This window comes from Stutzerimonas stutzeri (genome assembly GCF_002890915.1).
GTDB lineage: Bacteria > Pseudomonadota > Gammaproteobacteria > Pseudomonadales > Pseudomonadaceae > Stutzerimonas > Stutzerimonas stutzeri_AF.
Genome location: NZ_POUT01000022.1, coordinates 1 through 45,551 on the forward strand (window position 1 = coordinate 1; position 45,551 = coordinate 45,551).

Below are 45,551 nucleotides of genomic sequence, written 5' to 3' on the forward strand. Positions count from 1 at the left end.
CCGTAATAGTCTCGCACTGATTTTTATGCGTGCAGCGTGTGATACAGAGTAGGCGTGCAGCATGTGATACAGCCTACCCGTGCACCATGTGATACAGCTTCGGAAGATGACTTGGCTGGACGCTTACCAGGAAGGGCAGTTAATCGACATCGTTCAGGCTCCTGAGAAGGGAAGGGCTGAAGAGGGCAATACGCACCCGTCTTCCCTTAAATGATTCAGGTCTGAAACTTGGTTAAATCTCGTTGGCGAAGTTGGGCGTGGAGCTCATGCTGTGCTAAAGCTCAGCCGGTCCTAACGGTATTAAAGTCGCTTCAGAAGCCGATATCGAACGTACAGGGAATAGCTGGCAGGCTCAGTATGAAGTCGAAGGGAACGGCGGCCAGCTGTGCCTGCTACGACGAATCCATTTGTGCAGGAGATTAGTGCTGATGCCGTAGCTCAAGGCCATGCCGGCAGCCGAGGACGGTAGCAGGCTGAGCCCCCCGAAGACTGCGCCTTGAGGATCTAGGACGGTGTTGGCCTGGCACGGAAGGCCTCCGCGAGGGGGTAAAAGGTGTCCAACAAGATAAGTGGACACCATGTGGCTGGCTGGAGGATCGAGGGCGGGTTGCAGAGATTTCCAGGGGGCTAGCTTGGACACCTGGATAACGCATCGGAAGACCGATGGAATGAGACGGGGCGTCGAGGCAGAAGGCTGTAACACCATCGACACCTACAGCTTAACCATGTCCAAGTAACCCCGAATCGGCGCTCCTCGTTTATCGAGACGAGGCTTGCCACCAATCGATCGCAGGACCGACCGCGACAGCAGCTTGTTGCCAGCAACGCAGGACGTCTCCGGCATCATCACGCAGTCTGGACAGGAGCCTCCGCGCTCAGTACACAGTGATCCCGTCCCGCACTGCGTTGCCTTAGAACTCAACATGGCGGTCAGCATTTCCGTGCCAGCATTGCGCCAAAGAGCTGAGAGGTTACCCAGGTCCATAGTCGTGCCATTGCGGTAGACAACGAACGCCAGGTCAGCCGGGAAGATGTATTCGCCCAATGAGCCCAGATCCAAGCCGGAATACTCCGACACGTGTTTCATCAGAAGGTGCGAGTAGCTGTGGAGCAGGGTGTACAGATAGAAGTAGACCGGCGGCGCCGTGGTTTCTGGCAGGTTGTCCAGGAAAGGACTCATCGACTGAGCAGCCCCCAACAGGCCTGCACCAATCCTCTCGCCCGGATTCAGCGTGAACATGTCTGGGCAATTTAAGCTGAGTAGCCATTCGAGAACGAGTTCTTCCTTGAGCCGCACATAGATGGCCTCGTTGCCCTGCTGCACTACGTAAACGGGGAACCTATAGCTGTCGTTTTGCTTCACTGGCGGGAATAGGTTGAGGCGAACTGGCATGTCCATACCACGCTTCTCCCGCAGGATTGGCGTCGGCTCCATCCGCGAATAGCCGAAGCTAAAGCGGCACAGGTCGAACTCGCGGATGAGCCCCATGTCATCCAGGCCCAGCTTGTCGAACAAGGCGCGCGTGTTGCTTTGTAACTGTTCCGTCTTGTCTTTGTCTTCTGGCGCCAGGTCTTCGTCCAGCCGCGTGAAGGATACATATGGTTTTTTCCCGTTGGTCCGCGTCTCCACGTCCAGGCGCGTGCTCTTCAGCGCCGCATGCTCGATGGCAAGGCGGAAAGGGTCGAACTTGGATGCGAACGCCGACTGCCTGTTTCGAAGATTCGAGACAACTGCCACTGGAAGATCAACCTTGGGAAGCAAGATTTGTCGTCGGCGAAGATCCTCCAGAATCCGCTGCCGACTGGTGTAAGCCATCTCGATGGCACCATTGAGCGTTGTACGCATCGGTTCGGCGAACCCCTCAAGTGTACGAATCTGTTCCACAGCTGCCAGGTAGTCCGCCAAGTCCTTGACACATTCCGGATTGCCTGCGCATGCCTTCTGCACATCCTCGTCCGTGATGGGCTGCGCAGCAAAGCCATATTGCTTCGCGACGAAGTCCTTGAGCTCCGCCTCCCGCCCTGGACGCAGTCGAGTTAGCAGCTGCTGGCTGCCGTCCTTGAAGTCTATGAACAGGTCTGACTTGACGTAATACGCGCTCGATGCGCGATAAGGCGTTGCCTGCATCCGCACTTCGGTCAACCGATCCGGGCCCATCGCGGGGCCGAGGATGCGCAAGGTGTCGCGGTCGTTCTGTAGCCACTTAGGTGACAGGGGCTTGTCGCAGGCGGCGCATTCGAAGAACCAATCGCCAATACCAGCGGAGCGCCGATTTAATTTGAACAGATAGCTCCCGCAGACGCAGTTGTCGCGGCGCTTGACGACCTTGGCATCGCGGTCGCTCCAATGCCATTGGCCCGGGAAGGCCGCCTCCCAATGGCCAGACCAGTGTACGAAGATGACATCCAACTGATCCCAGTCGCATTGGCCCTTGTTTTTCGGGTTGGGGCAGTGCTCGGGCGTAAGGTTCCCCAGGTCCTTGTCCAGCTCGGCAAGGGTCTCATAGTCCTGGAACATCCCGCAGGTGCGACACACGAACGTCAATGGCGCCGGGGTGTACTCCATGTGCGAAGGTCTGCATAGATAGAAGCGGTCCTGCCCCGGTAGCTGGAACTCCGTTTTTGTAGGGTCAAGCAAGGCCTCATAGACGCATTGCGCGGGCAGGATGCGTGGTTTCGTTGGATCACCATCGCGTGCGGACGAGGCGGCATCGAACCAGGCGCGTCCCAGTTCGTTCATTCGTTCGAACACTAGGTCCATAGTTGAATCCGACAGCTGAATGGGTTCACCGGCCGATGAGCGAGCGATACACGCGCCCATCCCTCCTTCAAAGGTGAAAAAGCTTTCTGGTGCGTAGGCCGTCGCAAGTTGATTGCGAGAGCGGTTCATCGTTTTGGCTTTGGCCATCATGCTTCTCCCTCAGCTCCGCGACTCCGTAGCGTTATCCGTCGAGTCGATGTCGGCGCCGGAGCCTCGCCGAATGAAAGTCATCGCACGAGCCGTCATTCCGTCGGCTACGCGCTTGTATGACGCGTCGGTGCTGGACTCATGGATGAGGCCAGGTTGGTCCACATCGCGCAACGATGTCATCGGACGTAGCAGGCTGTTCCTCGCTGCAAAGAACTGGACCAAGCGAGTGCCGTTGACGAGCCGGTCGACGCCAAGGTCCTGTTGGTAGTGTGTGAGCTGCTCCTTGAGCAGCGAGCGGTAGTAGTTTTTACCCTCCGGCGAAGGAGAGAAGGACAGACCGAGGGCCTTCTCCATGAAAGCCTCGGTGGCCTTCATGTTTGCTGGCACTGCAAGGAAGTCACGCACGTCGGGTGCCATCGCAAACGTAGGGCTGTTGCGCTTTTTATCGTCGTCTGATGCGCATAGGTGCTCGATGGCGTTCATGCCGCATACGTACTCCTGGAAGAAGCTAGGCATCACCCGCACGAGGGCTTTCTCGGCCCATCGGTCAACCGCGGCCGGCAAAATCATCCGCTCAAGAAACCGGTGGAAAATGTCGTGAATCTCTAGCACGAAGCGGTCCCGATACCGCTGCGGCACCGGCACCAACAACGAGAAGCCCACGTGTGTGCGACCCACGCGCGACGATGCCTGAATGTACTCCGCGATGTCTGACGGGATGCCCGCGAAAAACATTGCATTGAACTCTTCTACGTCGACACCATGCGAGATGGCAGAGGTAGCGATGACCGATCGAAGGGTGTTGTTCAGCTCCGGGAATGGCTTGTTGATGCCAACGCGGGTCTCTGCGCGCCGGACGATGTCCTGGATGTCAGCGGCGGACACCGCGCCTGAGATGAGCTCCGAACTCAAGGCCTGGTCAGTATAACCCTCGGTGTGGTGAAGCTTCTCGAACTGGACCTTCTCGGTATCAATGACCTGGTCGCCACCCTTCTTGTTGGTGACATAGGTCAGGGCGATGCGGTGCAGGTCCACCAGCGTGAGCAGCGTCGCGGCGTCCGCATTGGTAAGCAAACGAACAAACTGCGCCTGCAGAGGGCCAGGCGATACCCATCGAATCAGCTCGGCACGCGCGGCCTCTTCCATAGTCGGATCCTCGCTGCGCAGGCGCTCGTACAGCCGAGTAAGCATCACGTGGTAGTGCCCGAGCACAGAGGCCATCGCAACGGTGTGGCGGTGCCCATTGGTAAGGACTGAGGCGTAGACGCGCGCCCAGTGGCTGCGCAATTCCACGTTATCGACGGGGATGGCTGCGCGTTCGATATCGTCCGGTGTAGCGTCGGGTGGTAAGGGCGTTGCGTAGAACGAGTCGTATAGGGTTGGTCCCGGGTATGGGAACTGAATGGTGTTGTCTCGCTGGTAGAGGTTGGCCATTTGGCGCTGTGGCTCGCTGACCGTGGCCGATGCGGCGATGACCTTGATTCTTCGGCGCACCGACGAGTCGGGCTCACACGACAGCTGTCCCTTCAGTAATGGCGCAAGCTGGTCAAGTGCGGCCTCCAAAGCAGACTCAAAGAGTCCGGAGAACGTCCCCAGGGATTCGTCGAGCAGGTGCGCCTCGTCCTGAATCAGAAGGGAGGGAAAAGGGTCAAAGAATCGCTTCTCTCCAGACGCAAAGGACGGAAACAATGCGCGCGTTCCGGCGCCCGGGTGGCCATCCCAGTCCTTGGGCTTTATCGGCACATACAAACGCTCACTGCCGGTCTCAACCAGCGGAGCCAAACCGAACATGCCGAAGAACTTGCGGATAGTCCCTTGCGACTGGCCGATGGCGGCGAGCTTATCGACTGTGCCTAGAAGGACCGACGGAGCTAGGTCGTAGATATCTTCGTCGACGATGTAGAAGGGCAACGGCGTGGGAGTGGCGAAGCGAGCATTCCAGGAGCATTTCTCCTTTGGCGCAGTGCAATAGTGCCCCATCGCGTTCGCACCAGTGCCCGAGTGACGGCGCAGCGCCAGTAGGCTACCGTCCTTGTTGCCACAAAACGGGCACGTCGATAGCTTTAGCCAGCGCTCGCGGGCGCTTTTGTAGGGTTGAACGTCCTTGTGCTTGGCCTCTGTGTTAGGGGGAACTTCGGCGTCGGAAGGAACTTCGCTGTAGCCGTCCTCGGAGTGCCAATTTGGCGTGTTGCTGCCGCCCACCCAGAATCCGAGCGAGAACGGCTCGCCTGGATACCCGCGGGAGTGGCGAACCTCTTCAGCGGCGCCCATCGTGGTGAAGGTGCGGCGTGCTTGCTGCAGGGTGAGTAGGCGCAGCGGGTAGCGCATTAGTGCCGACACGCCCCGATGCTTGCCCCTGAGGCGGTCGAGGAAGAGCACGAATGCGAGCAGGCCCAGAAAGGCTTCGGACTTGCCACCACCGGTTGAGAAGTACAGCAGCGTCACGGCGTTAGCATGCTGAGCAACGTCGGGAGTGTAGAAGCTATGGAACTCGGAGATGCGCGTCGCGAAAGCGGGGACAGACGCCAAGATGAACGCGAGCTGGAACAGCCTCCACTCGTCATAGCCCTTCGACTTGCCTACCTTGGCCATGGCGGTATTCATCGACACCCATGCCTCGAATGGGATGCCAAGTGGCGACTTCTGGACGCCAGGCCCACTCCAATTTGCGCGCGACTTCTCCAAAATGTCCAGACCGCACCGGATGGCTCCCAGCTCACTGCGCCAGGCCGCGAGGTCCGAGTGCAGCTTCTCCTTCTCGGCCGCCAGTTGCTCGGCGGCTTTCGGCCCGTTGAGGCCTTGGTCCACCGGATGCGTTTCGACCTCGGTCAGCCAATCCTCGTAGGCCGTGATGAGCGGCTTCAGGCTAGCCAGGCAGTCGGGTTGCGACAGTTTTGAGATGTTACGTTCAACGGTGCCATCGGTGGGGATAATTCGAGGCAGCACGTAACGCGGCGCCCATGTTGTGGTCAGTCGGTGCTGCGCGCCGTCGACGGCCAGAGTGACGCCGCCGTTGAACCCCAGTGCGGGGTACTTGAGGTACTTGTTGTACCGGTAGGACGGTCTGACCCGGTCCAAGTGGAGGAACTGGTGGTCAGCAGCCGGCACCGAGGCGGTCACCTGTACCTGGAAGAGCGAGGGTTCCAGCTCCTTGAAGTTGGTATTGGTGAGCGGCGCGGTCCAATTCTCCAGCGCCAAGTGGACTGTCATGCGCGTTGCATCGACGGGATCGGGTAGAGCTTGAACGACCCAGCGCAGCTCAATCTGCGGCACGATGACCGCCAGGGCCGAGGCGCGTACCCGTTCCAGAAAGCTTTTCCAATTGCGCACGTCGGATGGCCGGACTCGTGCTCGGCGATATCCCCACAGCTTCCCACCGTTTTCCGGGTCCGAGTTGGCCGCCCAGTCCGCGAGCTGCTTGGCGATAGCCTTATTCAGCTCATCAGTTGCCGTCTTGGCATCTGCTTCGGCAGTCGCCGGTGTGAACTCGAAGGAGGGCAGGGTAAGATCGAGTCTGAGCCACTTCGGCGGGGGAGGGATATCGTCCGCCAAGTCGTCTGGCGTGGACAGGCTAACGGCAACCTCTTGAGCGGGACGTATTTCCCCGTTCTCGCCATTTTCAGCGTCTGTGTCCTCTGCCTCGGCGTCTTCCTCTGCCGGAGTGCGGTCTAGCTGGTTGTCGAACGGCAAGCCCATTGACTCGTACACGGCCTTGCGAGCGTCATAGCTCCTCGTGGCCCACTCTGGGTGCGTCTTGCCGCCTGACAGCTCAGTGGCGAGCTTGCCCAGCGCGTCCTTGACCTTGCTACGGATGTCGGCGCGGGCCTCCCGGGTCAGCGGGAACGTGGCTTCCAGCCTACCCCCAGGCTTCACATCATCCTCGGTTGGGAGAATGCGGACGTACACGGCACCCATCACCGAAACGCCCAGCGTGGTATCCGTGGCCGCCGAACGGATCTGGAAGTCCATGCCATGCGCGCTGATACGGATGGGATCCGCTTCCTCGTCGCCGCCGCGCTCTTCGGCTGGCATCGGCACGATGAATTCGGACATCAGCGCCGCGCTGGGTTTGGCTGCATAGATGACCTTGTAGAAGTCACCGCGGCCAGCCAGTCGCGCCGAAAGCCCGTTGAGTAGGCTGTCGACCACCGCCTCCTTGTAGGCCGGATGAATGTCGCGGGGGTTCTTACTGAGGATGGGCACTTGTCTCTCCCTTCTAGCTTGTGATCACGCGCGCCGGCGGAGGCACGATGTGTTCGACGCGATAGATGCAGCGTAACGCCTCTTGCTGTAACTGCCGGATGACGTCTTCGGGTACCTTACGATACGTCGCCGCGCTCTCGGGCTGGAAAAGAATCTCGGCGTATCGGGCGACCAGTTCTCGCCCCAGGCACTGGTTCAAACGCCGCGCATTGCGAACGAAGCCCCAGTGCTGCTCAGCAGCCTCGTCGGTGATACCCAAGGCCTTGCAGAAGACTTTGAAATACTTGGAATCTTGGGCAGCATGGGGCCGCGTGTCGTCCTTCGCCTGCAGGGCCAGCCAGTAATACACGCGACCAGGCCGACAGTCCGCCGCTTTGGGGTCCAGCTCAACCATCTTGGCGTGAATCTCGCGCGCCAACGCAGAGCGCTTCGTGGAAGTGAACATCAACGCGCAGCGCCGTTGTACGTCGTCGTGGTAAAGCTTGAGCAGCATGCGGACAGGGTCCACCACAGAGCTGACGTCTTCATTGTTCATCTGCAGTGACGACTCCAGCTTGGCGCGCAATTCGTCGCTCATGTCGAAGATGAAGTCGCCGGGCTGAATGGCGCTAGCGGCAGCGCGGCGGAACGGCGGGTCTTCATCAGGCATGTGACGGTAGACCCATCCGGCGGCGTACGACCTACCGCCTCCTTCCAGTTCAAACTTGTAATATGCCTGCTCGCCGCTCTGGCTGTTGTCTTCAAACTTGAAGGTGAGGGACATCTCCCGCAACTTGCCGATGACCAGAGGATTTGGCACGTCTGCGAGGCGTCGCTCGAGTTCCTGCGCCAACAGGTTGATTCGGTCCCGGTAGGCCTTGAACGCCCTCACTTCCTTAATGCTGGTGAGCGTCGTGAGGGTTGATTCGGCCTGGCGATAGGCTACGAGCACGGCTGAGCCGTGCGGCATTTCTGGATGCGTTATCAGAATGCGTAGCACGTCGGGATTGATGCCAACGAAGGTGAAATGCTTACCCGTACGGTCGCTGGCTAGCGTCTTGCCAACGGTGGACAACGTGTGCCACTCGATGCGCTCGTCGGCTGCCGCCCAATCCGCTTCTAGTTTCCGCTTGAGAAAACGTTGTGCCAGCAGCACATATCGGTTGTTCGGCAGCACCAGCGAGATGCCCTGTCGGTCGGCAACTGCATGCTTTTGTACTTCGGCCAGCACGCGTGACGCCATCGGAGTGGCATCGTTCCAGTCGTCGATGAGCTTTTCGGCTCGGGCGATGGCTCGTTCAACGGCATCGCGCACCTTATTTAGCGCGCCGGAGTCCAGTGCCGCAGCGAGTTTGAGCTTCACGGGCGTCCAGGCATTCTGCTGGCTGCCGTAGTCGCCTTCGCCGGCTTCCGCCGACGCAGTCGTCAGGTCGGTGTATCCCGCTGGCATGTTCGACAGGCGTAGGACGTACAGACAGGCGTCGAGTAGTGCCTGATAGACCGGGCTCTCCTCACTGCCTGCTGACGCAGTCAGACGTTGGAATGCTAGCGCGAGCTGGGAGGCGTCCCGGTCAACGATGCTCACATTGAAATTCGAGCTGCTGCGCTGAGCCGGTACCCAATCTGGAGCAACGGGATGCGCTGAGAGCAGTACATCGCTGGTTTCAACGGCCCACTCCTTTGTAGAGAATGTCAGCTTGAATTTACTGAGCCGTGCTTGAAGGATGAAAAACGTCTTCGGGTCGTCTGTAACAATAACTGCCCCGGTATCTGCGAAGCCATTCTCGCGTGTGAAGAGCAAGAAATCAGGGATACGCTTGACGGCAGAAGAGCTCGTATTGTTAGCGGCGCTGGTGGCGTCGAGTAGCAAGAGTTCCGGGCGCCCCTGGCCCTTTAACGCGGGCGTGGTGAGCGCGGTTCGCCACGCCCCCTTTCTGGCCATGTAGTGCATGGCCATCAGTGCGCCTGGTGCCTTGTCTGGCTCACTCCACTCGGAGCTGACCTTCTGACGAAGGTCACGCCGGTTTGCGAGGCGATCAACTTTTGACAGAGTCCGTTCGAGTGGGTTGGTAACTGTCGTTGTCCAGGCACGTTTGGCGGGATCGAAAACGAAGGTTGGAACAAGTTCAGCGAGCGATGGGTTAGGTAGCTCAGGGTGATAGTTTCGAATATCGTTAATAGCGTTCAGCGCAGCGAGAAAAGCCGGCGACGTAGTGCTACTCACTTGAGAAACGGATCCGTTGGGTTGAACCGCCCACAGGGTTCGGAAGAAATCGCTCAGCTGCGTTTTTTCTACGAGCACGCTATGAAGAGAGGTTCGGCACGCGTGAGTGGCGGGGTACATTAGGGTCCGAAGTCCACGTAAGTCCGTAGCAAATACTCGCTCGATGTTGGCCAGAGCATGTAAGACAGGTAATGAAGTCATTTTGGACGGCCAGATCAAGCAAAGGGTGATGCCTCCTTCGTCTGCGGCACTTAGCAGTGTACTAACGAGCTCATTCGTCCACGGTTGTTGAGCAATAAACTCATCAGTCGATCTCAATTGATAATCCACATGTGCGCTTCCAGCGCGTACATGAGCCCACGGACGCGGTATGCTCGGCTCCCCAGAGACAATAGGTAAAAGCGGTGCAGGCGCAACAGTGTTGGGCTTTGGCGTTTGCTGCTTAGAATCAAATTTTCGTGCCGAAATCTTGCGCGCGAGTTCCGAGAGCTTCTCTCGGGCTTTGGCTTGGTCTGCCAAGCGTTCTGCTATAGATTTGAAATGGCTCATTAGCAGCCCTCCTGGCCTTGTCTATTCAACTCTTAGATATAAGTTGAAAGGAGTCATTCACAGCTTGATCCAAGGTGCTCCCATTAATCAGAGCCTCTTTAAGCACTATCGGATCTGGTAGCGAAAGTTGGCTTAGCTCGAAAACTGAGACGTTGGTGGCCCCAGAAATACACCGGAAATAGCGATCCACCGCATATGTGCTTAGGAGCTCTGCCAACTTCGTTGGAGGTAACGCTGGTTTATCAGTTACTTGCTCAACGATCACTACGTGATTTTCACCGATAAAGCCGCCGTATGTAGTAAAAATAGACGGTGATACAGCAGCGGCGACGAGGCGGCGGGGTTGGTCATTCGATGTCACTCGCTGCATTACCACACAAGGAGATTTAATCACCGATAGGCACTTCTTATTGCCAATATCAACAAAGCGGTGCTCGCCGTTGTAGGTGGAGATAACTTCTGGCTGGACAATTCCTCCGGCAATAATATCTCTTGACCACAGCAGTGGAATGGCTGTGTAAGCACCTGCCTCCTGCGCATCCCGAAGCGACTCGAACTTAGGTCGTTTGTCGCGGTTCCAGACATAGGCCCCGATACGCACTCTGTAGCCATAATCCGTTAGACGAAACTTGAACGAGCTGATGGTTTTTACAAGAATTACGTCTTCGGTAGAGCGCGGAATGGGCCATACAGCTCCGGCGTTTGGAAGCAGACATTCGCCAACACTTCTATATTGGCCTGTGGCAGACACCACCGAAACGTTAGCTCGAACCTGCATGCGATCCTCTTCGGCGCGTCGATGCAAGATGGTCATCGCGGTTTCTTGCTCGACATCGATAAATACGCCTTTTCGATCGCTGATCATGCCAATGTGTTCAATGTCGGTGTTGCGTATTAGGAATTGGCGTAATCGGCTAAAGTATTGGCCAGAAAGAAAGCTAGTCGGTGTGACGAGCGCAGCACGTCCGCCGTTACGCAGAAGACGCACGCAGAGAGTGATAAACAAGCAATAAAGGTTAGGTTGTGCTTCGATAACGTCCGAATAGGTGGCCCGCAAAGGTTCAAGCTCCTCGGCCCTCATCTTACGGTATGGGGGGTTGCAGACAACGACGTCGATCTTGCCTAAGTTGGTGGACAGCTCGGTTAGTGAGTTCACATTTTGAACGTTGAATGTTGGGATATAGCCTGTCTCTTGAATTTCGGCGTGCAGAGCCATACACAGAAAGTGCTTGGATAGCTCGCACAACGTTTTGTCTAAATCGGTGCCGTAGAGGTGCTCCTCGACATGCTTGAGCAACCTGAGAGGAGGTAGCCCTTCGGCCACCAATGCTGCTCGCATGCGAAGTGCGATCGGGGCCAGGAACGCCGCCCCTCCGCAGGCTGGATCCATGAAGGAAAGGCGTCCAAAATCGGTACCTTGGTCGGCTAAGTCGTCGAGCAGTCCTTTCGTTAGCGACACAGGCGTAAAGAACATTGCCAGCTTCTTGCGATAGCCTTCTTCGGTAAGCATCGCATAGGACGAGCTGAGCCAGTACGTGGCGTCGAGGAAGCCGAGCTGGCTCAGCACTGCGACGAATGTGACGATTTCCTGCCTGGAAGCCAACGCCTCTGAGTAAGGTAGGGACGATTTAGGAAGAGCGGGACACTCAATTTTGCACCATAGGTGCAAAATCGTCCCTACGAGCGTAGCTGCATCGGCATTATACCGATGAGCCAATAAACCGAGGGTTTGAATATGTCGCTTGATAGACCGTTTCGATGGAGGTGTCATCAAACCCAACCTCAGTCTATCCTGATAGGTTGAGTATCGTTTGCCTTCTGGCTCATCCGTTCCGTTCCTTGCTTCAGATGGCTCTACTTGAGCTTCTTCCGTGGCCTTTAATCAGAAATCCTGGTTTGAGAGGTGGCAGCCGATAAGGGAGATTTAGAGCTTGTCCCACTTTGCTCGCTCGTCTTCACTTTGTGAGTGGTGGATCCAGGTGCCGATGTTGGTCGACCTTTGATGCATTCGCCGGGTGTCTGATACAGGATGGGTATTAGATCACGAAATGTGGGCGAGAACAGGCTATTTGTTTGATGTCCTTAGGTTGAGAGGCAGTTGTGCGTTGGAACTCCGCGCGTTCGCCTGACCACCGGGCGGCAGAACCGTTGGGTATGGTTGCAATGGAACGGGTGGTGGCCGCCAGGCTATCGGATTCTCGCATCCAGGCGATGGTGCTATTACCTATTCTGATTGGCTGCCCCTACTGATCCGGATTTGGCGCTTTCTGCCTGGCCAAGCTGGAGGTATAGCGCACCGATGAGTGAGTTCCCTGGACGGTTCAGTGTGTGTCTAGGCTGCATTCGCTGATGGCACTCTGTTACCATTTTCAGTGCAGTAGTTTGAATCAAACGCAGCAGAGGGAGGCGCTGGAGAGGTTGACAGATAACACTGGAACAAACGTGCTTCATGAAGCGACAGCGGCAGCGCTTGGTTTTTATTTTCAGAGCCAGTTTGCGTTACTGACTCTCATTTCGCAGATGACTAGCGAGGCCGCTGTAGCGGTGGAGCGATTAGACGATGTGGAGCTAAAGGTCAACGGACAAAGCCTGCTGTTTCAGCTCAAGCATTCTATTCAGAGCAATCCTCCCGCAGTCACTCTCGGATCCGTAGCGTTCTGGAAAACCATCAAGGTCTGGATCGACGTCCTGCCTCTTGTTTCCCTCGCAGATACTACGTTCCACCTTGTTTCAGTTGGCAAGGTACCAGTTGATTCGCCGCTAGCCGCTTTGTGCGATCCGAACAGTGACCGCCAAGCCCTGCTGCTGGCGATGGAAGAGGAAGCCGATCGCGTAATTGCCGAGCGGGCCAAGGCTAAGGAGGCGGGTATCAAGCTTCCACATACTGCTCGGGGGCCAGGGTGCGATGCTTTTCTTAAACTTGAACCCAGCGCTAGGTTGAGCCTGTTGCGTCGAGTGATTATTCAACAAGACAGCAGGACCATCGGACAAATACCTGCTGAGGTTGCCAGGCGGTTGCATATCATTCCTCGCCTGCAACGGCAGCAGGCAGCGGAGCGCCTACTGCAGTGGTGGGATCAGCAAGTTGTATTCAGCTTGTGTGGGAAGCGCGAACGAGTCATTCAGCGTAGCGAAATGGAGCAGCAAATATCCTCCATCATCGCGGATTTGGAGGATGGAACACTGGTTGCTGAGTTCACGAACTTTACGCAGCCTGAGGACTACGAGCCCGATGGAATGCTGACCCGCCAAATTGAGCTTGTGAACGGGAGAGCTTCGGATATCGCTAAGGCTATCCGCGCTCAATGGCGGGCCAAAGAGCAGCGGTCCAGCTGGATCAACAATAATCCGCGAATGCGCTCGACAATCGCGAGCTATGACAGCGTGCTCACCGAACGCTGGTCTGATCGCCATACTCAGATGGTGGAGGATTGCGCTGACCTTGAACCGGCTCAGGTAGAAGCAAAGGGATTAGAGCTTCTGCGCTGGACTCATGAGCTCGCTCCAAACCAAGTAGAGCCCATCGCTCATGGCTGGAGCGCTCATTACTACGTACAAGGCACTTACCAAGTGCTTGCAATCGACCTTCATGTGGGCTGGCACGCAGACTACCTGAAGCTTCTCAAGGATTAGAGCGATGGGTATTGCTCATGACATTTTTGCCGAAACAAATCCGGCTTATTGCGCTTGTCTGCTGGCCGCTTTCGTCCGAGCTTATCGCACCCGAAGTGGATCAGTGCCAGATATCACGTTGTGTTACGCCGCTCTGCCTTTAGCGTTGTCCGGAGACCTGACTTCAACGTTCGATCACACAAATCGCAAGACCGGATTATTGGAGTGGATGCGTCGCAGTCCCGTTATTCAGATTCGTCTCGCTGATCGGGTGAATGGGTCGTTGGACATCGTTACGGAGGCGGTCAGGTTTGCCTGTTTCAGCAATTTATTGGTCATTACTACCGAGGGCAAAGTAGCCCCAGGCGCCTCGTCTCTACCCAAGCATCTCAGGGTACAGCTCACGCAGGATACTCAGAAAATTTTCGACAACATCGACCGAATTGGTCATTGGTTTGCCCTGGCGGGCTCAACAAGGACGGTATTCAACCTTATGGGGCTTGAGCTATGAGCCGTTGGAACATTTCAAGCATCTTCTTTTTGGGCGAGGGCGGCCGCGTTCGTATTCTCGACTTGAAGCTTGGCGAGGTAAACATCATCACCGGTGCGTCGGGAACCGGTAAGTCGACGCTGATCAAAGCCATCGACTATTGCTTGGGATCGAAGGTCTGTGAGCTTGCTGCCCATGTGAAACGCCACAGTATCGCTGTGGGCGTAAAATGGGTATTGGGTGATGCGCAGATGATCACGGGGCGGGTCATTCCACCTCTGGGACAAGACACCAGCACCAAGATGTTTGTCAGCAGCGGGCGTAACCTCCCAATCCCAACGTCGTTGACGGAGTTTGAAGGCGCGACAACCCTTCAGGCGGGCAAATCCTTTATCGAACGAGCGTTTGGTATTGGCGGGGTAGCAGACGCTTCAAACGAAAGCAGTGCCCGAAAATGGCGGCCGACGGTGCGCCATGCAACTGCTTACATGTTCGTCCCCAAAGACGTGATCTACAACGAGACCGCTTTACTTCATGGTTTGGATCAGGCCGACGAAGCACCAGCCATTATTGAGACGATGCCATACTTCCTCGGCGTCGTTACTCAAGACACAGTGATCCAGGAGCGTCGGCTACGCGACCTGCGCAAGCGGCTTGATCGGGAGGAGCGTCAGCTTCGGGTTCGTCAGGCCGAAGGTAGCGATTACAAAAAGCATGCAATGCGCTTGCTGATGGATGCCCATCGTTGTGGTTTGTGTGACCTCCCACCCGATGATGCTTCAGAAACTGATCTTCAAGACGCATTATTGAGGGTCAAGCGGCTGAAGATTGACAGGAGCGGGCAGAACCCGAACGAGAGCGAACTTTCTAGTCTCCATACACAGCGGCGTAGCCTGCTCAGCGATATCGAAAATGCGAGGCGCAGCTCGCGAGCGACACAAGCGGCACTTCAGGAAATGACGGGTTTTGAGGGGGCGGTGCGGCGGCAATACGAGAAGCTGAAAATTGCAGAGCATCTTCAGCCAGTGGCCCACGCTTGCCCTCTGTGTGAAACGCCTAGTGAGCGTGGGATCGCTGCAGCCCAAGCCATCCGCCAATCAATGAAGATCGTCCGCTCTGAAAGCGTAGCTGTTGAGAATGTACGACCTCGTCTTGTGGATCACGAGGGGTCACTGCAGTTGGAGCTCGCGAGGCTTAATGAAAAGCTCAAGGGCGTCGATGAGCGCATAAAAACCTGGATTAGGCAAAGCGACGAAGCCAAGGAAATGGATGACCTAGCTCAGTATCACGCGCACCTGATGGGCAAGGTTTCGCAGTTCCTGGAAATGAACCCGGCGACGCCGCTTCCAGGCCCTGACTTGGACGTCCTGCGCGAGCAGATTGAAGAGCTGGAGGCGCTCATCGATAACGATGCCAAACATGTGCTGCTCACACGCGCCGAACGAAAAGTTTCGCAATATCTGTCTGATGCATTCGCATCGTTGCCCACGGTCGAACCATGCATTGAGGCTGATTTGGAGTTCTCCTCCAAACCACCGGCCATCGCGATTATTGAGAAGGATACTGAGACGGTATTACGGCTACCCGATGCTGGATCGGATGAAAACTACCTTGCTATCCACATCGCGCTATCTTTCGCCCTGCAAAAATATCTCGGGATGATCAAGGCACCGGTACCTGGCTTTCTGGTGTTCGATCAGATCAGCCGGCCCTACTACCCACAGCGGGGGGAAGACGAGGCAAGCATTGGAGAAAATGAGGAAGTCCTGGCGATGCGTCGGCACCTGGATTTTCTATTCAAAGCTACCGCTGAGCAAAATGACCTGCAGGTTCTGCTGATTGAACATGCGTATTTCGGTGATGATCCCCGATATGTGGCGGCTACCCGTATGAGGTGGAACAAGCTATCCGGGGATGCCTTGATCCCTCTGGACTGGCCGAAGAGAGAGAGCAGCCTTTGAGTACTACTAGCAGAGGCACCCAGCCTCCTTGGGCTGTAGGTACTTTGTTCATATCATCCTCGACTGTAAACATTTGGTCGGTAATGACTGTCGGTGAGAGAACAGCTCCCGACCAATTGTTAAAAGGGCAGAGATGCCTCTGCTCAGCTGAAGGGCGGAAGAATTCGGCTGAATGAGTGTTGGCGGTTGCAGGAGCTGATATGGACTGGTTCTTGGCTAACTGAATAGCTGATTATTCAGCGTAAGGTATCGCTGGTAGGATCGCCTCTAATCTTTCCCCAAGAAGCCGCCAGGCCTCAGTTTTTTCCTTTGCATAGTCGTGATGTAAATAATGCCGACGCACTTTGGATCCTCCGAGTAAGTGGTTCTGGCAGCGATCAATGATCTCCAGTGTTACCCCCAGCTCTTGCATCATGGTCGCGCCAGTTCGGCGCAAGTCATGTGGAGTCCATTCACCTTTGGCACCATTGCTCAGTACTAACGAGTCGTCATGATGGCGACCCGCTAGGGGCTTGCTGCGGTCCTTGAAGCGACACTGCCGGTCTCCGATGAGCTTGCTGACCGTCTTGGTGTCGACGTGGTTTTTGCCATCCTTGCTGGGGAAGCAGAACGGTGTATCGCTAGTTTCTTTGTGCAGCCGCTTGAACTGCTCAAGCGCAAAAGCTGAGAGAAAGACGTGGTGATCCTGGCGTTTACCCTTATGCCCCTTGGTCGCTTCGGCCGGGATGAACCAAGTGCCTTTCTCCAGATCCACGTGGCGCCATTCCGATTTGAGCAGTTCGCCGATGCGGCAGAGGGTGCTTAGGCAGATCCATACGGCGCATTGCACGCGCAGATTAACTGGACGGATGCCGGAGTATTTTTGGCCGGCGGGTAAGGCCTCGTAATCACGCTCCAGGCGCTCGAAGATGTCACGCAGCTCGCGAATCTCATCCGGCGAAAGCAGTCGGTCGCGCTGTTCTTCGTAGTCGTGATCCAGCAGCTTGCTCACGTCGATCAGGTCGGCAGGATTGCCGTCCGCCATCAGGGTGCGCCACGGCTTACGTTTTTCTCCCCAACGCAGCATCTGGCCGATGTCCTTGCTGCGGATCACGACGGTACGGTTCAGGCCGCGCGCTTTGACTGAGCGTAGGACGGTGAGTAAATCTTTCTCTGTCAGGCTGCGAAGCGGCTTCTTGCCAATGAGGGGGAGTACGTCTTTTTTGAAGCTGCGGATCAGTTCAGCATTGCCATCCTGCCGAGAGACGCCGTCGCGTATCCATTCGTCAAACAGATCTGCCACTGTTTTGTTTTCCGCAGCTTCACGCTCAGCCTCAGCAATAGTGGCGGCAACCGCAGCTTGTGCCTCGATCCGCGCTGCTTTGGCGGCAAGAGTAGGGTGCAAGCCTTTCGTAACAAGGGTCCGGGCTTCGTCTCGCTCAGATCGGATTTGCACCAAGCTTTTCTTCGGCCAGCTGCCCAGCCGCTTTCGGGTTCTGGAGCCATCCAGCTTGAATTCATAGCTGAACTGAACCGTGACTCCGCGCACGCCAGCTCGCACCTCGGCAACCAGTCCACCATCCTCTCGGAAGACCTTTCCGTGATCTTCAGCCGTGAAGGCCTCTAGTTGTTTTATCGTCAGCTTGGCCACTCTCTACCCTTCGTAAAATTCTTCACGCCTGAATTTTGTGCCACTTTTGTGCCACCGAAACGCTTGGCTGGTGGTGGACGATAGTGGACGCTATGGGAAGGTAAAATAGCCTGAAAGCCCCGTAATTTCTAGGTTTTGCGTTGTTTGTGGATGTCTATGATGATCTATGGAAATCCATCAATTAAGCGCATGGGGTGCAAGGGGTAGAGTGTTCGAATCACTCCGTCCCGACCATATACCTCAACGACTTAGGCCAGTTCGGTAACGACTGGCCTTTTTCGTTTCAGGGATATTTCATCCTGCCTTCCTCCTCAGTATCGTCAGGGCCGGCCCGCGCGAGTCGGTAGCCGAAATCTGGTTGGCCTCATCGATCAGTTTTCCCAGCTCTGTCGCCGAGTAGTGACTGGTGATGCTGACGTTCTTGTGGTCCAGCAGGGCCCGTCTGTCTTCCTCGGTGACACCAGCTGCCCGAAACCCTCTTCTCCTGAAGGTGTGCTTCAGGTCGTGGATGCGGAGCGAGGCGAATCCCTTCGGTGCCGGTCGTAGGAAATGTTCCTGGTACTTCTTCGCCGCCCTGATCCGGGCCTTCTTCCAGGCCGAATCGTTCATCCGATGAACCGGTGTCGCCTTGCCGTTCCTGTCGGGCGGTTCCATACGGGAATACCCCGACTGGATCCAGGCCACGTTGCCCCTCGATGACCGATTTGGCCACCGTGTTCAGCACGACCAGCCGTTTCTCTCTGTTCTTCACCCCGATCCCTTGTTCCTGCCGCCGAAGCCCGAAGGAATCAGGAGCATGCTGATGTCCAACTCCGATACCGGGATCCCAGTCCCGCCTGGGGAGCATAGCGATGGGTGCGAAGTTGCTTGATGAGCTCTCGGGGATTGGGTAGTGGTGGGCTGGATTCTACCCGGGAGAGCTGTTGAAGCCTTTTGCAACCTGTATCTGGACCTGAAGAGAGTGGCCAGAAGGTGGTTCATGCGCCCCAAATCACCGGAACGGGATGCGGTTGGCGCGCGGTGAAGGGTGCCTTTACTCGCGCCAGGAAATTCAGTAATTTGCCGCCCACTCTGCGGTACGGGGGCGAAGGGGCCAGTCGCTCCGTCCCGGCCAAATCGATAGGGAAAGAAGCCCGGTTCGGAAACGGCCGGGCTTTTTCATGCGTGTATTTATCGTAGTGTGGATGCTTGCCTGGTGTGAGTCTGGGTGATGCCTGAGAGAGGAAATAGCCATGCGCGAGCGTTTGCTGGCGGCGGAGAAGGTGAAGTCGATCGACTGGCTGGCGGGACGGTTGAGCTTGCTGGATCAGCGCAAGCTGCCAATCGAAGAGGTTTGGCACAGTTACGGCTCTGCCGCCGAGGTGGCTGGCGCGATCAGGGATATGGTCGTGCGTGGCGCGCCGGCCATTGGGATCAGTGCAGCTTATGGATTGGTGCTGGCAGTGCGTGCCCGACTCGCGGCTGGCGGGGAGTGGCGTCAGGCGCTGGAGGAGGACTTCCGGGTGCTGGCCGACTCCCGCCCGACGGCGGTCAATTTGTTCTGGGCCTTGAATCAGATGCGTGAGCGCCTCGAGCGCCTCAAGCCCGGCGAAGATCCGTACGTTGTCCTGGAGGCTCAGGCCATTTCCATTCACGACAGCGATCGCGAAGCCAATTTGGCGATGGCGCAGTTCGGTGTCGACCTCATTCGCAGGTACCAAGGCAATCCGCAGAACCTGCTCACGCATTGCAATACCGGCGCATTGGCTACCGGCGGTTTCGGGACTGCGCTCGGGGTCATCCGTGCGGCGCATCTGGAGGGGCTGGTGGAGCGGGTCTACGTGGACGAGACCCGCCCCTGGCTGCAGGGCTCACGGTTGACCGCCTGGGAGCTGCTCGGCGATGGAGTGCCGACGACGCTGAATGTCGATTCCGCTGCCGCCCACTTGATGAGGGCGCGCGGCATCTCCTGGGTCATCGTCGGTGCCGATCGAATCACAGCCAATGGCGATGTGGCGAACAAGATCGGTACGTATCAGTTGGCCGTGCTCGCCATGCATCATGGTGTGCGCTTCATGGTGGTGGCGCCGAGTTCGACGATCGACATGGGCTTGGAAAGCGGCGAAGAGATCCCCATCGAAGAACGGGCCGGCAGCGAGCTGCTAGAGGTCAACGGACAACGCTACGCGGCTGATGTCGAGGCATTCAACCCGGTGTTCGACGTGACACCGGCCGATCTGATCGATGCCATCATCACCGAGAAAGGCGTGGTCGAACGCCCCAGCGCGACGAAGATGGCCGAATTGATGAACCGCAAGCGCCTGCACTGACCCCCTGTCGCTCCCGGGTATATGACATGCGAGGAAGGAGCGTCCGAGGCGGCCTTTCCTCGGCGCGACACTCAGCTTAACGCTGCCGTCTGTGTTACCATCCCGCGCTTATCGCAGGACCCTGCTGACTATAAGGAACCAGGCTTCCATGGGCGAACTGGCCAAAGAAATCCTCCCGGTCAATATCGAAGACGAGCTCAAGCAGTCCTACCTTGATTACGCCATGAGCGTGATCATCGGCCGTGCGCTACCGGATGCGCGCGATGGCCTGAAACCGGTACACCGTCGCGTACTGTTCGCCATGAGCGAGCTGGGCAACGACTGGAACAAGCCGTACAAGAAATCCGCCCGTGTGGTCGGCGACGTGATCGGTAAATACCACCCCCACGGCGACTCGGCGGTCTACGACACCATCGTGCGCATGGCACAGCCGTTCTCGCTGCGCTACCTGCTGGTCGACGGCCAGGGCAACTTCGGTTCGGTCGATGGCGACAGCGCCGCGGCGATGCGTTACACCGAAGTGCGCATGGCCAAGCTGGCGCACGAGCTGCTGGCCGACCTGGACAAGGAAACCGTCGACTGGGTGCCCAACTACGACGGTACCGAGCAGATCCCGGCGGTCATGCCGACCAAGATCCCCAACCTGCTGGTCAACGGCTCCAGCGGTATCGCCGTGGGCATGGCGACCAACATCCCGCCGCACAACCTCGGCGAGGTCATCGATGGCTGCCTGGCGCTGATCGAGAATCCCGATATCGGCATCGACGAACTGATGCAGTTCATCCCCGGCCCGGACTTCCCCACCGCGGGCATCATCAACGGCCGTGCTGGCATCATCGAGGCCTACCGCACCGGTCGCGGGCGCATCTACATCCGTGCGCGCGCCGATATCGAGGACATCGACAAGGTCGGCGGCCGCCAGCAGATCGTCATCACCGAGCTGCCCTACCAGCTGAACAAGGCGCGGCTGATCGAGAAGATCGCCGAGCTGGTCAAGGAGAAGAAGCTCGAAGGCATCACCGAGCTGCGCGACGAGTCCGACAAGGACGGCATGCGCGTGGTCATCGAGCTGCGCCGCGGCGAAGTGCCGGAGGTGATCCTCAACAACCTCTACGCGCAGACCCAGTTGCAGAGCGTCTTCGGCATCAACGTGGTGGCACTGGTCGACGGCCAGCCGCGCACGCTGAACCTCAAGGAACTGCTGGAAGCCTTCGTCCGCCACCGCCGCGAAGTCGTCACCCGACGTACCGTCTATGAACTGCGCAAGGCGCGCGAGCGTGGCCACATCCTCGAGGGCCAGGCGGTCGCGTTGTCCAACATCGACCCAGTGATCGCGCTGATCAAGGCCTCGCCGACGCCGGCCGAGGCGAAGGATGCGCTGATCTCCACCGCCTGGGAGTCGACTGCGGTCGAGGCGATGGTCGAACGCGCCGGGGCAGATGCCTGCCGTCCGGAAAACCTGGATCCGCAATACGGCCTGCGCGACGGCAAGTACTTCCTGTCACCGGAACAGGCCCAGGCGATCCTCGATCTGCGCCTGCACCGCCTGACCGGGCTGGAGCATGAAAAGCTGCTCAGCGAATACCAGGAAATCCTTACCCAGATCGGCGAGCTGATCCGCATCCTGACCAATCCGGTGCGTCTGATGGAAGTCATCCGCGAAGAGCTCGAAGGCGTCAAGCGCGACTTCGGCGATGCGCGCCGCACCGAGATTCTCGAATCGCGCCTGGACCTGACCCTGGCCGACCTGATCACCGAGGAAGAGCGCGTCGTCACCATCTCCCACGGCGGCTATGCCAAGTCGCAGCCGCTGGCGGCCTATCAGGCGCAGCGCCGCGGCGGGCGCGGCAAGGCGGCCACCGGTGTGAAGGAAGAGGATTACGTCGAACACCTGCTGGTCGCCAACAGCCACACCACGCTGCTGTTGTTCTCCAGCAAGGGCAAGGTGTACTGGCTCAAGACCTACGAGATTCCCGAGGCCTCGCGTACCTCGCGCGGCCGGCCGCTGGTGAATCTGCTGCCGCTCGATGAGGGCGAGCGCATCACCGCCATGCTCCAGGTCGACCTGGAGGCGCTGCGCAAGCAGGCGACCGACGCTGACGAGGAGCTGGAAGAGGCCGAAGGGCAGGTCATCGAGCACGACGAGCTCGACGATGCCGAAGGCGAAGAGGCCGACGGCGACGAGAAGGACGAGCCGACCGGCGCCTACATCTTCATGGCCACCGCCAACGGCACGGTGAAGAAGACCCCGCTGGTGCAGTTCAGCCGGCCGCGCACCTCCGGGCTCATCGCGCTGAAGCTGGAGGAGGGCGACACCCTGATCGCCGCGGCGGTGACCGATGGCGCCCAGGAAGTGATGATGTTCTCCGACGGTGGCAAGGTGATCCGCTTCAAGGAAAGCAAGGTTCGCATCATGGGCCGAAACGCCCGTGGCGTGCGCGGTATGCGCCTGCCCGAGGGGCAGCAGATCATTTCCATGCTGATTCCCGAGCCGGGTGCGCAGATCCTCACCGCCTCCGTGCGTGGCTATGGCAAGCGCACGGCGATGGACGAATTCCCGCGGCGCGGGCGTGGTGGCCAGGGTGTGATCGCCATGGTGACCAACGAGCGCAACGGCCCGCTGGTCGGTGCCGTGCAGGTACTCGAAGGCGAGGAGATCATGCTGATCTCCGACCAGGGCACGCTGGTGCGCACCCGCGTCGACGAGGTGTCCTCGCTGGGCCGCAATACCCAGGGCGTGACGCTCATCAAGCTGGCCAAGGGCGAACACCTGGTTGGCCTGGAGCGGGTGCAGGAGCCGTCCGAAGAGGAGGTGCTGGAAGACATCGATGCCATGCTCGGTGAGGAGGCGCTCGAGAAGGAGATGCCCGTGGTCAGCACCGAGCCGAACGAGGACGAGTTGCTCGGCGGTGGCGGCGACGTGCCGCCGGATGTCGTGCCCACCGACGACGAAGACTGATTGGCATAGGCGTCTCCATGTGAAGGGGCGCCGGACAGGCGGTAGGAGGGCGGTCGGCGAAGGCGCCGGCCGCTCGGTTCCTGGTTTCAATATCGAGCAAGAGCGAGAGAGAACAGCAGTGAGCAAACGCGCTTTTAACTTCTGTGCCGGTCCGGCTGCGCTTCCCGAAGCCGTCCTTCAACGCGCCCAGGCGGAGCTTCTCGACTGGCACGGCAAGGGCCTGTCGGTGATGGAGATGAGCCACCGCAGCGAGGACTACACCGCCATCGCCGAGAAGGCGGAGGAAGACCTGCGTGAGCTGCTGGCGATCCCGTCGAACTACAAGGTGCTGTTCCTGCAGGGTGGGGCCAGCCAGCAGTTCGCCGAGATTCCGCTGAACCTGCTGCCCGAGGACGGCGTCGCCGACTACGTCGATACCGGCATCTGGTCGCGCAAGAGCATCGAGGAGGCGCGTCGTTTCGGCAACGTCAATGTCGCGGCGAGCGCCAAGCCCTACGATTACTTCGCGATTCCCGGGCAGAACGAATGGCGGCTGAGTGACAACGCCGCCTATCTGCATTACGCCAGCAACGAGACCATCGGTGGCCTGCAGTTCGACTGGGTCCCGGAGCTGGGCGACACGCCGCTGGTGGTCGACATGTCCTCGGACATCCTGTCGCGCTCGATCGACGTTTCGAAATTCGGCCTGATCTATGCCGGGGCGCAGAAGAACATCGGCCCCTCCGGCCTGGTGGTGGTCATCGTCCGCGAGGATCTGCTCGGCCGTGCGCGTTCCAGCTGCCCGACCATGCTCGACTACAAGGTCGCGGCCGACAACGGCTCGATGTACAACACCCCGGCAACCTTCTCCTGGTATCTCTCCGGGCTGGTCTTCGAGTGGCTCAAGGAACAGGGCGGCGTGGCGGCCATGGAGCAACGCAACCGGGCCAAGAAGGAACTGCTCTACGGCGCCATCGACGCCAGCGACTTCTATACCAACCCGATCGCCAGCAATGCGCGCTCGTGGATGAACGTGCCGTTCCGCCTGGCCGACGAGCGCCTGGACAAGACCTTCCTCGCCGGCGCCGATGCCCGCGGCCTGTTGAACCTCAAGGGCCATCGCTCGGTCGGCGGCATGCGCGCCTCGATCTACAACGCGGTCGGCCTGGATGCGGTCGAAGCCCTGGTGGCCTACATGGCCGAGTTCGAGAAGGAGCACGGCTGATGAGCGACGCTGATCAGCTGAAGGCGCTGCGCGTTCGCATCGACAGCCTCGATGAGAAGATCCTCGAGCTGATCAGCGAGCGTGCGCGCTGTGCCCAGGACGTCGCGCGGGTCAAGACCGCGGCGCTGGCCGAGGGCGAATCCGCGGTGTTCTATCGCCCCGAGCGCGAGGCCTGGGTGCTCAAGCACATCATGGAGCTGAACAAGGGGCCGCTGGACAACGAGGAGATGGCGCGGCTGTTCCGCGAGATCATGTCCTCCTGCCTGGCGCTGGAGCAGCCGCTGCGTATTGCCTATCTCGGCCCGGAGGGCACCTTCTCCCAGGCGGCGGCGCTCAAGCATTTCGGTCATGCGGTGATCAGCACGCCGATGGCAGCGATCGATGAAGTGTTCCGCGAGGTGGTCGCCGGGGCGGTGAACTTCGGCGTGGTGCCGGTGGAGAACTCCACCGAAGGCGCGGTCAACCACACGCTGGACAGCTTCCTCGAGCATGACATCGTGATCTGCGGCGAAGTGGAACTGCGTATCCATCACCACCTGCTGGTGGGCGAGACGACCAAGACCGATCGCATCACCCGTATCTATTCCCATGCCCAGTCCCTGGCCCAGTGCCGCAAGTGGCTGGATGCGCACTACCCGAACGTCGAGCGCGTGGCGGTCTCCAGCAACGCCGACGCCGCCAGGCGGGTGAAGAGCGAGTGGAACTCGGCGGCCATCGCCGGCGACATGGCGGCGCAGCTTTACGGGCTGACCAAGCTGGCGGAGAAGATCGAGGATCGCCCGGACAATTCCACGCGCTTTCTCATCATCGGCAACCAGGAAGTGCCGCCGACCGGCGACGACAAGACCTCGATCATCGTCTCCATGCGCAACAAGCCGGGCGCGCTGCACGAGCTGCTGGTGCCGTTCCATGCCAATGGCATCGACCTCACCCGCATCGAAACGCGGCCGTCGCGCAGTGGCAAGTGGACCTACGTGTTCTTCATCGATTTCCTCGGCCACCATCAGGACCCGCTGATCAAGGACGTGCTGGAGAAGATCGGCCAGGAGGCCGTGGCACTGAAAGTGCTGGGGTCCTATCCGAAGGCGGTACTTTAAGAAGCAGCTGGAAGCTGGAAGCTGGAAGCTGGAAGTTCCGGGGCAGTGTGGATTGCTTCAGGCTTCAGGCTTCAGGCTTCAGGCTTTCAGCTCCAGCGGAGCTGAATATGCCCTGTGATTTCCTCGCCCTGGCCCAGCCGGGTGTGCAAAAGCTGTCGCCCTACGTGCCGGGCAAGCCGGTCGACGAACTGGCGCGCGAACTGAATCTGGACCCGGCGGGTATCGTCAAGCTGGCCAGCAACGAGAATCCGCTGGGCCCCAGTCCGAAAGCGCTGGACGCGATCAGGGCCGAACTGGCGGAACTCACCCGCTACCCGGACGGCAACGGCTTCGTTCTCAAGCAGCGGCTGGCCGAGCGCTACGCAGTGGGTGTCGATCAGGTAACGCTGGGCAACGGTTCCAACGACATTCTCGAACTGGTCGCCCGCGCCTATCTGGCACCGGGGCTGAACGCTGTATTCAGCGCCCATGCCTTTGCCGTCTACCCCATTGCCACCCAGGCGGTCGGCGCGCAAGGCCGTGCGGTGCCGGCGAAGAGCTGGGGGCACGATCTCGAGGCGATGCTGGCCGCCATCGATGCAGATACCCGCGTGGTCTTCATCGCCAATCCGAACAACCCGACCGGCACCTGGTTCGATGCCGACGCGCTGGGCGCTTTCCTCACCCGCGTACCGCCGCATGTGCTGGTGGTGCTCGACGAGGCCTATATCGAATATGCCGAGGGCAACGCGCTGCCCGACGGTCTGGCCTTCCTTGCCGACCATCCGAACCTGCTGGTGTCGCGCACCTTCTCCAAGGCCTACGGCCTGGCGGCCTTGCGCGTCGGTTATGCGATCAGCTCGCCTGTCATCGCCGACGTGCTCAACCGCGTCCGCCAGCCATTCAACGTCAACAGCCTCGCTCTGGTGGCGGCTTGCGCCGCGCTGGATGACGCCGATTACCTGTCCGCCAGCCGTCGCCTCAACGATGCGGGTATGCGGCAGCTGGAGGAAGGCTTCCGCCAATTGGGGCTGAGCTGGATTCCTTCGAAGGGCAACTTCATTGCGGTGGATTTCGCCCGCGACGCCGCGCCGATCAATCAGGCGCTGCTGCGTGAAGGGGTGATCGTGCGCCCGGTCGCCGGCTACGGGATGCCGACGTTCCTGCGCGTGTCCATCGGGACCGAGCCGGAAAACGCGCGCTTTCTCGAGGTGCTGCGCAAGGTGCTCGTCCCGTGAGCCAAACCATGCTCGCGCGGCGGGCCGAGCCCGTTCTCGACCGCCTGGTGGTGATCGGGCTCGGGTTGATCGGCGGTTCCTTCGCCAAGGGGTTGCGTGAGGCGGGGCTGTGCCGCGAGGTGGTCGGTTTCGATCTGGATACGCGCTCACGCGAGCTGGCGGTCGAACTGGGTGTGGTGGACCGCTGCGCCGATACGCTGGCCGAAGCCTGCCGTGATGCCGACCTGATCCAGCTGGCGACGCCGATCCTGGCCCTCGAAAGGCTGCTGGGCGAGCTGGCGCAACTGGACCTGGGCGATGCGGTCATCACCGACGTGGGCAGCGCCAAGGGCAATGTGGTGCGTTGCGCGCGCAAGGTGTTCGGTAGCATGCCGGCGCGCTTCGTGCCCGGGCATCCGATCGCGGGATCGGAAGCGAGCGGCGTCACGGCGGCCAAGGGCACGCTGTTTCGCCGGCACAAGGTCATCCTGACACCGCTGGACAATACCGATCCCGGCGCGCTGGCGCTGGTGAGTGCGCTCTGGGCCGCGCTGGGCGCCGACGTCGAGCACATGGACGTCGAGCATCACGACGAGGTGCTCGCCGCGACCAGCCACCTGCCGCACCTGCTGGCATTCGGCCTGGTTGATTCGTTGGCCAAGCGCCACGAGAATCTCGAAATCTTTCGCTACGCGGCAGGTGGTTTTCGCGATTTCACCCGGATTGCCGGCAGCGATCCTGTGATGTGGCACGACATCTTCCTCGCCAATCGCGAGGCGGTACTGCACACCCTGGACGATTTTCGTGCCGACCTCGATGCCTTGCGCGCCGCGGTCGATGAGGGCGACGGGCATACCTTGCTGGGCGTGTTCACGCGCGCCCGCGCAGCCCGGGAACATTTCAGCAAAATACTGGCTCGCAGAGCCTATGTGGACGTTATGCATTCCAATGACCTGATCTTCCTGGCCAATCCGGGCGGCAGCCTGACCGGCCATCTGCGTGTCCCGGGCGACAAGTCCATTTCCCACCGCTCGATCATGCTGGGCTCCCTGGCCGAGGGCACGACCGAGGTCGAAGGCTTTCTCGAAGGCGAAGACGCCCTGGCGACCATCCAGGCGTTCCGCGACATGGGTGTGGTCATCGAGGGGCCCCAGCAGGGTCGCGTGACCGTGCACGGCGTAGGCCTGCGCGGTCTGCAGGCGCCGCCCGGGCCGATCTATCTCGGCAACTCCGGCACCTCCATGCGCCTGCTCGCCGGCCTGCTCGCTGCCCAGCCGTTCGACACCACCCTGACCGGCGATGCCTCGTTGTCCAAGCGGCCGATGAACCGCGTCGCCAAGCCGCTGCGGGAGATGGGCGCGGTGATCGAGACGGCGGCGGAAGGGCGCCCGCCGCTGACCATTCGCGGCGGCCAGCGGCTGTCCGGCATGTATTACGAGATGCCCATGGCCAGCGCCCAGGTGAAATCCTGCCTGCTGCTGGCTGGCCTGTATGCGGCCGACCGCACCTCGGTGACCGAGCCGGCACCGACGCGCGACCATACCGAGCGCATGCTGCGTGGTTTCGGCTATCCGGTACAGGTGGAGGGCAGCACCGCCACCGTCGAGCCCGGGCACAAGCTGCATGCCACGCATATCGAAGTGCCGGCGGATATCTCGTCGGCGGCCTTCTTCATGGTGGCGGCCAGTATCGCCGAGGGCTCCGACGTGCTGCTCGAGCATGTCGGCATCAACCCGACCCGTACCGGCGTGATCGACATTCTCAAGCTGATGGGCGCCGATATCTCGCTGGAGAACCCGCGTGAAGTGGGCGGCGAGCCGGTAGCCGACATCCGTGTGCGCGGTGCCCAGCTCAAGGGCATCGATATTCCCGAGGAGCTGGTACCGCTGGCGATCGACGAATTCCCGGTGCTCTTCGTCGCTGCCGCCTGCGCCCAGGGTCGCACCACCTTGCGTGGCGCCGAGGAGCTGCGCGTCAAGGAGTCGGATCGTATCCAGGTGATGGCCGACGGCCTGCAGACCCTGGGTGTCAAGGCCGAGCCGACGCCGGATGGCATCGTCATCGAGGGCGGCCCCATTGGCGGTGGCGAGGTCTGGGCGCATGGCGACCACCGTATCGCCATGTCCTTCAGCGTGGCGGCGCTGCGCGCCAGTGCGCCAATCCGTATTCATGACTGCGCCAACGTGGCGACGTCGTTTCCCAACTTCCTCGCACTGGCCCAACGGGCCGGCATGCGGGTTCATTCGGAGGGCGGCTCATGATCAGGCCGGTGCCGGTCATCACCATCGACGGGCCGAGCGGTTCGGGCAAGGGCACGGTCGCCGCGCTGCTCGCCGGCAAGCTCGGCTGGAATTTCCTCGACTCGGGCGCGCTGTACCGCCTGCTGGCCTTCGCGGCGCGTAACCACGGGGTCGACCTGACCAACGAGGAAGCGCTCAAGGTGCTCGCCGAGCATCTCGATGTGCAGTTCGGACCTGCACGCGACGGCCACGGGATGATCATCATCCTCGAGGGCGAGGACGTCACCGAGGCCATCCGCAACGAGCAGGTGGGCGCCGGCGCCTCGCAGGTGGCTGCGCTGCCGGTGGTGCGTACCGCGTTGCTGCAGCGGCAGAAGGCCTTTCGCGAGGCTCCGGGCCTGGTGGCCGATGGCCGCGACATGGGCACGGTGGTGTTCCCCGATGCGCCATTGAAGATATTCCTCACCGCCAGTGCCGAGGAACGCGCGCGCAGACGCTTCTTGCAGTTGAAGGCACGGGGCGATGATGTTAATCTCGCGAGTCTTCTTGAGGAGATTCGGGCGCGTGACGAGCGCGATACCCAGCGTAGCGTAGCGCCGCTGAAACCGGCAGCAGATGCGGTTCAGCTGGATTCCACTACACTCTCCATCGAGCAGGTACTGGAAAGAATCCTGAGCGAAGTCGCCAGCCGCGATTTCGCCGGATAACCGGAACGCCGAAAGGCGGCCAGGCAGCCTGGATGAGAAGCAGGGCCGACGCACTGCCTGCATCGGGCTGTTAACAAGGAGGCATGTGGGAGACCAGATCCAGTCCCACAGGCCTTTTTTTATATGAATGAACCCACATTGTCTGGAATGTGGAGATTGGGCGGATTTCCGTCCGAAAACAGCAGGAATCAACATGAGCGAAAGCTTCGCAGAACTTTTTGAAGAAAGCCTGAAATCCCTCGACATGCAGCCGGGCGCCATCATCACCGGTATCGTGGTCGACATCGACGGTGACTGGGTCACCGTGCATGCCGGTCTGAAGTCCGAGGGCGTCATCCCGGTCGAGCAGTTCTACAACGAGCAGGGCGAGCTGACCATCAGTGTGGGTGACGAGGTCCACGTTGCTCTGGACGCGGTTGAAGATGGCTTCGGTGAAACCAAGCTGTCCCGTGAAAAGGCCAAGCGCGCGGAATCCTGGATTGTTCTGGAAGCGGCTTTCGCTGCAGAAGAAGTGGTCAAGGGTGTCATCAACGGCAAGGTCAAGGGTGGCTTCACCGTCGACGTCAACGGCATCCGTGCGTTCCTGCCGGGCTCCCTGGTCGATGTCCGCCCCGTGCGCGACACCACTCACCTGGAAGGCAAGGAACTCGAGTTCAAGGTCATCAAGCTGGACCAGAAGCGCAACAACGTTGTCGTTTCCCGTCGTAGCGTCCTGGAAGCCGAGAACAGCGCCGAGCGCGAAGCCCTGCTGGAATCCCTGCAGGAAGGCCAGCAGGTCAAGGGTATCGTCAAGAACCTCACCGACTACGGCGCGTTCGTCGACCTGGGCGGCGTGGACGGCCTGCTGCACATCACCGACATGGCCTGGAAGCGCATCAAGCATCCGTCGGAAATCGTCAACGTCGGCGACGAGATCGACGTCAAGGTGCTGAAGTTCGACCGCGAGCGCAACCGCGTCTCCCTGGGCCTGAAGCAGCTGGGCGAAGACCCGTGGGTGGCCATCAAGGCCCGTTACCCGGAAAACACCCGCGTCATGGCCCGCGTCACCAACCTCACCGACTACGGCTGCTTCGCCGAGCTGGAAGAGGGCGTCGAAGGCCTGGTGCACGTTTCCGAAATGGACTGGACCAACAAGAACATCCACCCGTCGAAGGTCGTACAGGTCGGCGACGAAGTGGAAGTCATGGTTCTGGACATCGACGAAGAGCGTCGTCGTATCTCCCTGGGCATCAAGCAGTGCAAGTCCAACCCGTGGGAAGACTTCTCCAGCCAGTTCAACAAGGGCGACCGCATCTCCGGCACCATCAAGTCGATCACCGATTTCGGTATCTTCATCGGCCTGGACGGCGGCATCGACGGTCTGGTTCACCTGTCCGACATCTCCTGGAACGAGCCGGGTGAAGAAGCCGTGCGCCGCTTCAAGAAGGGCGACGAGCTGGACACCGTCATTCTCTCGGTCGATCCGGAGCGCGAGCGCATCTCCCTGGGCATCAAGCAGCTGGAAGACGATCCGTTCTCCAACTACGCCGCCGTGAACGACAAGGGCAGCATCGTGCGCGGTACCGTCAAGGAAGTTGATGCCAAGGGCGCGATCATCGACCTGGGCAACGATATCGAGGCCACTCTGAAGGCTTCCGAAATCAGCCGCGACCGCGTCGAAGACGCGCGCAACGTGCTGAAGGAAGGCGACGAAGTCGAAGCCAAGATCATCAGCATCGATCGCAAGTCCCGCGTGATCAGCCTCTCCATCAAGTCCAAGGACGTCGAAGACGAGAAGGATGCGATGAAAGAGCTGCGCACCAAGCAGGAAGTTGAAAGCACCGGCCCGACCACCATCGGTGATCTGATCCGTGCACAGATGGAAAACCAGAACTAAGTTCGGGTTCTTCATGAAAAAGGGGCGACTTCGGTCGCCCTTTTTTTTGGCCTGCTAACCCTGGCGGTCATCTTCGGCGCGTCGCAAGCGACGTTAAAAGCTTCTCCCGGAAGTTTTTGTGCGCGTGGGAAAGACAATCCTGGTTGCGCTCAGCCTCGACTCCTTTCGAGCGCCAGGGCTTGGTTCACTGCCAGCCAGCCTTCGACCGCTTGCTCGTCGGTGTCGTCGAACGCCCGTTGCAATAGCCGCACCTGTTCCCGGCGCAGGGCCTGTTCCAGCTTCGCGCCCTCTGCGGTGAAGCGCAGCATGCGTTTGCGCTTGTCATCCTCGGCGGTGAGGCTTTCCACCAGATGCATTTCGATCAGCTGCCGCAGCGGCGTGTTCAGCGCCTGTTTGGATACGCCGAGGTAGCCCAGCAGCTCCTTGACGCTGAGGTCGGGGTAGCTGGCGATGAAGAACAGGATGCGGTGGTGCACCCGCGACAGTCCGCGGCGTGCCAGCATCTCGTCGGGCTTGGCCGTGAAGGCCCGGTAGCCGTGGAAAAAGCTTTCCATTATCCGCCGTTGCACGGCGCTTTTTTTTAGGTCAGGCATATTGACGTATTTGGCGTGGTAGGCGTAATTTCGGTCAAGAAGTTTGACTTATTTTGCATCTCTTCGCATCTGGTATGGAAATGGCCTTCTCCGAACGCATCAGCCGCCTCAAAAGTTCCCTCATCCGTGAAATCCTCGCTGCGGCGCAGCGCCCGGAGGTCATGTCCTTCGCCGGCGGGCTGCCGGCCGAACCGATGCTGCCCAAGGTCGACTGGGCCGAGCTGCCCGCGAGCATGGGGCAGTACGGCATGAGTGAAGGCGAGCCTGCCCTGCGCGAGGCTATCGCGGCCGAGGCCCGGGCGCTGGGCATCGCCTGTGAGGCGAGCCAGGTGCTGATCGTCAGCGGATCGCAGCAGACGTTGGATCTGGTATCGAAGTTGTTCATCGACCCGGGCACCGAGGTGCTGGTCGAGGCGCCGACCTACCTGGCCGCGTTGCAGGCGTTCCAGCTGTTCGGCGCGGAATGCCTGGCGGTTGCGCAGGAGGCGGACGGCCCGCAGCTGGATGCGCTGCGAGCAACGTTGGAGCAGCGCAAGCCGGCTTTTGCCTATCTGATTCCGACCTTCCAGAACCCTTCTGCTGTGCGCTACAGCGAGGCCAAGCGCGACGCCGTGGCCGCGTTGCTGGATGAATTCGGCGTGACGTTGCTGGAGGATGAGCCCTACCGCGAGCTGGTATTCGATCAGGGCAGCGCGACGCCGATCGTGACGCGCCTGAAGCGTGCCAGCTGGATCTACACCGGTACGGTTTCCAAGACGTTGCTGCCCGGTTTGCGCGTGGGCTATCTGATCGCTTCGCCGGATCTGTTTCCCTATCTGCTGCGGCTGAAGCAGTCGGCCGACCTGCATACCAATCGCATCGGACAATGGCAGGCGCTGCAGTGGCTGGGTAGCCCCCAGTACCGTGCGCACCTGGCGGAGCTGCGCGATTTCTACCGTATTCGCCGCGACGCCATGCAGGCCGCACTGACGGAGCATTTCAGCGATCTGGCGAGCTGGGAGACGCCGCAAGGTGGACTGTTCTTCTGGCTGACGCTCAAGCAGCCACTGGACACGCGCACGCTGCTCAAGCAGGCGCTGGCGCAGGACGTCGTGTTCATGCCGGGTGAACCGTTTTTCGTCGATCCGGACGCCAATCCAGGCTATCTGCGGCTGAACTTCAGCCATGTCGCACCCGAGCGCCTAGGCGAGGGGCTGCGCCGGCTGGCTGGTGTCATTCGCGAGGCCATCGCGCTGGAGGCAGCCTAAGATTTCACATCGGCCCGCGTGGCGCGGGCGAATCGGAGGGGGTCATGTTGAAAGTCTATGGCGATTACCGTTCGGGTAATTGCTACAAGATCAAGCTGTTGCTGCACCTGCTCGACAAACCGTATGAATGGATTCCGGTCAATATTCTGCGTGGCGAGACGCGCTCGGAGGAGTTCCTGAAGAAGAACCCGAATGGCAAGATCCCGGTGCTGGAACTCGAAGACGGCTCCTGCCTGTGGGAGTCCAACGCGATTCTGAATTACCTTGCCGAAGGTAGCGAATTCCTGCCCGGCGACCCGCGACTACGTACCCAGGTGCTGCAGTGGCAATTCTTCGAGCAGTACAGCCATGAGCCCTACATCGCCGTGGCGCGCTACATCAAGGTCTACCTCGGCATGCCCGAGGAGCGTCGCGAGGAGTACGAGGCCAAGCAGCTCGATGGCTACCATGCTCTGAACGTGATGGAACAGCAACTGCTGCGGACGCCTTACCTGGTGGGCGATCACTACTCGATTGCCGACGTCGCGCTATATGCTTACACCCATGTGGCCGAGGAGGGGGGCTTCCTGCTCGACGGCTATCCGGCCATTCGCCAGTGGCTGCAGCGCGTCGCCAGCCACCCGCGGCATGTGGGAATGTTCGATTGATGGATAAAGGGGGCGCCAGGAAGCGCCCCTTTTTATTTGACCAATCCGAGAAACTCGCTACGGGTCGCCGCATTCTCGCGGAACTGGCCAAGCATCACCGAGGTGACCATCGACGAGTTCTGCTTCTCCACGCCCCGCATCATCATGCACATGTGCTGGGCCTCGATGACCACTGCAACGCCGGCGGCGTCGGTGACCTGCTGTACCGCCTCGGCGATCTCGCGGGTCAGGTTCTCCTGGATCTGCAGGCGACGGGCGTACATGTCGACGATCCGGGCGACCTTCGACAGGCCGAGCACCTTGCCGTTGGGGAGATAGGCTACGTGGGCCTTGCCGATGAAGGGCAGTATGTGGTGTTCGCACAGCGAATACAGCTCGATGTTCTTGACCAGCACCATCTCGCTGTTGTCGGAGCTGAACAGCGCACCGTTGGTGACTTCCTCGAGCGTCTGCTGATAGCCCTTGCACAGGTACTGCATGGCTTTGGCGGCGCGTTTGGGCGTGTCGAGCAGACCCTCGCGGGTAACGTCCTCGCCGAGTTGGCCGAGGATCGCGGTGTAGTGTTGTTCCAGGGACATTGAACTACCTGTCAGGGTTCATGGGGCGCGAACGCGAAGGGTAGGTGGAGGCCGCTCCGCTGGCAAGTGCGAAGCACCATGCCGGCGTCGGCGCGCGGGATTCGGTCATTCGTCACGGCCTTCCAGCATGGTGCGCTTGAGCATCACATACAGGGCTCCGGTTCCGCCGTGGCGGGGAAGGCAGGAGGTGAAGCCCAGCACCTGTGGATGTTGCCGCAGCCAGGTATTGACGTGGCTCTTGATCAGCGGCCGCTTGCCATCCAGCCTCGCCGCCTTGCCGTGGGTGACGCGAACGCAGCGGATCTCGAGCCTGGTCGCTTCGGCGATGAAGTCCCACAGCTGCTCGCGCGCTTTCTCCACGCTCAATCCATGCAGGTCGAGGCTGCCCTCGAAGGGTATCTGGCCGGCCTTCAGCTTGCGTATCTGGCTATCCTGCACGCCGTCCCGGGCCCAGTAGAGTTCGTCTTCGGCGCCCACGTCGATGACGAACTGGTCGGAAAGGCCGTCGACACGAGTCTGCTCATTTCGACTGGTGGCATTGGCGCGCCGGCTGGCGATCTGTTCACGGTTGCTGCGTGGCTTGCCGGTTTCGGCGCGCTCGTGCTTGATCGGTTTGACGCCGCGTACGGCGGAGTGGAAAAGGGAAAAGTCGTCGTCTTGCATGGGGCCTCCGGACAGGGCATCAGTTTACCCCAGTCATGTTGCCCAGGCGGGGTTCGCGTGGCTCCTCGGCTCAGTCGCGCTTCTTCATCAGGTGCCGTGCCATGCTCAATTCGTTTGGCTGGCGCAATCGGCGCCGGCAGCGGCGCCAGATGAATACGCCAACCAGCAGTATGGCCACGCCCAGCCCCGATGCAACGGCGCCGGCGTCGCTCGTTCCCAGGGCGCCAAGCGCCTCGCCGCGGCCTAGTAGAGAAGCCAGGCCCGTGAGGGTCATCAGAGTGCCGAGCATCGCGAGCAGGGCGCCGAAGAGCACACCGAGACGCAGGGGCCAGCCTCTGGCTCCGCGGGAGCGTAGGCGGCGGGCATCGAAGCCATCGGATTGCTTCATTCCGGTTACCTCTGATTGTCGTCTGGCTATGACCGGGAGCGCTCCGTCGGGTCCATGCAAGAGTGCGCAGGAGAGGGCATCAGCGCTGGGTCAGTGCCGCAACGTCGGGTACGCAGACGGCGAAATTGTCGGCCAGTATGGTCATTTCCATCCGATGGACCTGTTCGGCGTCGATGCTGCCGTCACCCATGGGCAGGTTGCGGGTCGCACAGGCACTGTCGACCAGGGTGCAGCGGTAGCCGTAATCCTTGGCGGCCCGGACGGTGGTGCTGATGCTCGAATGAGTCATGAATCCGCAGACGATCAGGTCCAGGCGGCCGATCTTCTGCAGCAGTTCATGGAGCTCGGTGCCGGAAAACGCATTCGGCAGTCGTTTGGCGACCACGGCTTCACCCGGCTGCGGCGCAGCTTCCGGCATGATCTGGCCGCGAAAACCCTGGGGGTCGAATAACCCCCCACTGATGCCCAGGTGATGCACGTGCACGACCGGCGCGCCGGCTTCGCGCGCGGCGGCCAGCAAGCGGGTGATTTCAGGCAATGCCCGGTCCAGGGCAGGCAGGGCAAGCACGCCGTTGCGGTACTCTTCCTGCACGTCGATGACCAGCAGGGTGGCGTTCGCCAGCGTTGCCGGGTTATAGCTGCGGCCACTGAGCTGAAGCATGGTCTGTGGCTTGGTCATTATCGACTCCTTGTACTGTGAGGGGGCTGATTGTGGCGCCAGAACGCGACGATGTGAACCGCCCGGCCCCATGATTCGCCGGATGAATCCCTGGTTGCGGATTTCGATACTCGTATCCGCTTGGATGGCCAGTGAAGACAGCAGGTTCTATACCGGGCCGCAAGGGTACTGCGCCCAGCTTTTGGATGCTTCAATCAAATGGGTCATTTACAGATCGCGTCGGGCTTGTTCGCACTTGACGACCGACGCTTGGAACCGCCGTAGCTCGCGTTTCCATACGCCTGCTAAACTCGCGCGCCCTTTTTCATAGGAGATGCTCCCGTGACCGCTTCGCTCTCCCGTTTGCGTACCCTGCGTGACTATATTCGCTGGGCTGTCAGCCGATTCCAGGCAGAGCAACTCTATTTCGGACACGGCACCGATAACGCCTGGGATGATGCCCGCCAACTGGTGCTCGGCGCGTTGCATCTGCCCTGGGAAATGTCCGATAGCTATCTGGATTGTCGCCTCGAGCTGGATGAGTGTGCCCATCTGCAGGCGCTCTTGCGTCGGCGCATCGAGGAACGTGTGCCGACGGCCTACCTGCTGGGGCAAGCCTGGTTCTGCGGGCTGCCGTTCATCGTGGATGAGCGGGTGCTCATTCCACGCTCGCCGATAGCCGAACTCATCGAACAGCGCTTCGAGCCATGGCTGAACAAGTCGCCCGCGCGGATTCTCGATCTGTGTACCGGTTCGGGGTGCATAGGCATCGCCTGCGCCTATGAGTTTCTCGATGCCGAGGTGGTGCTGGCTGACCTTTCGTTCGAGGCGTTGGAGGTGGCGAACCGGAATATCGAACTCCATGGCCTCGACGAGCGCGTCTACACGGTGCAGAGCGACGGTTTTCAGGGCTTGCCGAACCAGCGCTTCGATCTGATCGTGTCCAATCCGCCGTATGTGGATGCCGAGGATTTCGCCGACATGCCTGAGGAATACCACCATGAGCCTGCATTGGGTTTGGCCTGTGGCGATGATGGGTTGGATCTGGTGCGGCGTATGCTCGCCGAAGCTGCGGATCACCTTACAGATGATGGCGTTCTGATCATCGAGGTCGGCAACAGCCAGACCCATGTCCAGACTTTGTATCCTGAAGTGGATTTCACCTGGCTGGAATTCGCCCGTGGTGGCCATGGGGTATTCCTGCTTGCCGCCAGACAGTGTCGGGAGCACCAGGCGCTGTTCCGCTCTCGGACGGCGCCCATTTAACCTCGATTCGGCCAAGCAGCGGGCAGGGCTTCGTTCGCTGCTTGTTGGCGCTACGCCGATACGGTGTTGCGGGAATTTATCGAAGCATTAACGTATTCGCGCTCTTTTCGATTTTTTTTTCATGGTCTCTTGAGCATTTGCCGAGCAATCGTGTCTGTTGGGGTGGCGCCAGTATTTCCTGAGTGATCGCCGCGACGCCGGCATTCATCGATTTGGGCTGTTTGGCTAGCCATCGTCGTGCTTAAGCTGTATTTCTGGCTGCATCGAGATTTTTGTATTTCAAGCGGAAAGACCATGCCAGGCATTACCCTAGAGGCCATCACTTTCTCCCTGTTCGGCGCCTTGGGCGATCTGGCGCTGCGCAAGCTGTTTCCCGCCCTGTATCAACTGGATCGGGCCGGCCTGCTGCATGCCGACACCCGAATACTGGCATTATCCCGCGAGCCGGGTGAGCCGTCGCTCCATAAGGCCCGTATCGAGCAGGCGTTGCACAACCGCATTCCGGCGGGCGAGCTGGACGAGCGGACGCTCCAGCGTTTCGCTGCCCGGCTTGAGTACCTGACGATGGATTTTCGCCAGGGTGAGGGTTACGCGGCGCTTGCCGAGTGCGTGCCGGCGGAGCTGCCGCTGATTGCTTACTTCGCCACACCGGCCTCCGTCTACGGCGATATCTGCCGATTCCTCGCAGCGACCGGGCTTGCCGAGCAGGCGCGAGTGGTGCTGGAAAAACCGATCGGGCATGACCTGGAATCGTCCCGGGTGATCAACGATGCCGTGGCGCAGTACTTCCCCGAGAACCGTATCTATCGCATCGACCACTATCTGGGCAAAGAGACCGTACAGAACCTCATTGCACTGCGTTTCGCCAATAGCCTGTTCGAGACGCAGTGGGACCAGCACCACATTTCGCATGTCGAGATCACGGTTGCCGAAACGGTGGGGATCGAGGGGCGCTGGGGGTATTTCGATCAGGCCGGCCAACTGCGCGACATGGTCCAGAACCATTTGCTGCAACTGCTTTGCCTGATCGCCATGGACCCGCCGAGCAACCTCACGGCGGACAGCATTCGCGACGAAAAGGTCAAGGTGCTCAAGGCGCTGGCGCCGCTTACGCCCGAAAGCATTCACCAGCGTGTGGTCCGGGGCCAGTACGCTGCCGGGAATGTCGCAGGCAAGGCAGTTCCCGGTTATCTCGAAGAAGAGAATTCCAATACCGAAAGCAGTACCGAAACCTTCGTGGCGCTGCGGGCCGATATCTGCAACTGGCGCTGGTCGGGCGTCCCGTTCTATCTGCGCACCGGCAAGCGCATGGCGCAGAAACTGTCGCAGATCGTCATCCATTTCAAGGAGCCGCCGTTCTATATCTTCGCCCCGGAGCAGCGCTCGTTGATCAGCAACCGCCTGATCATTCGCTTGCAGCCGGACGAAGGAATCTCCCTGCAGGTGATGACCAAGGAGCAGGGCCTGGACAAGGGGATGCATCTTCGCAGCGGCCCTCTGCAGCTGAATTTCTCCGAGACCTACAAGAGCGCTCGAATCCCGGATGCCTACGAGCGCCTGCTGCTGGAAGTCATGCAGGGCAACCAGAACCTGTTCGTGCGCCGGGACGAGATCGAGTACGCCTGGCAATGGTGCGATCAGTTGATCGACGGCTGGACCCGGCTCGGTGCAGAACTCAAACTTTATCCGGCCGGCTCCTGGGGGCCGGTCGCTTCGATTGCCCTCATCACGCGTGACGGGAGGTCCTGGTATGGCGATCTCTGAACTCGATCTGCCCACTGGCGTTATTGCCCACAGTTCGGCCGATGCGCAGCGACAGGCGGAACTGCTGGCCGACGGGGTGGCCAAGGCGCTCGCGTATGCCGTGCAAACCCATGGTGTGGCCAGCCTCGTCGTATCCGGCGGGCGCAGCCCGGTTGCCTTCTTCGAGGAACTCTCGCGGCGGGAACTTCCATGGTCCAGGGTGCAGGTCGGCCTGGCCGATGAGCGTTGGGTGCCGCCAAGCGACCCCGCGAGCAACGAGGGCCTGGTTCGCCGCCATCTATTACGGAACGCCGCGGCCGAGGCGCAGCTGTTCGGGCTTTATCGGCCTGCGGATGCGCTCGAGGATGCGGCGCGGCTAGCCGATCAGGCGTTGCTGGAATTCACCCGTCCCATCGATGTGCTCGTGCTGGGCATGGGGAACGATGGACATACGGCTTCGCTGTTTCCTGGCAATGCGAACCTTGCGCATGCGCTGCGGCATGACTGCCCGGAACGCTGCCTGCCGATGCACGCGCCGGCTGCCCCCGAGTGCCGGATTACGCTGACCTATCCCTTACTGGCCTCCGCCCGGATGCAGTGCCTGGCGATCCAGGGTACCGACAAGCTCGAAACCATGCGTGCGGCATTGAATGCTGATGCCCAGCAGATGCCGATTCGCGCGTTCCTGCATTCCCCGCTGGAAATTTACTGGTGCCCATGAGGCCCGAGGATTCTTTCATGACCATGGACCAGAAAAACGCCCTGATCGAAACCCTTTGCGTGCGTGCCCGGATTCTTCCGGTGATCACGATCGGTAGCGAGGAGCAGATCTTGCCGTTGGCCGACGCGCTTGCTGCCGGCGGCCTCGATACATTGGAGATCACCCTGCGTTCGCCTCACGGCATCACCGCCATTCGCCGCCTGCGCGAAGAGCGCCCCGACTTGTGCGTCGGTGCCGGAACGGTGCTGGACCGTCGCATGATGGACGAGGTGGAGGCTGCCGGTGCACAGTTCATCGTGACGCCCGGTTCCACGCGGGAAATGCTCGAGGCCGGCGTGAGCTGCTCCATACCGTTGCTGCCGGGTACCGGTAGTGCATCGGATGTCATGGAGGGCTATGCGCTGGGTTATCGTCGCTTCAAGCTGTTCCCTGCGGAGGTCTGTGGTGGTATCGCCGCCTTGAAGGCATTGAGCGGGCCTTTCGCGGATGTGCGTTTCTGTCCTACCGGCGGCATCAATGCCACGAACGCGGCCCAGTATCTGGCTCTGCCGAACGTGATGTGCGTCGGCGGTACCTGGATGATCGATGCACAAAGCCTGAAGAACGGCGATTGGGCGCGGATACAGCGAAACACCGCCGAGGCGCTTGCCGCGTTGGGTTAGGGAAACGGAGCGTGATTCGCTATCCCTTGGTGCGCGCTATCACCGATACGCGTATGATTCGCGCCCTTTCAATCGGAATGCCACACCGGGAGGTGCCCAGATGACCGAACACGAAGACACGACCGCACACGTTGCCCACGGCGAAAAACTGCAGAAGGTGCTTGCCCGTCTGGGTATGGCCTCGCGCCGCGACGTCGAGAAATGGATCGGCGAGGGGCGGGTGAAGGTCAACGGGGCCATTGCGAGCCTGGGCCAGCGTGTCGACTCGCATGACGCGATCGCCGTCGATGGCCGTCTGCTCAAACGCGAAGAAGCCAGCGAATCGGTTCGCCGCGTGCTGATCTACAACAAGCCCGACGGCGAGATTTGCACCCGCAACGATCCCGAAGGCCGCCCCACGGTATTCGACCGGCTGCCGCGCCCCAAAGAAGGCCGCTGGATCAACATCGGTCGCCTCGACATCAATACCACCGGCCTGCTGCTGTTCACTACCGATGGCGAGTTGGCCAACCGCCTGATGCATCCCTCCTATGAAATGGACCGCGAATATGCGGTACGTGTCCGCGGCGAGGTCGACGACGAGATGATCGAGCGGCTGAAAACCGGCGTGATGCTCGAAGACGGGCCGGCACGTTTCACTGACATCCAGGAGGCGCCGGGCGGTGAGGGGCTCAACCATTGGTACCACTGCGTGGTGATGGAGGGCCGTAATCGCGAGGTTCGCCGCCTGTGGGAGTCCCAGGGGCTGGTGGTTAGCCGGCTGAAGCGGGTTCGTTTCGGGCCGGTGTTCATGACCTCCGATCTGCCCATGGGCCGCTGGCGCGAGTTGTCGCAGGCGGAGGTGGACATCCTCAGTGAGGAAGTCGGTCTCAAGCCGGTGGCACTCCCGGCAATGAAAGCCAAGGCCAAAGAGAAGATCGACCGCATGCAACGCAAGGTGGCGAAGCCGCTCGGTCGTGGCGAGCGGCGGTCGCGAACTCTGCGTCCGGCGAACGAAGCCGATGTACATGGCACTGCGGAAAAAGCGCACGGCCCTCGTGCCGATCAGGCTGCCCGCAAACCACATGGCGGCGGCAAGGGCAGGGGGACAGCGGTTGCCGAGCGTCCGGGAGATTCGGTTCGCAAGGGCGGCAAGCGCAGTGACGAATCCGGCCATTCCCGGCCTGGCGCTGGCAAGAAGCGGGGCGCGGCAGGCAACGATGGCCGTGGTGAGCGTGCAAAACGTCCTTGATCATCTCACGGGATGACCTTGGGGCTGGTTCCAGCCCCAAGCGTAGCGGCTCTATTGTGCGTTCAGGGCCTGCCCGTTGACGCCAGCGCTGTCCGGACCCATCAGGTACAGATAGACGGGCATGATCTCTGCCGGCAACGGATTGGCCGCAGGGTTTTCCGCGGGGTAGGCCTTGGCGCGCATGTCGGTGCGGGTGGCACCCGGGTTGACGCTGTTGGCGCGGACCGCAGCGGTGTCTTCCACCTCATCGGCGAGCACCTGCATCAAGCCCTCGGTGGCGAACTTCGATACCGCATAGGCACCCCAGTAGGCGCGTCCCTTACGGCCGACGCTGCTGGATGTGAAGATCACCGAGGCATCCTTGGAAAGCTTGAGCAGCGGCAGTAACGTGCTGGTCAGCATGAACATCGCGCTGACATTCACCTGCATCACGCGCATGAAATTGTCTCCGGACAATTGCTCCAGCGGCGTGCGGGGGCCGACGATGGCTGCGTTGTGGAGAAGGCCGTCGAGATGTCCGAATTCGCCCTCGACCATGGCGGCCAACTCGTCGTATTGATGCGGCAGCGCGGTCTCCAGGTTGAAGGGGATGACGGCGGGGCGCGGATGTCCTGCCGCCTCGATATCGTCATAGACGCGGTTCAGGTTCTCTTCGTTCTTGCCCAGCAGAAGAACGGTGGCGCCATGTGCGGCATAGGCTTTCGCGGCTGCCTCGCCAATGCCGCGACCGGCGCCGGTAACCATGATGATGCGCCCCTGGAGAAGGTCGGGGCGGGCGGAATACTCGAACATCGTGTGCCTCGTCTATCTTATGAACAGTGGCGCCCGGCAGTGCGGCGCGAAAAGGTCGAACTGGTATTCAGAAAGCCGTTGCCTCAGCAACTGCAGAGTGCGCGTTCCAGTACGTTGCGCAGCTCCAGAGGATGGTCCACCACCACGTCGGCGCCCCAGTGATCAGGGTTGTCCTCGGGATGTATGTAGCCATAGCGTACGGCGGCCGTACGGCTTCCCGCGGCGCGGCCGGACTCGATATCCCGCAGGTCATCGCCCACGAACAAGACCGTGCGTGGATCGAGGTTGAGCTGGCGGCACGCCAGCAACATGGGTTCGGGATCGGGCTTGCTCTTGCTGACATGGTCGGGGCAGACCAGCACGGCAGACCGTGAAGCCAGGCCCAGCTGCTGCATTATCGGCTCGGCGAAGCGCAGGGGCTTATTGGTGACCACTCCCCAGAGCAGGTTGGCATGCTCGATGTCCTCGAGCAGCTCGGCCATGCCATCGTAAAGATGGCTGTATATGGCGCAGTGCTCCTGGTAGCGCTCGAGGAATTCCAGCCGCAGCGCTTCGAATTCAGCCGAAAACGGGTCCGTGTCGAACGCGCTGAGTACCATGGCCCTGGCCCCGCCTGATACGACATCGCGGATCTGCTGGTCCGGCACGCGAGGAAGCCCTCGGGCAAGGCGCATAGCCTGGGCTACGGCGATGAAGTCGGGAGCGGTATCGAGCAGGGTACCGTCCATGTCGAACAGAACAGCGCGCAGGCGCATCAAGCCTCCTTGATCGTCTGGACCATATAGTTGACGTCCACATTCGCGGAAAGCTTGTACTGCTTGGTCAGCGGATTGTAGGTGACGCCGATGATGTCCTTGACGGCCAGCCCCGTATCGCGGCTCCAGGCGCCTAGTTCGGATGGGCGGATGAATTTCTTGAAATCATGGGTTCCGCGCGGCAGCAGCTGCAGCAGGTACTCCGCTCCGATAATGGCGAACGCGTAAGCCTTCGGGTTGCGGTTGATCGTCGAAAAAAACACCTGTCCACCGGGCTTGACCAGTGCATGACAGGCGCGAATGACCGATGCCGGGTCCGGAACGTGTTCGAGCATCTCGAGGCAGGTGACGACATCGAATTGTCCGGGGCATTCGCTGGCCATGGCTTCGGCGGTGATTTGCCGATAATCGATTTCCAGCCCGGATTCGAGCAGATGCAGGCGCGCAACGGACAAGGGGGCTTCGCCCATGTCGATACCGGTTACCTGGGCGCCGCGGTGTGCCATCGCTTCGCTGAGAATTCCGCCGCCGCACCCGATGTCGATGACCTTCTTGCCGGCAAGAGAGGCGTGCTCGTCTATCCAGTTCACCCGCAGTGGATTGATTTCGTGCAGGGGCTTGAATTCGCTTTCGCGATCCCACCAGCGGTGTGCAAGGGCTTCGAATTTGGCGATTTCAGCGTGGTCGACGTTACTCATGGTGCGTTCCGTTTGAAAGCTTGAGGGAGAAGCTTGAGCTGCAAACGCTCATGTTGCCAGCTTCCGTCAGACGAAGGGCGCTACAGGTGCCTATCGTTGTATGTCAGTTTGTCGCGGTATTGCCGATGCCCTCGGCGATGGAGGGCGCGCATCAGAGTTTGTCGGTGCTCGCGATCTTCTCGCCCCACTGACGAGCATTGGCGATCAGTCGCTCTTCGTCCATGCGCGTCAGGCAACGGTCATTCAGCAGTTGCTTGCCGCCTACCCAGACGTGGCGGACGCAGTCTCTCCCGGCCGAATAGATCAGTTGTGAAACCGGATCGTATATCGGTTGCTGCGCCAGACCGGAAAGGTCGAATGCGACGAGGTCGGCGAACTTGCCCAGCTCCAGGGAGCCGGTGTGGTCATCCAGTCCCAGTGCACGTGCCCCATTGAGCGTTGCCATACGAAGCGCGCGGTGGGCATCGAGTGCCGTAGCCGAGCCCGCAACCGCCTTGGCCAGCAAGGCCGCGGTACGTGTTTCGCCCAGCAGATCCAGATCATTGTTGCTTGCCGCGCCATCGGTGCCAATGGCCACGTTGATGCCAGCCTCCCAAAGCCGTTCGACGGGGCAGAAGCCACTGGCGAGCTTGAGATTGGATTCCGGACAATGAATGACGCTGCAATTGTGCTCCGTGAGTAACGCCAGATCCTCGTCGTCGATCTGGGTCATGTGCACTGCCTGGAAGCGGGGGCCAAGCAGTTGCAGGCGGGCGAGTCGGGCCAGGGGGCGCTCTCCGTGCTTGCGCAGCGCTTCTTGGAGCTCATGTGCGGTTTCGTGCACATGCATATGGATTCCGGCGTCCATTTCCGCGACCAGGATGCGGATGCTTTCCAGCTTGTCATCTGCTACCGAATATGGGGCATGCGGTCCAAACGCCACGCTGATGCGAGGATGATGCTTCAGGTCATCGAACAGCGCGACGCCTTTGCGTAGCGCTTCATCTGCATCGCGAGCGCCTGGAATCGGAAAGTCCAGTACCGGAATGGCGATCTGCGCGCGAATCCCATGCTTGTGTACCAGCTCGCTGATCACATTCGGGAAGAAGTACATGTCGGAAAAGCACGTGATGCCGCTTTTCAGCTGTTCGGCAATGGCCAGCTCGCTGCCGCTGCGGATGAACTGTTCATCGACCCAGCGAGACTCGGCCGGCCATATATGGTCGTGAAGCCAGGTCTGCAGCGGGAGATCATCGGCCAGGCCACGGAAAAGCGTCATCGCGGCATGGCCATGGGCATTGATAAGGCCGGGTGCCAGCAGCATTCCTTGCAGTTCCCGCACTTCCCTGGCGTGATGCTTGAGTGCCTCGGCCCGGGGAGCGATCAGCGCAATCCGGCCATCCCGGATGCCCAGCCCATGTCCCTTGAGCACAACCCCTGCCGGCTCGACCGGAACAAGCCAGGTGGGGAACAGAAGAATATCTAGCGGTGCGAGGCTGTGCTGAGGCATGGGAAAGCCATGAACGGATAGGAAGCACTAGTGTAATAGCTGGCAGGTTCAGTTTGAAGGAAGGTGAAAGCGCTGTCCGTACTTGGGCTATAGATAGAGTAGCGGTGTGCTTGCGATAGCAATTGTCCCGCGTTCGAGTAAATGCAAATAAACCCGAAATAAACGGTTGACGGGGGAAATCAGGTCCCTATAATGCGCACCACTTCCGGCGCAGTCCTCAAGCAAAACCTCTTGTAAATCAAAAGGTTAGCGAAATAAAGAGGTTGCACTGGC

Annotated in this window: 32 protein-coding genes and 1 pseudogene; 18 read left to right on the top strand and 15 right to left on the bottom strand. The window is 60.2% G+C overall.

Annotated features, from left to right (window positions below; translation table 11 throughout):
- Nucleotides 1–712: 712 nt before the first annotated feature.
- From CXK94_RS21655 to CXK94_RS21670, 4 genes are read right to left on the bottom strand one after another with little or no spacing between them, the layout of a single operon-like run.
- On the bottom strand, nt 713–2,911 hold the full coding sequence (locus CXK94_RS21655) for a hypothetical protein (protein ID WP_178382929.1): 2,199 nt from the start codon (nt 2,909–2,911) through the stop codon (nt 713–715).
- 9 nt (nt 2,912–2,920) lie between these two features.
- The gene (locus tag CXK94_RS21660) at nt 2,921–7,114 is read right to left on the bottom strand and encodes a DEAD/DEAH box helicase (protein ID WP_049247405.1); all 4,194 of its coding nucleotides are present in this window, start codon (nt 7,112–7,114) and stop codon (nt 2,921–2,923) included.
- A 13-nt stretch (nt 7,115–7,127) separates the two neighbouring features.
- Nucleotides 7,128–9,866: a hypothetical protein gene (locus CXK94_RS21665; protein ID WP_049247404.1), complete on the bottom strand. Its 2,739-nt coding sequence runs from the start codon at nt 9,864–9,866 to the stop codon at nt 7,128–7,130.
- Nucleotides 9,867–9,891: 25 nt separating this feature from the next.
- On the bottom strand, nt 9,892–11,637 hold the full coding sequence (locus CXK94_RS21670; protein ID WP_079385920.1) for an HsdM family class I SAM-dependent methyltransferase: 1,746 nt from the start codon (nt 11,635–11,637) through the stop codon (nt 9,892–9,894).
- Nucleotides 11,638–12,308: 671 nt separating this feature from the next.
- Between CXK94_RS21670 and CXK94_RS21675 the strand changes: the two genes are divergently transcribed.
- Genes CXK94_RS21675 through CXK94_RS21685 form a run of 3 tightly spaced genes read left to right on the top strand, consistent with a single transcriptional unit; the run spans nt 12,309 to nt 15,929 of the window.
- Nucleotides 12,309–13,499 (top strand): ABC-three component system protein, encoded by a 1,191-nt coding sequence (locus tag CXK94_RS21675; protein ID WP_162839019.1) that lies wholly within the window; start codon nt 12,309–12,311, stop codon nt 13,497–13,499.
- 4 nt (nt 13,500–13,503) lie between these two features.
- Nucleotides 13,504–13,989 carry a three component ABC system middle component gene (locus CXK94_RS21680; RefSeq protein WP_049246596.1) on the top strand — a complete coding sequence of 162 codons (486 nt, stop codon included), beginning with the start codon at nt 13,504–13,506 and terminating at the stop codon, nt 13,987–13,989.
- Complete coding sequence (locus CXK94_RS21685; protein ID WP_049246599.1) at nt 13,986–15,929, top strand: DUF3732 domain-containing protein; 1,944 nt, start codon at nt 13,986–13,988, stop codon at nt 15,927–15,929. The genes CXK94_RS21680 and CXK94_RS21685 overlap by 4 nt, the downstream gene beginning before the upstream one ends.
- A 232-nt stretch (nt 15,930–16,161) precedes the next feature.
- Here CXK94_RS21685 and CXK94_RS21690 read toward each other — a convergent pair whose 3' ends face one another.
- Nucleotides 16,162–17,559 carry a tyrosine-type recombinase/integrase gene (locus CXK94_RS21690; RefSeq protein WP_049246601.1) on the bottom strand — a complete coding sequence of 466 codons (1,398 nt, stop codon included), beginning with the start codon at nt 17,557–17,559 and terminating at the stop codon, nt 16,162–16,164.
- Nucleotides 17,560–17,853: 294 nt separating this feature from the next.
- Nucleotides 17,854–18,372, bottom strand: a pseudogene (locus CXK94_RS21695) (tyrosine-type recombinase/integrase); the annotation flags it as partial.
- Between the two features lie 419 nt (nt 18,373–18,791).
- On the opposite strand from CXK94_RS21695, the gene mtnA reads away from it, so the two are divergent.
- The 8 genes from mtnA (at nt 18,792) to rpsA (ending at nt 31,147) form a co-directional block, all read left to right on the top strand.
- A complete protein-coding gene (gene mtnA / locus CXK94_RS21700; protein ID WP_102895824.1) occupies nt 18,792–19,868 on the top strand; it encodes an S-methyl-5-thioribose-1-phosphate isomerase in 1,077 nt (358 codons plus the stop codon).
- 148 nt (nt 19,869–20,016) lie between these two features.
- The gene (gene gyrA, locus CXK94_RS21705) at nt 20,017–22,827 is read left to right on the top strand and encodes a DNA gyrase subunit A (RefSeq protein WP_102895825.1); all 2,811 of its coding nucleotides are present in this window, start codon (nt 20,017–20,019) and stop codon (nt 22,825–22,827) included.
- A 118-nt stretch (nt 22,828–22,945) separates the two neighbouring features.
- Nucleotides 22,946–24,031, top strand: a complete 1,086-nt coding sequence (gene serC / locus CXK94_RS21710; protein WP_102895826.1) for a 3-phosphoserine/phosphohydroxythreonine transaminase — start codon at nt 22,946–22,948, stop codon at nt 24,029–24,031.
- Nucleotides 24,031–25,128: a prephenate dehydratase gene (pheA, locus tag CXK94_RS21715; RefSeq protein WP_037037134.1), complete on the top strand. Its 1,098-nt coding sequence runs from the start codon at nt 24,031–24,033 to the stop codon at nt 25,126–25,128. The genes serC and pheA overlap by 1 nt, the downstream gene beginning before the upstream one ends.
- A 107-nt stretch (nt 25,129–25,235) precedes the next feature.
- Entirely contained in the window at nt 25,236–26,345 is a 1,110-nt protein-coding gene (gene hisC, locus CXK94_RS21720) for a histidinol-phosphate transaminase (RefSeq protein ID WP_102895827.1), read from the top strand.
- Between the two features lie 8 nt (nt 26,346–26,353).
- A complete protein-coding gene (locus CXK94_RS21725; protein WP_102895828.1) occupies nt 26,354–28,585 on the top strand; it encodes a bifunctional prephenate dehydrogenase/3-phosphoshikimate 1-carboxyvinyltransferase in 2,232 nt (743 codons plus the stop codon).
- Nucleotides 28,582–29,271, top strand: a complete 690-nt coding sequence (gene cmk, locus CXK94_RS21730) for a (d)CMP kinase (protein ID WP_102895829.1) — start codon at nt 28,582–28,584, stop codon at nt 29,269–29,271. Before CXK94_RS21725 ends, cmk begins: the two co-directional genes overlap by 4 nt.
- A 193-nt stretch (nt 29,272–29,464) precedes the next feature.
- On the top strand, nt 29,465–31,147 hold the full coding sequence (gene rpsA / locus CXK94_RS21735) for a 30S ribosomal protein S1 (RefSeq protein WP_037037140.1): 1,683 nt from the start codon (nt 29,465–29,467) through the stop codon (nt 31,145–31,147).
- A 149-nt stretch (nt 31,148–31,296) separates the two neighbouring features.
- Here the strand turns inward: rpsA and CXK94_RS21740 are convergent, their stop codons facing one another.
- Nucleotides 31,297–31,740, bottom strand: coding sequence for a MarR family winged helix-turn-helix transcriptional regulator (locus CXK94_RS21740; RefSeq protein ID WP_037037142.1), 444 nt, complete (start codon nt 31,738–31,740; stop codon nt 31,297–31,299).
- A gap of 80 nt (nt 31,741–31,820) precedes the next feature.
- Between CXK94_RS21740 and CXK94_RS21745 the strand changes: the two genes are divergently transcribed.
- Together CXK94_RS21745 and CXK94_RS21750 are read left to right on the top strand one after the other, a co-directional pair.
- Complete coding sequence (locus tag CXK94_RS21745; protein WP_102895840.1) at nt 31,821–32,987, top strand: PLP-dependent aminotransferase family protein; 1,167 nt, start codon at nt 31,821–31,823, stop codon at nt 32,985–32,987.
- 44 nt (nt 32,988–33,031) lie between these two features.
- Nucleotides 33,032–33,634: a glutathione S-transferase family protein gene (locus CXK94_RS21750; RefSeq protein WP_102895830.1), complete on the top strand. Its 603-nt coding sequence runs from the start codon at nt 33,032–33,034 to the stop codon at nt 33,632–33,634.
- 32 nt (nt 33,635–33,666) lie between these two features.
- Here CXK94_RS21750 and folE read toward each other — a convergent pair whose 3' ends face one another.
- The 4 genes from folE to CXK94_RS21770 all read right to left on the bottom strand — a co-directional run bounded on the left by folE (nt 33,667) and on the right by CXK94_RS21770 (nt 35,942).
- On the bottom strand, nt 33,667–34,212 hold the full coding sequence (gene folE, locus CXK94_RS21755) for a GTP cyclohydrolase I FolE (RefSeq protein WP_037037148.1): 546 nt from the start codon (nt 34,210–34,212) through the stop codon (nt 33,667–33,669).
- Nucleotides 34,213–34,317: 105 nt separating this feature from the next.
- The gene (locus CXK94_RS21760) at nt 34,318–34,875 is read right to left on the bottom strand and encodes a Smr/MutS family protein (RefSeq protein WP_037037150.1); all 558 of its coding nucleotides are present in this window, start codon (nt 34,873–34,875) and stop codon (nt 34,318–34,320) included.
- 70 nt (nt 34,876–34,945) lie between these two features.
- The gene (locus CXK94_RS21765; protein WP_102895831.1) at nt 34,946–35,263 is read right to left on the bottom strand and encodes a hypothetical protein; all 318 of its coding nucleotides are present in this window, start codon (nt 35,261–35,263) and stop codon (nt 34,946–34,948) included.
- A 79-nt stretch (nt 35,264–35,342) separates the two neighbouring features.
- Nucleotides 35,343–35,942 (bottom strand): cysteine hydrolase family protein, encoded by a 600-nt coding sequence (locus CXK94_RS21770; protein ID WP_102895832.1) that lies wholly within the window; start codon nt 35,940–35,942, stop codon nt 35,343–35,345.
- Between the two features lie 321 nt (nt 35,943–36,263).
- Between CXK94_RS21770 and prmB the strand changes: the two genes are divergently transcribed.
- The 5 genes from prmB to rluB all read left to right on the top strand — a co-directional run bounded on the left by prmB (nt 36,264) and on the right by rluB (nt 41,544).
- Nucleotides 36,264–37,187: a 50S ribosomal protein L3 N(5)-glutamine methyltransferase gene (gene prmB / locus CXK94_RS21775; protein WP_102895833.1), complete on the top strand. Its 924-nt coding sequence runs from the start codon at nt 36,264–36,266 to the stop codon at nt 37,185–37,187.
- Nucleotides 37,188–37,481: 294 nt separating this feature from the next.
- Nucleotides 37,482–38,951 carry a glucose-6-phosphate dehydrogenase gene (zwf, locus tag CXK94_RS21780; protein ID WP_102895834.1) on the top strand — a complete coding sequence of 490 codons (1,470 nt, stop codon included), beginning with the start codon at nt 37,482–37,484 and terminating at the stop codon, nt 38,949–38,951.
- Nucleotides 38,938–39,651 (top strand): 6-phosphogluconolactonase, encoded by a 714-nt coding sequence (gene pgl, locus CXK94_RS21785; RefSeq protein WP_102895835.1) that lies wholly within the window; start codon nt 38,938–38,940, stop codon nt 39,649–39,651. Before zwf ends, pgl begins: the two co-directional genes overlap by 14 nt.
- 17 nt (nt 39,652–39,668) lie before the next feature.
- Nucleotides 39,669–40,313, top strand: coding sequence for a bifunctional 4-hydroxy-2-oxoglutarate aldolase/2-dehydro-3-deoxy-phosphogluconate aldolase (locus CXK94_RS21790; protein ID WP_102895836.1), 645 nt, complete (start codon nt 39,669–39,671; stop codon nt 40,311–40,313).
- A gap of 100 nt (nt 40,314–40,413) precedes the next feature.
- Nucleotides 40,414–41,544, top strand: a complete 1,131-nt coding sequence (gene rluB, locus CXK94_RS21795; RefSeq protein ID WP_102895837.1) for a 23S rRNA pseudouridine(2605) synthase RluB — start codon at nt 40,414–40,416, stop codon at nt 41,542–41,544.
- A gap of 51 nt (nt 41,545–41,595) precedes the next feature.
- Here the strand turns inward: rluB and CXK94_RS21800 are convergent, their stop codons facing one another.
- The 4 genes from CXK94_RS21800 to CXK94_RS21815 form a co-directional block, all read right to left on the bottom strand.
- On the bottom strand, nt 41,596–42,336 hold the full coding sequence (locus CXK94_RS21800; RefSeq protein WP_037037162.1) for a YciK family oxidoreductase: 741 nt from the start codon (nt 42,334–42,336) through the stop codon (nt 41,596–41,598).
- An 83-nt stretch (nt 42,337–42,419) separates the two neighbouring features.
- Nucleotides 42,420–43,091 carry an N-acetylmuramic acid 6-phosphate phosphatase MupP gene (mupP, locus tag CXK94_RS21805; RefSeq protein WP_102895838.1) on the bottom strand — a complete coding sequence of 224 codons (672 nt, stop codon included), beginning with the start codon at nt 43,089–43,091 and terminating at the stop codon, nt 42,420–42,422.
- Complete coding sequence (gene ubiG / locus CXK94_RS21810) at nt 43,091–43,789, bottom strand: bifunctional 2-polyprenyl-6-hydroxyphenol methylase/3-demethylubiquinol 3-O-methyltransferase UbiG (RefSeq protein WP_037037166.1); 699 nt, start codon at nt 43,787–43,789, stop codon at nt 43,091–43,093. Before ubiG ends, mupP begins: the two co-directional genes overlap by 1 nt.
- A 151-nt stretch (nt 43,790–43,940) precedes the next feature.
- The gene (locus CXK94_RS21815; RefSeq protein WP_102895839.1) at nt 43,941–45,278 is read right to left on the bottom strand and encodes a TRZ/ATZ family hydrolase; all 1,338 of its coding nucleotides are present in this window, start codon (nt 45,276–45,278) and stop codon (nt 43,941–43,943) included.
- Between the last annotated feature and the right edge of the window lie 273 nt (nt 45,279–45,551).

Excerpts from the sequence above, each read along its gene's own strand:
- CXK94_RS21655 (WP_178382929.1), bottom strand. The coding sequence starts at position 2,911 with ATGATGGCCAAAGCCAAAACGATGAACCGCTCTCGCAATCAACTTGCG.
- CXK94_RS21665 (WP_049247404.1), bottom strand. The coding sequence starts at position 9,866 with ATGAGCCATTTCAAATCTATAGCAGAACGCTTGGCAGACCAAGCCAAA.
- CXK94_RS21670 (WP_079385920.1), bottom strand. The coding sequence starts at position 11,637 with ATGACACCTCCATCGAAACGGTCTATCAAGCGACATATTCAAACCCTC.
- CXK94_RS21680 (WP_049246596.1), top strand. The coding sequence starts at position 13,504 with ATGGGTATTGCTCATGACATTTTTGCCGAAACAAATCCGGCTTATTGC.
- CXK94_RS21685 (WP_049246599.1), top strand. The coding sequence starts at position 13,986 with ATGAGCCGTTGGAACATTTCAAGCATCTTCTTTTTGGGCGAGGGCGGC.
- mtnA (WP_102895824.1), top strand. The coding sequence starts at position 18,792 with ATGCGCGAGCGTTTGCTGGCGGCGGAGAAGGTGAAGTCGATCGACTGG.
- gyrA (WP_102895825.1), top strand. The coding sequence starts at position 20,017 with ATGGGCGAACTGGCCAAAGAAATCCTCCCGGTCAATATCGAAGACGAG.
- pheA (WP_037037134.1), top strand. The coding sequence starts at position 24,031 with ATGAGCGACGCTGATCAGCTGAAGGCGCTGCGCGTTCGCATCGACAGC.
- hisC (WP_102895827.1), top strand. The coding sequence starts at position 25,236 with ATGCCCTGTGATTTCCTCGCCCTGGCCCAGCCGGGTGTGCAAAAGCTG.
- CXK94_RS21725 (WP_102895828.1), top strand. The coding sequence starts at position 26,354 with ATGCTCGCGCGGCGGGCCGAGCCCGTTCTCGACCGCCTGGTGGTGATC.
- cmk (WP_102895829.1), top strand. The coding sequence starts at position 28,582 with ATGATCAGGCCGGTGCCGGTCATCACCATCGACGGGCCGAGCGGTTCG.
- rpsA (WP_037037140.1), top strand. The coding sequence starts at position 29,465 with ATGAGCGAAAGCTTCGCAGAACTTTTTGAAGAAAGCCTGAAATCCCTC.
- CXK94_RS21740 (WP_037037142.1), bottom strand. The coding sequence starts at position 31,740 with ATGCCTGACCTAAAAAAAAGCGCCGTGCAACGGCGGATAATGGAAAGC.
- CXK94_RS21745 (WP_102895840.1), top strand. The coding sequence starts at position 31,821 with ATGGCCTTCTCCGAACGCATCAGCCGCCTCAAAAGTTCCCTCATCCGT.
- CXK94_RS21750 (WP_102895830.1), top strand. The coding sequence starts at position 33,032 with ATGTTGAAAGTCTATGGCGATTACCGTTCGGGTAATTGCTACAAGATC.
- folE (WP_037037148.1), bottom strand. The coding sequence starts at position 34,212 with ATGTCCCTGGAACAACACTACACCGCGATCCTCGGCCAACTCGGCGAG.
- CXK94_RS21760 (WP_037037150.1), bottom strand. The coding sequence starts at position 34,875 with ATGCAAGACGACGACTTTTCCCTTTTCCACTCCGCCGTACGCGGCGTC.
- CXK94_RS21765 (WP_102895831.1), bottom strand. The coding sequence starts at position 35,263 with ATGAAGCAATCCGATGGCTTCGATGCCCGCCGCCTACGCTCCCGCGGA.
- CXK94_RS21770 (WP_102895832.1), bottom strand. The coding sequence starts at position 35,942 with ATGACCAAGCCACAGACCATGCTTCAGCTCAGTGGCCGCAGCTATAAC.
- zwf (WP_102895834.1), top strand. The coding sequence starts at position 37,482 with ATGCCAGGCATTACCCTAGAGGCCATCACTTTCTCCCTGTTCGGCGCC.
- pgl (WP_102895835.1), top strand. The coding sequence starts at position 38,938 with ATGGCGATCTCTGAACTCGATCTGCCCACTGGCGTTATTGCCCACAGT.
- CXK94_RS21790 (WP_102895836.1), top strand. The coding sequence starts at position 39,669 with ATGACCATGGACCAGAAAAACGCCCTGATCGAAACCCTTTGCGTGCGT.
- rluB (WP_102895837.1), top strand. The coding sequence starts at position 40,414 with ATGACCGAACACGAAGACACGACCGCACACGTTGCCCACGGCGAAAAA.
- CXK94_RS21800 (WP_037037162.1), bottom strand. The coding sequence starts at position 42,336 with ATGTTCGAGTATTCCGCCCGCCCCGACCTTCTCCAGGGGCGCATCATC.
- mupP (WP_102895838.1), bottom strand. The coding sequence starts at position 43,091 with ATGCGCCTGCGCGCTGTTCTGTTCGACATGGACGGTACCCTGCTCGAT.
- ubiG (WP_037037166.1), bottom strand. The coding sequence starts at position 43,789 with ATGAGTAACGTCGACCACGCTGAAATCGCCAAATTCGAAGCCCTTGCA.
- CXK94_RS21815 (WP_102895839.1), bottom strand. The coding sequence starts at position 45,278 with ATGCCTCAGCACAGCCTCGCACCGCTAGATATTCTTCTGTTCCCCACC.